This is a genomic window from Amycolatopsis palatopharyngis (assembly GCF_003385185.1).
GTDB lineage: Bacteria > Actinomycetota > Actinomycetes > Mycobacteriales > Pseudonocardiaceae > Amycolatopsis > Amycolatopsis palatopharyngis.
This window is the reverse complement of record NZ_PQHZ01000041.1, coordinates 1-54,407: the sequence shown is the minus strand read 5'-3', so window position 1 is coordinate 54,407 and position 54,407 is coordinate 1. Positions and strand designations below refer to the sequence as shown.

The 54,407-nt window shown below is 67.5% G+C and carries 61 protein-coding genes and 1 pseudogene; 21 read left to right on the top strand and 41 right to left on the bottom strand.

The window, feature by feature from the left end; genetic code table 11:
* Positions 1 to 89 precede the first annotated feature (89 nt).
* The 5 genes from qcrB to D0C15_RS25520 all read right to left on the bottom strand — a co-directional run bounded on the left by qcrB (position 90) and on the right by D0C15_RS25520 (position 4,809).
* Positions 90 to 1,649, bottom strand: coding sequence for a cytochrome bc1 complex cytochrome b subunit (gene qcrB, locus D0C15_RS25540; protein ID WP_116050333.1), 1,560 nt, complete (start codon positions 1,647 to 1,649; stop codon positions 90 to 92).
* A gap of 87 nt (positions 1,650 to 1,736) precedes the next feature.
* Positions 1,737 to 2,924: a DNA polymerase IV gene (dinB, locus tag D0C15_RS25535; protein ID WP_116050331.1), complete on the bottom strand. Its 1,188-nt coding sequence runs from the start codon at positions 2,922 to 2,924 to the stop codon at positions 1,737 to 1,739.
* Between the two features lie 143 nt (positions 2,925 to 3,067).
* Positions 3,068 to 3,421 carry an antibiotic biosynthesis monooxygenase family protein gene (locus tag D0C15_RS25530; protein ID WP_116050329.1) on the bottom strand — a complete coding sequence of 118 codons (354 nt, stop codon included), beginning with the start codon at positions 3,419 to 3,421 and terminating at the stop codon, positions 3,068 to 3,070.
* A gap of 76 nt (positions 3,422 to 3,497) precedes the next feature.
* Entirely contained in the window at positions 3,498 to 4,340 is an 843-nt protein-coding gene (locus tag D0C15_RS25525; protein WP_116050327.1) for an arylamine N-acetyltransferase family protein, read from the bottom strand.
* A gap of 76 nt (positions 4,341 to 4,416) precedes the next feature.
* On the bottom strand, positions 4,417 to 4,809 hold the full coding sequence (locus D0C15_RS25520; protein WP_116050325.1) for a DUF5313 family protein: 393 nt from the start codon (positions 4,807 to 4,809) through the stop codon (positions 4,417 to 4,419).
* Between the two features lie 46 nt (positions 4,810 to 4,855).
* On the opposite strand from D0C15_RS25520, the gene D0C15_RS25515 reads away from it, so the two are divergent.
* Positions 4,856 to 5,311 (top strand): MarR family winged helix-turn-helix transcriptional regulator, encoded by a 456-nt coding sequence (locus D0C15_RS25515; protein WP_116050323.1) that lies wholly within the window; start codon positions 4,856 to 4,858, stop codon positions 5,309 to 5,311.
* Positions 5,312 to 5,318: 7 nt separating this feature from the next.
* Here the strand turns inward: D0C15_RS25515 and D0C15_RS25510 are convergent, their stop codons facing one another.
* The 8 genes from D0C15_RS25510 to D0C15_RS25475 all read right to left on the bottom strand — a co-directional run bounded on the left by D0C15_RS25510 (position 5,319) and on the right by D0C15_RS25475 (position 12,034).
* Positions 5,319 to 6,299 carry an Rv1681 family radical SAM protein gene (locus D0C15_RS25510; protein WP_116050321.1) on the bottom strand — a complete coding sequence of 327 codons (981 nt, stop codon included), beginning with the start codon at positions 6,297 to 6,299 and terminating at the stop codon, positions 5,319 to 5,321.
* On the bottom strand, positions 6,293 to 7,105 hold the full coding sequence (locus D0C15_RS25505) for an Rv1680 family SBP-like protein (protein WP_116050319.1): 813 nt from the start codon (positions 7,103 to 7,105) through the stop codon (positions 6,293 to 6,295). The genes D0C15_RS25510 and D0C15_RS25505 overlap by 7 nt, the downstream gene beginning before the upstream one ends.
* 21 nt (positions 7,106 to 7,126) lie before the next feature.
* The gene (gene fadE16 / locus D0C15_RS25500) at positions 7,127 to 8,257 is read right to left on the bottom strand and encodes an Rv1679 family acyl-CoA dehydrogenase (protein ID WP_245976218.1); all 1,131 of its coding nucleotides are present in this window, start codon (positions 8,255 to 8,257) and stop codon (positions 7,127 to 7,129) included.
* 17 nt (positions 8,258 to 8,274) lie between these two features.
* Entirely contained in the window at positions 8,275 to 8,649 is a 375-nt protein-coding gene (locus D0C15_RS25495) for an Rv1678 family membrane protein (RefSeq protein ID WP_116050317.1), read from the bottom strand.
* Positions 8,646 to 9,173: a TQO small subunit DoxD gene (locus tag D0C15_RS25490; protein ID WP_116050315.1), complete on the bottom strand. Its 528-nt coding sequence runs from the start codon at positions 9,171 to 9,173 to the stop codon at positions 8,646 to 8,648. Before D0C15_RS25490 ends, D0C15_RS25495 begins: the two co-directional genes overlap by 4 nt.
* A 134-nt stretch (positions 9,174 to 9,307) precedes the next feature.
* Complete coding sequence (locus tag D0C15_RS25485; RefSeq protein ID WP_116050313.1) at positions 9,308 to 10,288, bottom strand: aldo/keto reductase; 981 nt, start codon at positions 10,286 to 10,288, stop codon at positions 9,308 to 9,310.
* Positions 10,289 to 10,363: 75 nt separating this feature from the next.
* Complete coding sequence (locus D0C15_RS25480; protein ID WP_116050310.1) at positions 10,364 to 11,377, bottom strand: ferritin-like domain-containing protein; 1,014 nt, start codon at positions 11,375 to 11,377, stop codon at positions 10,364 to 10,366.
* A 243-nt stretch (positions 11,378 to 11,620) separates the two neighbouring features.
* The gene (locus tag D0C15_RS25475) at positions 11,621 to 12,034 is read right to left on the bottom strand and encodes a VOC family protein (RefSeq protein ID WP_116050308.1); all 414 of its coding nucleotides are present in this window, start codon (positions 12,032 to 12,034) and stop codon (positions 11,621 to 11,623) included.
* Positions 12,035 to 12,134: 100 nt separating this feature from the next.
* On the opposite strand from D0C15_RS25475, the gene D0C15_RS25470 reads away from it, so the two are divergent.
* Entirely contained in the window at positions 12,135 to 12,785 is a 651-nt protein-coding gene (locus D0C15_RS25470; protein ID WP_116050305.1) for a maleylpyruvate isomerase N-terminal domain-containing protein, read from the top strand.
* Between the two features lie 18 nt (positions 12,786 to 12,803).
* On the opposite strand, the gene D0C15_RS25465 is transcribed toward D0C15_RS25470, so the two are convergent.
* The 4 genes from D0C15_RS25465 to D0C15_RS25450 all read right to left on the bottom strand — a co-directional run bounded on the left by D0C15_RS25465 (position 12,804) and on the right by D0C15_RS25450 (position 17,409).
* Entirely contained in the window at positions 12,804 to 14,630 is a 1,827-nt protein-coding gene (locus D0C15_RS25465; RefSeq protein WP_425455424.1) for a choline/carnitine O-acyltransferase, read from the bottom strand.
* A gap of 56 nt (positions 14,631 to 14,686) precedes the next feature.
* Positions 14,687 to 15,541, bottom strand: coding sequence for a class I SAM-dependent methyltransferase (locus D0C15_RS25460; RefSeq protein ID WP_116050300.1), 855 nt, complete (start codon positions 15,539 to 15,541; stop codon positions 14,687 to 14,689).
* Between the two features lie 57 nt (positions 15,542 to 15,598).
* Entirely contained in the window at positions 15,599 to 16,468 is an 870-nt protein-coding gene (locus tag D0C15_RS25455) for a HalD/BesD family halogenase (protein WP_116050297.1), read from the bottom strand.
* 239 nt (positions 16,469 to 16,707) lie between these two features.
* A complete protein-coding gene (locus tag D0C15_RS25450; protein ID WP_116050294.1) occupies positions 16,708 to 17,409 on the bottom strand; it encodes a TetR/AcrR family transcriptional regulator in 702 nt (233 codons plus the stop codon).
* Positions 17,410 to 17,614: 205 nt separating this feature from the next.
* On the opposite strand from D0C15_RS25450, the gene D0C15_RS25445 reads away from it, so the two are divergent.
* The gene (locus D0C15_RS25445) at positions 17,615 to 18,523 is read left to right on the top strand and encodes an AurF N-oxygenase family protein (protein ID WP_116050292.1); all 909 of its coding nucleotides are present in this window, start codon (positions 17,615 to 17,617) and stop codon (positions 18,521 to 18,523) included.
* Between the two features lie 24 nt (positions 18,524 to 18,547).
* Complete coding sequence (locus tag D0C15_RS25440; RefSeq protein ID WP_116050289.1) at positions 18,548 to 20,206, top strand: FAD-dependent oxidoreductase; 1,659 nt, start codon at positions 18,548 to 18,550, stop codon at positions 20,204 to 20,206.
* A 270-nt stretch (positions 20,207 to 20,476) separates the two neighbouring features.
* Here D0C15_RS25440 and D0C15_RS25435 read toward each other — a convergent pair whose 3' ends face one another.
* The 11 genes from D0C15_RS25435 to D0C15_RS25385 all read right to left on the bottom strand — a co-directional run bounded on the left by D0C15_RS25435 (position 20,477) and on the right by D0C15_RS25385 (position 32,878).
* Positions 20,477 to 22,795 (bottom strand): PQQ-dependent sugar dehydrogenase, encoded by a 2,319-nt coding sequence (locus tag D0C15_RS25435; RefSeq protein ID WP_116050286.1) that lies wholly within the window; start codon positions 22,793 to 22,795, stop codon positions 20,477 to 20,479.
* A 106-nt stretch (positions 22,796 to 22,901) separates the two neighbouring features.
* Positions 22,902 to 23,624 carry a hypothetical protein gene (locus D0C15_RS25430; protein WP_116050284.1) on the bottom strand — a complete coding sequence of 241 codons (723 nt, stop codon included), beginning with the start codon at positions 23,622 to 23,624 and terminating at the stop codon, positions 22,902 to 22,904.
* Between the two features lie 43 nt (positions 23,625 to 23,667).
* Complete coding sequence (locus D0C15_RS25425; RefSeq protein ID WP_116050282.1) at positions 23,668 to 24,591, bottom strand: sugar phosphate isomerase/epimerase family protein; 924 nt, start codon at positions 24,589 to 24,591, stop codon at positions 23,668 to 23,670.
* The gene (locus tag D0C15_RS25420; RefSeq protein WP_116050279.1) at positions 24,588 to 25,757 is read right to left on the bottom strand and encodes a dihydrodipicolinate synthase family protein; all 1,170 of its coding nucleotides are present in this window, start codon (positions 25,755 to 25,757) and stop codon (positions 24,588 to 24,590) included. Before D0C15_RS25420 ends, D0C15_RS25425 begins: the two co-directional genes overlap by 4 nt.
* Positions 25,754 to 26,908, bottom strand: coding sequence for a Gfo/Idh/MocA family protein (locus tag D0C15_RS25415; protein ID WP_245976216.1), 1,155 nt, complete (start codon positions 26,906 to 26,908; stop codon positions 25,754 to 25,756). The genes D0C15_RS25420 and D0C15_RS25415 overlap by 4 nt, the downstream gene beginning before the upstream one ends.
* Positions 26,909 to 26,940: 32 nt before the next feature.
* Positions 26,941 to 27,759 (bottom strand): ABC transporter ATP-binding protein, encoded by an 819-nt coding sequence (locus D0C15_RS25410; protein ID WP_245976214.1) that lies wholly within the window; start codon positions 27,757 to 27,759, stop codon positions 26,941 to 26,943.
* A complete protein-coding gene (locus D0C15_RS25405; protein WP_116050276.1) occupies positions 27,749 to 28,510 on the bottom strand; it encodes an ABC transporter ATP-binding protein in 762 nt (253 codons plus the stop codon). Before D0C15_RS25405 ends, D0C15_RS25410 begins: the two co-directional genes overlap by 11 nt.
* Positions 28,507 to 29,550: a branched-chain amino acid ABC transporter permease gene (locus tag D0C15_RS25400; protein WP_116050274.1), complete on the bottom strand. Its 1,044-nt coding sequence runs from the start codon at positions 29,548 to 29,550 to the stop codon at positions 28,507 to 28,509. Before D0C15_RS25400 ends, D0C15_RS25405 begins: the two co-directional genes overlap by 4 nt.
* A gap of 43 nt (positions 29,551 to 29,593) precedes the next feature.
* Entirely contained in the window at positions 29,594 to 30,478 is an 885-nt protein-coding gene (locus tag D0C15_RS25395) for a branched-chain amino acid ABC transporter permease (protein ID WP_116050272.1), read from the bottom strand.
* Between the two features lie 7 nt (positions 30,479 to 30,485).
* Entirely contained in the window at positions 30,486 to 31,724 is a 1,239-nt protein-coding gene (locus tag D0C15_RS25390; protein ID WP_245976212.1) for an amino acid ABC transporter substrate-binding protein, read from the bottom strand.
* A 176-nt stretch (positions 31,725 to 31,900) separates the two neighbouring features.
* Positions 31,901 to 32,878, bottom strand: a complete 978-nt coding sequence (locus tag D0C15_RS25385) for a DMT family transporter (RefSeq protein WP_425455423.1) — start codon at positions 32,876 to 32,878, stop codon at positions 31,901 to 31,903.
* An 82-nt stretch (positions 32,879 to 32,960) separates the two neighbouring features.
* Here D0C15_RS25385 and D0C15_RS25380 point away from each other — a divergent pair, with 82 nt between their 5' ends.
* Entirely contained in the window at positions 32,961 to 33,863 is a 903-nt protein-coding gene (locus D0C15_RS25380; RefSeq protein ID WP_116050266.1) for a LysR family transcriptional regulator, read from the top strand.
* Between the two features lie 13 nt (positions 33,864 to 33,876).
* On the opposite strand, the gene D0C15_RS25375 is transcribed toward D0C15_RS25380, so the two are convergent.
* Both D0C15_RS25375 and D0C15_RS25370 read right to left on the bottom strand, forming a co-directional pair.
* Entirely contained in the window at positions 33,877 to 34,554 is a 678-nt protein-coding gene (locus tag D0C15_RS25375; protein WP_116050264.1) for a phosphonatase-like hydrolase, read from the bottom strand.
* Entirely contained in the window at positions 34,551 to 35,327 is a 777-nt protein-coding gene (locus D0C15_RS25370) for a GntR family transcriptional regulator (RefSeq protein WP_116050261.1), read from the bottom strand. Before D0C15_RS25370 ends, D0C15_RS25375 begins: the two co-directional genes overlap by 4 nt.
* A gap of 152 nt (positions 35,328 to 35,479) precedes the next feature.
* On the opposite strand from D0C15_RS25370, the gene D0C15_RS25365 reads away from it, so the two are divergent.
* The 5 genes from D0C15_RS25365 (at position 35,480) to D0C15_RS25345 (ending at position 39,983) form a co-directional block, all read left to right on the top strand.
* On the top strand, positions 35,480 to 36,604 hold the full coding sequence (locus D0C15_RS25365; protein WP_116050259.1) for a TIGR03364 family FAD-dependent oxidoreductase: 1,125 nt from the start codon (positions 35,480 to 35,482) through the stop codon (positions 36,602 to 36,604).
* A 62-nt stretch (positions 36,605 to 36,666) separates the two neighbouring features.
* The gene (locus tag D0C15_RS25360) at positions 36,667 to 37,578 is read left to right on the top strand and encodes a phosphate/phosphite/phosphonate ABC transporter substrate-binding protein (RefSeq protein WP_116050257.1); all 912 of its coding nucleotides are present in this window, start codon (positions 36,667 to 36,669) and stop codon (positions 37,576 to 37,578) included.
* A 2-nt stretch (positions 37,579 to 37,580) separates the two neighbouring features.
* Complete coding sequence (locus tag D0C15_RS25355; RefSeq protein WP_116050255.1) at positions 37,581 to 38,330, top strand: phosphonate ABC transporter ATP-binding protein; 750 nt, start codon at positions 37,581 to 37,583, stop codon at positions 38,328 to 38,330.
* On the top strand, positions 38,327 to 39,160 hold the full coding sequence (gene phnE / locus D0C15_RS25350) for a phosphonate ABC transporter, permease protein PhnE (protein WP_116050253.1): 834 nt from the start codon (positions 38,327 to 38,329) through the stop codon (positions 39,158 to 39,160). The genes D0C15_RS25355 and phnE overlap by 4 nt, the downstream gene beginning before the upstream one ends.
* 100 nt (positions 39,161 to 39,260) lie before the next feature.
* On the top strand, positions 39,261 to 39,983 hold the full coding sequence (locus tag D0C15_RS25345) for a polyamine aminopropyltransferase (protein ID WP_116050250.1): 723 nt from the start codon (positions 39,261 to 39,263) through the stop codon (positions 39,981 to 39,983).
* Between the two features lie 13 nt (positions 39,984 to 39,996).
* Here D0C15_RS25345 and D0C15_RS25340 read toward each other — a convergent pair whose 3' ends face one another.
* Complete coding sequence (locus tag D0C15_RS25340) at positions 39,997 to 40,617, bottom strand: L-threonylcarbamoyladenylate synthase (protein WP_116050248.1); 621 nt, start codon at positions 40,615 to 40,617, stop codon at positions 39,997 to 39,999.
* A 155-nt stretch (positions 40,618 to 40,772) separates the two neighbouring features.
* Between D0C15_RS25340 and D0C15_RS25335 the strand changes: the two genes are divergently transcribed.
* From D0C15_RS25335 to D0C15_RS25325, 3 genes are read left to right on the top strand one after another with little or no spacing between them, the layout of a single operon-like run.
* Positions 40,773 to 41,975 carry an FAD-dependent monooxygenase gene (locus D0C15_RS25335; protein WP_116050245.1) on the top strand — a complete coding sequence of 401 codons (1,203 nt, stop codon included), beginning with the start codon at positions 40,773 to 40,775 and terminating at the stop codon, positions 41,973 to 41,975.
* Positions 41,975 to 43,558 (top strand): hypothetical protein, encoded by a 1,584-nt coding sequence (locus D0C15_RS25330; protein ID WP_116050242.1) that lies wholly within the window; start codon positions 41,975 to 41,977, stop codon positions 43,556 to 43,558. Before D0C15_RS25335 ends, D0C15_RS25330 begins: the two co-directional genes overlap by 1 nt.
* Entirely contained in the window at positions 43,551 to 44,168 is a 618-nt protein-coding gene (locus D0C15_RS25325; RefSeq protein WP_116050240.1) for a TetR/AcrR family transcriptional regulator, read from the top strand. Before D0C15_RS25330 ends, D0C15_RS25325 begins: the two co-directional genes overlap by 8 nt.
* Before the next feature lie 96 nt (positions 44,169 to 44,264).
* Here D0C15_RS25325 and D0C15_RS25320 read toward each other — a convergent pair whose 3' ends face one another.
* The 5 genes and pseudogenes from D0C15_RS25320 to D0C15_RS25305 form a co-directional block, all read right to left on the bottom strand.
* A complete protein-coding gene (locus tag D0C15_RS25320) occupies positions 44,265 to 45,215 on the bottom strand; it encodes a DNA polymerase domain-containing protein (RefSeq protein ID WP_116050238.1) in 951 nt (316 codons plus the stop codon).
* Positions 45,216 to 45,253: 38 nt separating this feature from the next.
* Entirely contained in the window at positions 45,254 to 45,307 is a 54-nt protein-coding gene (locus tag D0C15_RS35790) for a hypothetical protein (RefSeq protein WP_425455425.1), read from the bottom strand.
* A gap of 42 nt (positions 45,308 to 45,349) precedes the next feature.
* Positions 45,350 to 45,453 (bottom strand): annotated as a pseudogene (locus D0C15_RS35785) (cupin domain-containing protein); the annotation flags it as partial.
* On the bottom strand, positions 45,453 to 45,830 hold the full coding sequence (locus tag D0C15_RS25310; RefSeq protein WP_116050231.1) for a VOC family protein: 378 nt from the start codon (positions 45,828 to 45,830) through the stop codon (positions 45,453 to 45,455). The pseudogene D0C15_RS35785 and the gene D0C15_RS25310, both read right to left, overlap by 1 nt.
* A gap of 18 nt (positions 45,831 to 45,848) precedes the next feature.
* Positions 45,849 to 46,337 carry a GNAT family N-acetyltransferase gene (locus D0C15_RS25305; protein WP_211323318.1) on the bottom strand — a complete coding sequence of 163 codons (489 nt, stop codon included), beginning with the start codon at positions 46,335 to 46,337 and terminating at the stop codon, positions 45,849 to 45,851.
* Positions 46,338 to 46,472: 135 nt separating this feature from the next.
* Here D0C15_RS25305 and D0C15_RS25300 point away from each other — a divergent pair, with 135 nt between their 5' ends.
* The 5 genes from D0C15_RS25300 (at position 46,473) to D0C15_RS25280 (ending at position 49,184) form a co-directional block, all read left to right on the top strand.
* Entirely contained in the window at positions 46,473 to 46,922 is a 450-nt protein-coding gene (locus D0C15_RS25300) for a hypothetical protein (protein ID WP_162830253.1), read from the top strand.
* Positions 46,919 to 48,148, top strand: a complete 1,230-nt coding sequence (locus D0C15_RS25295; protein WP_116050223.1) for an NRAMP family divalent metal transporter — start codon at positions 46,919 to 46,921, stop codon at positions 48,146 to 48,148. Before D0C15_RS25300 ends, D0C15_RS25295 begins: the two co-directional genes overlap by 4 nt.
* Positions 48,145 to 48,537: a hypothetical protein gene (locus D0C15_RS25290; protein ID WP_116050221.1), complete on the top strand. Its 393-nt coding sequence runs from the start codon at positions 48,145 to 48,147 to the stop codon at positions 48,535 to 48,537. Before D0C15_RS25295 ends, D0C15_RS25290 begins: the two co-directional genes overlap by 4 nt.
* On the top strand, positions 48,524 to 48,859 hold the full coding sequence (locus tag D0C15_RS25285; RefSeq protein ID WP_116050218.1) for a hypothetical protein: 336 nt from the start codon (positions 48,524 to 48,526) through the stop codon (positions 48,857 to 48,859). Before D0C15_RS25290 ends, D0C15_RS25285 begins: the two co-directional genes overlap by 14 nt.
* Before the next feature lie 139 nt (positions 48,860 to 48,998).
* Entirely contained in the window at positions 48,999 to 49,184 is a 186-nt protein-coding gene (locus tag D0C15_RS25280) for a DUF2795 domain-containing protein (protein ID WP_116050215.1), read from the top strand.
* A 97-nt stretch (positions 49,185 to 49,281) separates the two neighbouring features.
* Here the strand turns inward: D0C15_RS25280 and D0C15_RS25275 are convergent, their stop codons facing one another.
* On the bottom strand, positions 49,282 to 49,845 hold the full coding sequence (locus D0C15_RS25275; protein ID WP_116050339.1) for a hemerythrin domain-containing protein: 564 nt from the start codon (positions 49,843 to 49,845) through the stop codon (positions 49,282 to 49,284).
* 114 nt (positions 49,846 to 49,959) lie between these two features.
* Positions 49,960 to 50,427, bottom strand: a complete 468-nt coding sequence (locus tag D0C15_RS25270) for a hypothetical protein (RefSeq protein ID WP_116050213.1) — start codon at positions 50,425 to 50,427, stop codon at positions 49,960 to 49,962.
* Positions 50,428 to 50,544: 117 nt separating this feature from the next.
* Here D0C15_RS25270 and D0C15_RS25265 point away from each other — a divergent pair, with 117 nt between their 5' ends.
* Together D0C15_RS25265 and D0C15_RS25260 are read left to right on the top strand one after the other, a co-directional pair.
* Positions 50,545 to 51,399, top strand: coding sequence for an SDR family oxidoreductase (locus D0C15_RS25265; protein ID WP_116050210.1), 855 nt, complete (start codon positions 50,545 to 50,547; stop codon positions 51,397 to 51,399).
* 181 nt (positions 51,400 to 51,580) lie between these two features.
* On the top strand, positions 51,581 to 51,976 hold the full coding sequence (locus tag D0C15_RS25260; RefSeq protein ID WP_116050207.1) for an STAS domain-containing protein: 396 nt from the start codon (positions 51,581 to 51,583) through the stop codon (positions 51,974 to 51,976).
* Here D0C15_RS25260 and D0C15_RS25255 read toward each other — a convergent pair.
* Genes D0C15_RS25255 through D0C15_RS25245 form a run of 3 tightly spaced genes read right to left on the bottom strand, consistent with a single transcriptional unit; the run spans position 51,973 to position 53,865 of the window.
* Positions 51,973 to 52,629 (bottom strand): UdgX family uracil-DNA binding protein, encoded by a 657-nt coding sequence (locus tag D0C15_RS25255; RefSeq protein ID WP_116050204.1) that lies wholly within the window; start codon positions 52,627 to 52,629, stop codon positions 51,973 to 51,975. The two genes, D0C15_RS25260 and D0C15_RS25255, sit on opposite strands and share 4 nt — an antisense overlap.
* A gap of 11 nt (positions 52,630 to 52,640) precedes the next feature.
* Positions 52,641 to 53,294, bottom strand: a complete 654-nt coding sequence (locus D0C15_RS25250; protein WP_116050201.1) for a superoxide dismutase family protein — start codon at positions 53,292 to 53,294, stop codon at positions 52,641 to 52,643.
* A 55-nt stretch (positions 53,295 to 53,349) separates the two neighbouring features.
* A complete protein-coding gene (locus tag D0C15_RS25245; RefSeq protein WP_116050198.1) occupies positions 53,350 to 53,865 on the bottom strand; it encodes an ATP-binding protein in 516 nt (171 codons plus the stop codon).
* A gap of 236 nt (positions 53,866 to 54,101) precedes the next feature.
* On the opposite strand from D0C15_RS25245, the gene D0C15_RS25240 reads away from it, so the two are divergent.
* On the top strand, positions 54,102 to 54,407 hold a 306-nt coding region (locus D0C15_RS25240), incomplete at its 3' end, for a sigma factor (RefSeq protein ID WP_281270731.1).

The following is a 54,407-nucleotide window of genomic DNA, read 5'->3' as shown; positions in this document are numbered from 1 at the left end:
ATCGGCGACGACCATACCGGGCTCCTCCACCGCAGCCGCAAGGGTATGGCGCCACATCGGTGCGCACGATCGCGCGGATGATCCTGTCGTCATCGGGTGCGTTCTCGCTCGAGCGCGCCCGCCTCCTCGGCCGGGTCGGGGGAGAGAAGACTGCCGGGCACCGCCCGGCCTGCGGCGCCGAGCGCGTTCGGCTTCTTCGGTACCGGTGCGCCCTGATACTTCAACGGGATCGGCTGACCGTGGTCGTCGACCGGGCCGAGCGGCTGGAGGATCTCGACGAATCCGCCGTGCGGCAGCCGCTTGACGATGCCGGTCTCCATTCCGTGTGCCAGGACCTCGTGGTCGGCACGCTGCAGGCCGAGGCAGATCCGGTAGGTGACGACATATGCCAGGGGCGGCAACACGAGAACACCGATCCGCCCGGCCCATACGGTGGCGTTCAGGGAAATGCCGAACTCGGCCGCGATGATGTCGTTGAAGCCGGAAGTCTCGATCACGGCGAAGAAGGCAAGGGCCATCATCCCGAGGCTGGTGCGCACCGGGGCGTCGCGCGGCCGTTGTACGAGGTTGTGGTGTGCCGTGTCGCCGGACAGCTTTCGCTCGAGCCACGGGTAGGTCAGTAACACCGCGAAGAGCAACGCCATGCCGCAGGCTCCCGCGAAGAACACCGCGGGGACGGTGTAGTCGCCCAGGTAGAGTTCCCAAGGCGGGAAGATCCGCAGCAATCCATCGGCCCACGCCAGGTACCAGTCCGGCTGGGAGCCCGCGGACACCTGTGCGGGGTTGTACGGCCCCAGATTCCACACCGCGTTGATCTGGAAGATCCCTGCCAGCAGGGTGATCACCCCGGTGACCAGCACGAAGAACGCTCCAGCCTTGAGCGCGAAGTAGGGCATGATCCGCACCCCGACGACATTGCTCTCCTTGCGGCGCACCCCTGGGAACTGGGTGTGCTTCTGGTACCACACCAAACCCAGGTGGACGGCGACGAGCGCGATCATGATGCCGGGTACGACGAGGATGTGCAGCGCGTAGAGCCTTGGGATGATCTCGGTGCCGGGAAACTCGGATCCGAAAATGGCCCAGTGCAGCCATGTGCCCGCGATGGGAACCGACAGCACTATGCCGGAGACGGTCGCCCGCAGCCCCGTGCCGGAGAGCAGGTCGTCCGGCAGCGAGTAGCCGAAGAAGCCCTCGAACATGCCCAGGATCAGCAGCAGGGCCCCGATGACCCAGGTGGCCTCACGCGGGCGGCGGAACGCTCCGGTGAAGAAGATCCGGAACATGTGCACCATCATCGCGGCGACGAAGACCAGCGCCCCCCAGTGGTGCAGCTGCCGGATCAGCAGCCCGCCGCGGACCTCGAAGGAGATCTCCAGCGTGCTCTCCAGCGCCCGCGACATCTCCACACCCCGCAGGTTCTGGTACGGGCCGTCGTAGATGACCTCCTCCATGGAGGGATCGAAGAACAACGTCAGGTACACCCCGGACAGGATCACGATGATGAAGCTGTAGAGCGCGATCTCACCGAGCAGGAAGGACCAGTGGTTCGGGAAGACCTTGTTCAGCTGGTGCCGCAGCCCGCGGGCCAGCGGATACCGCCGGTCCAGTCCCGCGGCCGCCGTCCGCTCGGCTCGATTCGCGCCCATCCAAGCTCACCCCTCTGCTCGAGTGCCTCACCTAGCAGACGCCGAACGGGCGCGAAATGTGACATCGTGACGGCTGCTCGGTGGCGCTCAGTCGGGCAGCATCGGCACCGAAGGGCCGTCGTCATGGCCCAGCAGGGTGGCGCGGGTGACGGCGGATGATCCGAACCGCTTGTGCACGCCGTCCAGGGCGACGTCCAGATCCCCGGCCTCCGTGCCCCCGAACGGCAGGGTGAGCTGAACAGCATCATTGTCCAGCTGGGACAGTGCCACACCGATGAGGGTGAGTCCCTTTCGTTCGATCAGCGGTGTCGCGGCGACCAGCAGGCGCCGCGCCGTGTCGAGGACGGCATCGGTGTGCGCGGTCGGCTCGCGCGACGTGTGCGACCTGGTCGCGCGTGTGAAGTCGGTGAAGCGCAACCGCAGCGTCACCGTACGGCATTCGCGACCGGCGCCACGCAACCTGCGTGTGAGCCGGTCGACGAGCGCGGTCAGGATCGCGTCGAGTTCGCCCGGCGACCGTTGTTTCCTGCCGAGCGCGCGTTGCGCGCCCATCGAGCGGCGGCGCTGTCCCACGCGCACGGGACGCGGATCACGGTTGTTGGCGAGCGCGTACAGGTGCCGCCCCGTCGCCCTGCCGAGTAACGCGACCAGTTCGCCCTCACCGAGATGGGCCACTTGTCCGACGGTCGTGATGCCCCGCGAGTGCAGTTTGCCCGCGGTGACCTCACCTACGCCCCAGAGGCGCTGTACCGGAAGCGGATGGAGGAACTCGAGTTCGCCGTCGTGGGGAACGACGAGCAGGCCGTCGGGCTTGGCGACACCGCTGGCCACCTTGGCGAGGAACTTGGTCCTGGCCACACCTACCGTGATGGGTAATCCAACTTGCTCGGCGACCTCCCGTCGAAGTCGCGCGGCGATGCGGGCCGGGGTTCCCGCCAGCCGGGCGAGACCACCGACGTCCAGGAATGCCTCGTCGATGGACAGGCCCTCCACCAGAGGTGTCGTCTGCTCGAAGACGGCGAACACCGCCCTGCTCGCCGCGGAGTAGGCCGGCATCCTGGGTGGCACCACGATCGCCTTCGGGCACAGCCGCCGCGCCAGGCCGCCGCCCATGGCCGTGCGGATGCCGTAGGCCTTGGCCTCGTAGCTCGCTGCCAGCACGACGCCACCGCCGACGATCACCGGCCTGCCCCGCAGCCCCGGGTCGTCGCGCTGCTCGACCGAAGCGTAGAACGCGTCCAGATCGGCATGCAGGATCGGTCCTTCGCTCGGCATGGCCTCACGATCGCATTCACCACCGACAGTTGTGACCTATGTCACCGATACGCCCCGCGATGCGATTCGGCGAGCGTATAACGACCTATACGGCTCGACCTTTGGTTCGCGTTCTCCGCCGATCGCTTGGGCGGCCGAACTGACTATTCACCGACTCGCGCCGAGGCGGGGGAGCGACCGCGTTCGAAGAAGTACGATCGCTCCACTTTCGCGACGTGACATTCGTACGTCTCGTACCACTCGGCGCGCCCAAGGTCCCGAATCGGCGCGTGCTCGACCTGGTTTCTCCAGGCCGCGATGGACTCCTCGTCGGCCCAGTAGGAGACGGTGATGCCGAGTTCCGGACTGCTGCGAGCCGAGTCGTGGCCGAGGTAGCCGGGTTGCTCTGCGGCGAGGTCGCCGAGTCGTGCGGCCGCGTCCGAGTAGCCGTTGTCGCCGGGCGTGCGCCGGGAGGTGAAGACCACGACGTAGTAAGGAGGGTCCGGATAGGTTCGCATACCAGTTGTATACAAGTTGCCCCGATGTCGAGCAACGAAATTCGCGGTGATCGCGCGCCCCGGGCTGGGGTCCGGTTCACGGAGTGGTTCGGTGGTACAGCTGGATGACCGCGTCGAGTTCGGTGGGCGCGAGGACGATGTCCAGATCGCGCAATGTGGCGTCCAGTCGCTCCGGGGGCACCGAGCTTTCCTCGGTCCGGCCGTCGGCGTGCTCGATCGTCAGTCGGTCGCCGACCAGTTTGCGGCTGACTCCGTACTCGAGTCGCATGACGACGAGCTGGCCGGTGAACGGCGATCGCGGGTGGGTGGCGACGTAGTGGTTGAACACCTCGTAGTCGATGTGGTGTTGTGGCGTTTCGTCGAAGGCGTGCAGCGCGCTCCAGCCCTCCGTGCCCAGCTTCTCCAGCCGCCACAGCCTGCCGTCCCGGGTGAGGCGATGTTGCCAGCCGGCCTGGTCGACCACGACACCGTCGCGCAGCGGCATCGGGCGGAGCACTCCCGCGCCGAATCCCACGTCGGCGAGGTGCTCGATGCCTTCGGCGCGGACGAGCAGGTTGAGGTGCGTCTTCGGGCCTGGCTTGTCCGGTGCGATGCGGGCCGCCAGCCGGGTCACCTGATAGCCCAACTGCTCGAGTGCGGCGGCGAACAGCAGGCCGTGCTCGTAGCAGTAGCCGCCCCGGTCGCGCTGGACGAGTTTGGCGCTGATCGCCGCCAGTTCGAGTTCAGGACTCCGGCCGAGTAGTGGATCGATGTTCTCGAACGGAATGGTGCGCACGTGAGCTTCGTGCAGAGCCGTGAGTGAGGCGACGGACGGTTCGGCACGCGACTGGCCGATCCGGTGGAGGTAGGCATCGAGGTCGAGGTCGGCGGCGCCCCACTCGTCGGTCGCGGTCTTCTGTCGCACTGTCGTCGTGTCCATGGCCCTACTTTGCTACCTCAAGCTTGGTAGAGGTCAAGAAAGTGGCCGGGACAGCGGTTCCGGCAAGATTTCGGGGTTACTGCCGGTATCTGGCGACATAGCGTTGCAGAACGTCCTTTTCGAGTTCCGCTTTCGCCTCGGCGCGTACCCGTTTGCCGGTGCCACGGGGGTATCCGTTCTTCGCGAGCCGGTGCTCGATGCTCTCCTCGATGTAGGCGAACGAGTAGAAGTAGCCCACCAGTGCGGCCAGGAGTACCAGCGGCAGCCGCAGACCGAGCGGTCCCGGTAGCAGCAACCACACCGAACACAGCGGCACGAGTAGCACCGAACTGCGAGCCGCGTGCCGCCAGATCCAGGTCCTCGTGGTGGTGTCGTGCAGCACCCAATCCCGGTACCGGCCGGGTAGCCGGCCGCCCACCGCGTACCACAACCACCGGAACGGATCGGGCCGGACCAACTCGCTTCCCATGGCAGCAGGCTAACAGTTAGTGCACTAACTAATCTAGGATGGGGGGATGCAGATCGATCTGGGCGAGGACCCGCTGGCGCTGGACCGGCAGGTCTGTTTCGCACTCTCCGTCGCCTCGCGCAGCGTCATCGGGATCTACCGCCCGCTGCTGAAGCCGTACGGACTGACCCACCCCCAGTACCTGGTACTGCTCGCGCTCTGGGACTCGTCGCCGCGCTCGGTCAAGGACCTCAGCGACGTACTGCGGGCCGAGCCGGCGACCCTGTCGCCACTGCTCAAACGGCTTGAGACGCTTGGATATGTCAGCCGTCGAAGGGACAGGGCCGACGAACGCACGCTCGTCGTGGATCTGACCGAGTCCGGGCACGCGCTGCGGGCCGAGGCGGAGAAGATCCCCTACCGCGTGGTGGAGACACTGGGAATGCGGGTCTCGGAACTGGAGGAACTGCACGCCGTACTGGGCAGGGTCATCGCCGCGACCGATGCCCGCGAGCCGTTCTGAAGCGGTGTCACGCGCAGGGGAACCACTGTGCCGCCGCGGCTGCCCTGCGCCGGTCCTCCGCGAAGCGGTGCAGCGTCTGCTCGATCGCCGCCCGCAACGGGAACAGTTCCCGCGTGACGAGTTGATCGTCGTGATCGGCGCTCACCGGGTGCCAGTACACGCCCTCAGCCGTCACGGTGACCTCCGGAATCAGTGTCTCGACGGTGAGTTCGAGCCCGGTCTCGGCCACACCCCGGCGGGCGAGCGGCCGGATCACCTGATCGCCGCGGGCGATACCCAGTTCGTCGAGGAACGTGTGGAACGGCTCCAGTGTGTGCATCTGCTCCGGTGGGAGGGTCGCCGCGACGCGCACCCGGAACCCTTCCGCCTGCGCCAGCCGGATCCCATGCACCGCCTTCTGCCATGATCCGCTGCCCCGATGCTGATCGTGCGGCCCGGGATCGGGCGAGTCGAGACTGATCTGCAGGGCCAGCCGCTCCGGATCCATCCGCCGCAGCGCGGCCAGCCGCCTGCCACGAAACAACATTCCGTTGGTGAGCAGGGTCGTGGGCAGCACCGCCGTGCAGGACGAGACCAGTTCGTCGATATCGGGCAGCAGAAACGGCTCCCCGCCGGTGAGGATCAGTTCCCGTACGCCCGCGGCCACCGCCTCATCCGCCAGCCTGCGCACTCGATCCGCGCCGAGGGCCCGGCGCCGCGACTGCGGGGAGGAACGCGCGCAGCAGTAGTCGCAGGCGAGGTTGCAGTCGAAGTTGGTGTACATCCACAGCCGGGTTCCGGGCAGCTGTCCGGGTGACAGCCCGGCGAACGGGTCCGGCCCGCGCCCGCGGCGTACGGTGGCCGTCCCGCCCGCGACCTCCACCAGTTCGTTGCCGGTCCGGGCGCACCATGCGGCCACGGCCGCCTCGTCCTGTGGTCCCGCCCTGACCGTGACGGTGGCGCCGTCAGCCACCTCGCCGATGCGCTGCACCAGGTCCAGGATCACCATCTGTCCGCGATCCCCTGTGTGCGGACGGCCTCGAAGAGGGATTCGTAGCCCGACAGCCGTGGTTCAACCCACTTTCGCAGGCCCTCCATCTCCAGGATCGGACGGTGATCCGGATTGTCCCAGTCCATCGCGAAAAGCTGTTCGAGCCAGGGCGCCGTGCGCTCCTCGCTCAACCCGTCGAGGACCGTGAAGTTGCAGTGCGAGTACGTCGGAGACTCCCAGAAGACCTCGAACGCTCCGGGCATCAGTTCCTCGCGGCCGACCGCCTCCCAGGTGTTGATCCCCAGCGCGGCCGCATCGGCCCGGTCGTCGAGTACGGCGCGCAACGCGTCGAGTTCGCTGCGACCGGTGTCCCCGTGCTTGCCCACGTCGCTGTTGATGCGCACGAGTTCGACGTCATCGGCCCCGAGTCCCGCCTCGGTGAGGTAGTGGACCGGCAGGATCGCCGCCTGGGCGGAATCCTGGGAGCCGAGCGCGAGGCGCCTGTCCTTGAGGTCGGCCAGCCCCGCGACCCCGCTGCCGGGCCGCGTCACGAATACCGACTGGAACACCGCGTCGGTATCCCGCATGGCCAGCGCCCTGCAGGTACCCTGCGTCCGGCCGACCGTGCGAACCCACGCCAGATTGGTGTTCCACGCGATGTCGATGACACCGTCGAGTAACGCGTCCACCAGGCTGCCGTAGTTGGAGAACAACACGAAGTCCATTGAGGACGGGCCATCGGCGAAGTACTCCCGCATCCCCTCCCAGATGGTGACCACGTTCGGTGTGTAGGCGACCGCGCCCACGATCAACGGCTTGCTCATTGTGCGGCTCCTTCGCGCCGGTCAGAAAAGTGGCTGTCCGGTAATGGCCTTGCCATAGAAGTCGTAGAGCACGTCCGCGGTCGGCGCCATGACATGCCCGGCGCGTGCGTCCCGGAAGTACCGGTCGATCTGCAGGTGCTCGGAGAACGCGGCCCCACCACAGACCCGCATCGCCGCGTCGGTGACGCGTAGCGCGGTGTCGTTCGCGCTGGCCTTGATGCCCAGTACGTGCAGCATCGTGTCCTCACGCGGTTCGACCAGCCGGTCAGCCGTCTGCCGGAGGTATGCCCTGAGACCGGTGAGCTCGATCGACATCTTGGCCAGTTGTGCGCGAATCGTCGGCAGCGCGGACAGGCTTTCGGCCAGGTGCTCGAGTTTCGCGGCACTGGTGTGGGCGATCGCGGCATCCACCGAGGCCTGCGACAGACCGGCTGACACCGAGGCGTTGCCCAGATTGAACCAGGGCATCACGGTCTGCATCATCAACTCGAAACCGCCACCCTCGGTGCCTAGCCGGTAGCCCGTCGGCATCTCGACATCGAACGACATCGGCGCGGAGGCGTTGCCGCGCAGACCAAGACCTCGCCAGGTCCCGGTCACCGACCAACCGGGGGTGTTGGCGGGGACCGCGAACATGTCGACCGTCTCCGAGCCCGCGGTCAGGGTGGACACGACGTAGATGTCGGCGTGTCCGGCCGAGGTCACCCAGCTCTTGTCCGCCCGCACCCGCAGTCCGTCCTCGGTGTGCTGCGCCTGGGATACCGGTGCCCAGAAGTGTGACCGTGACCCCTTCTCCGACAACGCCAGCGACGCCAGGGTCTTGCCACTGGCCACTTCGGACAACAGGTCGGCCGCGGCGGGCGGCAGTGCCGCGGCGAGCGGCATCGCCGCGCTTACGTGCATCAGGTAGATCATGGCCGTCGAACCGCAGACCGCGGCGAGTGCGCTCACCACCTCGGTGAACTCGTGCGGACCCTGCCCAAGCCCTCCGACGTCGCGGGGCAGGGTGAGGCCGAGCAGTCCGGAGTCGCGCAGCGCGGCGACCGCCTCCTCGGGAAATCTGGCGGCGGCGTCCACATCCCTTGCGTGTTCGCGGGCCACCGTCAGTACCGGTTCGAGCCGGTCGTTCAGTTCTGCGGCAATCGTGTCCACAGCGTCCACCTTCTCCCTCAGTGAGATGTGTGTTCGGCTCGCCGCCCGCGCGGAACGAGCGCCACCACGAGCAACCCGGCACCCAGCCCGAGCAGCAGCGACAGCGTGGAGCCATTGCCTTCCAGCCAATTGGTCGCCCGTCCAGCCTGGAACAACTGCACGACCGCGGCGACCAGACAGATCGCTCCTGCCGCCGCGGTCACGGCCCGAATCCCGAGCAGCCCGCCGGCCACCGCGACGACTCCGGCGACTGCGACGACCAGGAGGCCAAGGCCACGCAGCTGCACGAAGTCGTAGGGCAGGTGTCCACCGGGAGTGAGCGCGAAAACCATGCTGACCAGGGCTGCGATTCCGAGCGCCAGAGCAGCTCGATCCGTTCCCGTGCGGGTCATGTCAGCCTCGCGAGTAGTCGGGCTCCCTTGCCGTCCGCCGAAAGCAGCGCGGGGCGCAGCACCTCGTCCACGCCGAAGTGGCGGCCGGCCGCGGTGGCGAACAGCGCGAGATGCGCAAGGATCATCAGATAGAAGGACCAGTGCCATTCGTTCGGTGCGTTGAGCACCGACAACGTGATCGCCAGTGACTGGCCCACGCCGACAAGGGCCCACAACCGCGTGGCGAGGCCGACGAGGAGAAACGCTCCGAGGCTTGCCTCGACGAGCAGTGTGAGCCAGCCGAAGAGCACGAAGTTCGGCAACACCACGTGTTCGACAAGCCAGGCGTATGGCCCCCACACGGGTTTGTCGACGGCGAATCGGGTGAAGAAGTACAGCCCTCCGTTACCGGACTGGCCGAAGTCGGGTGGAACCTTCCACGCCGCGTTCTGGATCCACATCAGTGCGACGCCGATCCGCAACGCGGCCAGCAGGACCCGGGACGGCAGGGTTTCGGTCACCGGCTCGCCGGTGCGAACGCTCATTCCCACCTCCACCGAATCGTCGTCAATCCGTACGACCAGTCAAGGCAACCGAGGTGGATGACGCAAGGGCTGTGTCCCTTACGGACCGCTAACGTGGCGACGAACGGTAGCCCCGCGAGGCGGCTGCGGGAGCGTCACCAGCGATCGTGCACCAGCGGCCGGATCAGTTCGTCGTATACCTCGCGGACGCCGTCCTGGGCCTCGGCGGACAACGGCGGGATGCTCGCCGCGGCGGTGTTGGCCCTTGCCTGTTCCGGGTTCCGTGCTCCGGGGATGACGACGCTGACTCCCCGCTGGTCGAGGATCCAGCGCAGGGCGAACTGGGCGAGGGTCAGCCCGTCCGGCACCAGCGAACGAAGTCGCTCGACAGCCTGGAGGCCGACCTCGTACGGCACACCGGAGAATGTCTCGCCGACGTCGAAGGCGGCGCCGTCCCGATTGAAGTTCCGGTGGTCGTCGGCGGAGAAGGTCGTGTTCGTGGTGTAGCGGCCACTCAGCAGCCCCGATGCGAGCGGTACCCGCACGATGATTCCGGCGCCCGCGGCAATGGCCGCGGGCAGCACCCGTTCGAGGGGCTTGTGCCGAAGGCAGTTCAGGATGATCTGCACCGAGGCGACATTCGGCCGTTTCAGCGCGGTCAGTGCCTCTTCGCAGGTTTCCACGCTCACTCCGTAGGCCCGGACCCTGCCGCGCTCGACGAGCGAGTCGAGTGCGTCGTACACGGCGTCCGAGGAGTACACCTCCGCCGGAGGGCAGTGCAGCTGGACCAGGTCCAGCGTGTCCACTCCGAGATTCCTCGCGGACCGCTCGGTCCAGGCGTCGAAGTTGGCGGCCACGTAGTTCTCGGGTACCTGATCGAGGCGCCTGCCCATCTTGGTCGCCACGAACACGTCGTCGTCGCGCTGCGCGCGGAAGCGGCCGACGAGTCGCTCACTACGGCCGTCGCCGTAGACGTCCGCGGTATCGAAGAACGTGACTCCGGCATCGGCCGCGCCATGCAGCACCGCGAGCGCCTCGTTCTCGTCGACGCTGCCCCAGTCGGCGCCCAGTTGCCAGCACCCCAGCCCCACGGCGCTGACGTCCCGGTCGAGGCGGCTGATCCGGCGAGTCTCCATGATCAGCAGATCCTAGGCGACGAACTCCCGGCGGCCGGGGACGGAACTGTCACCGGCCCGGCCGCTGGGAGTCGCTCATGCGTTGTCGGCGCTCGCGTTGATGTCGCCGTTGACTCCACGGGGGAAGAAGCCACCGGAGGTGGCCTGCTTGTTGGTCAGGTAGACGATGTTGAGGACCTGTCCCGTGCTTCGGCTGAAGGCGATGCCGTTGCCGTCCGTCGGCACGATGTTGGCGTGGTGGCGCTGGTCGATGACCCCCTGGTCGAGATCGGTGGTCCCGTCGAGGCTGTCGCGTGCGTTGGACAGTTTGACCGAAGCCTGCTTGAGGTCACGTCCGCCAAGCAGCCCGGTACCGAACAGACCGTTCGGCTGCTCGTAGATGGCGCTGCGAATGTTGCCCGCGTGATAGGCCTCCACGGCGAGGATGCCCGCGGCGGCTTCGAGGTAGGTCTTGTTGTTGATCAGCGGGGCCGCGCCCTTGTATGCCGTCACGCCGACGTCTTCGAAGAGGAACGCGGCCAGCAGGAAGTTCTCCTCCGAGGCGAATGCATCGAAGGTGTGGCCAGGTCGTACCAGGCCGGCCGCCTGGGCCGCGGCGGTGAAGCTGCCCTGCAGATCGATGGCCGGCTGACTCACCGCCACCGAGCCCAGCGCACTTCGCAGGAACTCGACGTGCTGCCGTTCGTCGGAGGCGATCTCCTCCGCGTACTGCCGCACCCGCCTGGAGCGGAAGCGCACCTTCCGGCCGCCGGAGACCGAACCCCGGTTGCCGGTGCCGTCGGTCAGTGAGTCGGGGATGCCCCTTCCGCTCACCGCGTAGGCGTAGAACTGTGCCTCGAGGTACTCGAGGTTCAGCGCGAAGTTCAGCACCGCCGCGTCGCTCACCTGCTCCGCCGTGGCAGCCGCTTCCGCGGCCTCCGCCGAGCGCGAGGTGGCCGCGGCGGCGGGTGTCGCGGCGAGGGACCCGAGAGCCCCCGTGCCTACGACTCCGAGTCCTGTCAGTCCCGCCGACCGCAGGAAGCGCCTGCGGTCCGACTCGTTCTCCGCACTGCGGTTGATCATCTGCGAGACGTAGTTCTTTCCGAACACGAGTAAGCTCCCTTCCGCCCAGTCGGCGGAGGCCGCGTGGGCGAATTCGCCCCGGCGCCGGCCCGGCCTTTTCGGCCGGAGGACGACGGGCTCTGACATATCGCGTACTCGTCGCATTCGGAGTGAACTGGGTCACGGATTGGGTGGACAGGGGCAACCACCCGAATGATGAGGTCCGAACCGGGGCGGACGGACGGCGTCGGCCGCGTTCGGAGTTGCGGGTTGGAGCGTTCCGGGGGCCGGTCAGGTCTGCGGTCCGGCGATGTTGACCATCCAGGAAACTCCGAACCGGTCGGCGCACATACCGAACTCGTCGCCCCACATCTGCTTCTCCAGTGGCACGGACACGTTGCCGCCATCGGCCAGCTTCACCCAGTACCCGCGCAACGTGTCCGCGTCGTCGCCACTGAGGCTCACCGACATCGTGTTGCCGGGACTGTGGTCCATGCCGGGTGGGGTGTCGGAGCCCATGAGGGTGAATCCGTTCTCGGATTCGAGTATCGCGTGCATGACCTTGTCTGCGCCGGGGGAGTCCTGTGCGCCGAACTCACCGTACGTGCTCAACGTGAGACTGCCGCCGAAGACTTCCTTGTAGAACTGCATGGCTTCGCGCGCATTGCCCGCGAAGCTGATGTAAGGGTTGAGGACAGTGGCCACCGTATGCTCCTTCGTCGATCGGGAGGCAGATCGTCGCAGATCAGCGGGGTCGCGGCAATATGGTTACCCGGCCGAAGCGCGACCCGCTACCGTTCCAGCCATGCCCGAATCCGGCGATGATTCGCCAACTCCTGTCACCGCTGACGACGTCGCTCACGCCGTGCGGCTTGCCGTCGCGGCACTGCGGGCCGTGCCGGCCGCCGGCTGGGACAGCAAGGCAGGCTCACTGGAATGGGACCGCTGGGAGACCGTTGAACATCTCAGTGACGACCTGTTCGCCTACGCCGCGCAGCTCGGACCCAGCAAACCCGCGCTGGACGACGACCTCCCGGTCCTGGTGGAGCGCCGCAGGCCGGGAGGTCCGGCGAACACCATCCACGTGAACCGGACGGCCGGGCCCGCCGGGCTGTTACAGGTGCTGGAGGCGACAGGGGCGCTACTGGTCGCGATGGTCCGGACAACGCCGGTCGACGTGCGCGGTTACCACGGGTTCGGGGTGTCGGATCCCGAGGGCTTCGCCGCCATGGGCGTGGTGGAGACCCTCGTGCACATCCACGACATCGCCGAGGGACTCGGCCTCACCTGGGATCCACCCGCCGATCTGTGCGCCCGGGTCCTCGCGCGATTGTTCCCCGACGCGCCCACGACCACACAGCCCTGGCCGACACTGCTGTGGGCCACCGGGCGGTCGGAACTGCCCGGTTACCAGCGCCGTACGTCATGGCGCTGGTACGGCGAGCCCCGGTCGTAGCGCCCGCGCCGCGGCAGGTCAGTCCTCCACGGTGGCGGGGGCCAGCAGCTCCCGCAGTTCGTGCAGTGCCGCCCGAAGCTCGCCGGCGAACGCGTACATGCCGTCTTCCACCGGACGAGGAGTGCTCAGGTAGACGTTGAACCGCTCCGGCAGTAGTACGTAGGCGACACCGATGCACTGGCGGCTGGTCGATCCGAAGCCGAAGAACCGGATCCGGGTGGACGGTGCGGAACTCGTGCTCAGGTAGTCGTCCCGCATCGTCAGCCAGCCCGGTGATTCGTAAAGGGCAAGCGGCTCGGTCGCCGCGAGAGAGTCACCCCGGCGCTTCTGGATCAGCTGCAGTTCCCACAGGTGCTGTTCGGGTGCCTGCCCCACCTGGCACGCCTTCGCCCTGATGACATGCTTCTCCGCGGCCGCGTGGAACGCGGCCTGCCGCGCGGTGACGTCGGTGCCCGGATCGTCCATCGTGTCCACGAAGCGCAGCACTTCCGGGGTGACGACTCGCATGGCCTCGGTGCGACCTCGCCGATACTGCCGTGTGGCGATCGACTCGTACGTCGCGCCGACGAATCCCTTGGAGCGTTTGTGTGCGAGCTGGTACGCGAGTTGCACGAAGGCGTCCGGTGAAACGCCGAGGGCTTTCGCATCGTTGCCGCCGAAGTCGTCGAACGACACGGTAGTGGTCGCGGTACCGGCGGCTTGTTCCGCGAACGCGTCCGCGGCCGCACGCAGTTCGCGTCGTTGTTCGTCATCCAGCACGAACTCGACGGCGGCCCAGTCCGGCGCCCCCTGGGATCGGGCGCCGGAGCGCGATGAGTGCTCCTCGGCCGTCGAGCCCAGCAGCGTGTCGACGAAGTTGAGAATCGTGGTCCCGTCCAGGCCGCAGTGCTCGATGTTGATTCCCGCCGTGCCGTCGTCGAAGACGATCAGGGACACCGCCTTGTCGAACCACCGGTTGCCACTGTCCCCGTGGAGCAGCTGGTCGCAGGCCTGCTTGGTGTCCTCGGGCGTGAAGTCCTCCAGGCACACGCAGAACAGGGCCGTTTCGATCGTGTCGAGCGCATCGCCGTTGCCGGGGTCCGTGGCGAGCAGTACTTGCCTGCTGGCCGCCCATTCCGCCCGCGCCTTCGTGGTGAGGTGCCCGACCGCGGAGTCGGCCGAGCGGCGCTGCGAGCCCGCCTTCCTGATCTCGTGCAAACCGAACGCGAGTTCGTCCAGTGTGTACGGCACGCCGTCCGGGCCCAGCACGTCGAGGCGGAACAGGTTGCCACGGAAGAACACCACGATATGGCGGGCGGTGGAAGGGCCAGGCCACTCTTCGGAGTACGGGACGCGCACAGTGTCCTGAACGGCACCGGGGATTCGGGTCGAGGAGAACAGGTACTTGTTCTGCTCCATGGACAACGCCTGTCCACGTTGGACGTTGGGCGGGATCCGCTCTTCGTCGAGCAGCAGCTTGTAGTCGACGGCGGCCGCGATGAGTCCGGCAGCTCGTTCGACCTGTCCCAGATTCGACTCCTCGAAGAGGAAAAAGAAGTTCGCGTTCAGCGCGATGCGGTCGCGGCGGCCCAGGTAGCGTGCCGGCCAGAAGGTGTCCAGCCAGCTGTGCACGCCTTCGGTGGCGTCGTACTCCTCCAGCGCCGCATGCAGTTTCCGGGCAGGACTGTCCGGCCGCAGGAACTCGTCTACCGCTAGCCTGGTCGTGGCGAGTTCCTCCTGGGTCAGCAATGGCGCGCACCACTCGAGAAACCTCGCGCAGCTGTCCTCCAGTGTGGGCACCGGCACCCGGGGCAACCTGTCCTCGTTACCGAAGGTGCGGGTGGAGAATTCCTGCGTGCTGTTCACTGTCATCCTCGACGTCGTTGGTGGGAAATCCTGCAACCGCGTACCGCTTGGCGTGCTCACGGTGTCGGATGTGCTGATGGGGGCTGGCTTCGGGGCCGGTCGCGTGGCCTCGAGACGAACAGCTGCGCGTAGAACCACCCGTCCGCCTCAAGGCCCTGCGTGTCGATTCCCTGCTCGGTCAACGTCTCCAGCACCCGGGTCTGCTCGCCTGCGGAGGCGAACCGGCGTTGCGGAAAGACACGATCGGCGCGGACGGTGTCATACCCGAGTTCGGCGAGGTGTCCGGAGATCGTGTCGAAGGGGAACATTCGCAGCACGAAATGGGCCATCCAGGGCCTGCGTCCGTCGCATGCGGCCAGCACCCGCGTGATGGTCTTCTCGGTGACGTAGCCGAGGCAGCCGGTCGAGATGACCAGATCGGCACCGGTCAGCTGCTCGCGCTGCCTTTCGGTCGGTTCGTCGTTCTCGAAGTCGGCGTGCAGCGCATCGTCGAGGAGTCCGGCCTCGACCGCGTAGGTGAGTGCTGGGCCGGAGCTGTCGAGTCCCACGAACCGGATATCGCGCTCGTACGGCGTGCTTCGTGATTCGAGCCAGTCCCGGTCGCGAGCCAGCAGAGCGCTACGGGGATGGCCGGACAACTCCTCGGCGCCATAGCGTTCGTACAGCTCGTCCATCGTCGCGCCGTGCGCGACAAGGGCCGAGTTGATCCCGTAGGAGCAGCCGATGTCGAGCACGGTGACGTCCGTGACCCCCTGCGTGCGCCGGTACTCCTCGATGAGGTCCGTGAAGTACGGCTTGGCCAGCTGGGGAATCCGGTACTCGAAGTCGCGCAACGTACGGAAGTACGCCCGCGGATCGGGTTGCAGGTAGATGTGGTCGAGCAGGACTTTCCCGCTGGGATCGGCTTGCACGAACGGTGTTCTCCTCTGGTGGTCTGCTCCGAAGGGGACGGGCGGGCGCAGCGGGGATCAGTCGAGCAGTTCGTCCCCACGCATCGCCCTGCCCTGGGCGGCGAGGTGCTCGGGCAGTACGCGGCCGAAGAGTTGCTTCGTTCGCGACACGCTGCCGATGACTCCGGGGTGCTCGCTGTAGGCGAAGATCGCGGAGTGGCGTTCGACGTCCCCGCGCACGGGGCTGACTCGGTGCAGTGAGTAGCGGCCGGTGAACAGTTGAAGGTCGCCCGGTCGTAACGCGAGCTGCCGGATCAGGTCCGCGCGGCCACCCGCCAGGACGCCGCGGACGTCGTCGAAGTTCTCCGCGTTCGCGGACCTGATGTTCGGGCAGTACTCGAAGACCCCGCCGTGCTGTGGTTCCTGGGTCAGCATGCTGACCGTGAACTCATTGGTATCGAAATGCCACGGGTGTCCCATTCCGGGCGTCACGACATTGAGACAAAGGGCGGACAGCGGATCCGCCAATTCGTACAACCGGGGAAGTCCAAAGCATTCGGCAACGAACTGCTGGAACAGTTGGCTCGTATAAAGCTGGTGAATGATCAGTTCGCCGGGAATCTGATCCCGGGCCACGAATGCGTTACCACGTTCCATCGTGGTACGCCCCGGATGTCCATCCGGTAATCGGGAATCGGTCGAGATATTGTAGGCGTTCACCACTTCGACTTCGTAGTACGCCTGCGGCGCCACTCCGGCGCATTCCTGCCGCAGCCGGTCCCGCAGAGCCGGGCGCACGAAGTCGGGGAGCACACTGCACCCGTACTCTCGAAGGTCACCGCGAACCTGCGCCACCACCTCCCGCAAGCCGGCGCTTCCCGGGTGGGACAGTGGATAGCGAGTCGTGTCGACGACGTCTTCGGCCGACCGGATCTCCACCGCGCTCATGCGAGTCCTCTCCGCAGGTCCAGGCTCACAGGTGCCAGGGCTGTAGAGGGTTTAGCACATTCGGAGACGAGTTTTCATTATGCGTGTGCAGTTGTGACCCGTGACACCGGATGCCGACCTGGGATTGTCGCAGAGAGTTCGGTAGCCGTTGATACTTTTGGGTGAACCGGCGCTATTCTCGATCGATCGGGCCGAAGCCGGCCCGAATTTCCGAGAGTGCGTCGTTCCGGCGATTGTGACTACTCCGGCAGGCCGGGAGGCGGAGGAAGTGGCTCGTCGGGGTCGACAACGACGCCCGCGGAGCGAAATACGTGGTCGAGGGTTCCCCAGATCCAGTTGGCCAGGTAGTCGGCCAGATCCTCCTGGCTCAGTGACCCTGGCTCGCTCAGCCACCGGTCCGTTGCCGACTCCACGAATCCCACCAAGCCGAACGCGATGGGATCCGCGATTCGGGGGCTGAGGTCGAATACGGCGAGATAGCCGCCGAGTAGTGCGCTCAGCTGGGTGCCCAGTGTGGTCTTGATGTCGGCGACGACGCCGCGCTGGCCCGCCGGCCCGCCGCCGGCTCGCTGCGTGAGGTACTGGTAGAGGTTGGCGTGCTCGGCCAGCCACCGCACGAGTGTGCGAACCGCCTGGTCGATCATGTGTGCCGGTGAGCCGCCGGGGTGGGTGAGCAGTGGCGCCATTTCCGCGATGAGCAGTTCCCCGGCCCTGCGTCCGACCGCCCGGTGAAGGTCGTCCGCGTCCTGGAAGTGCCGGTAGAGCTGGGGACGCGCCACGCCGGCGTGCTGCGCCACCTGTCCGGTGGACACGGCCGGACCGTGCGCTTCGATCGCCGCGATGGCCGCCTCCACGAACTCGGCCCTTCGTTTGTCGCGCTGGCCGCTCCAGCGGGAGGCGCGCCGGTCCGGAAGTTTGGCTGTCGAGCTGCGGTCGGGCACCGCACCACCCTACGGCCGTCCGCGGCCTTCACGTCCTCGCACCGTGCGGAGCCGAGGCCGCCTCGGGGCCCGTCCGGCTTCGATGTTCGAACCCACCTGTGGCCGTGCCCACAGTTGGCGCTCTCTGTGTGATACATTCGTGTAGCTGTTACTTCGAGTAGCACGTACAACCGGCTATCCGCGCCGCACGGGAGGTTTCACCGCTATGACCAGTTCCGCAGCGCAGTACCAGCACACGAGCTCGGACGAGGACGTCTCACGGCGTCTGCTGGACTCGGCCGCGATGTTGTCCTACGACCCCGCGACCGAGGTCGACTGGGAGTCGCCACTGCCGGCGGACCTGTACGGGCTCAACCCGGAGTGGAGCACCCTCTACGGAACGCCGTTGTGGGACGAGATGACCGAGGAACAACGGGTCACCCTCACCCGGCACGAGGTGTGCTCGATCATGAGCACGGGGATCTGGTTCGAGATGATCCTGCAGCAGATGGTGCTTCGGGACCAGTACGTCAAGAATCCAGGTAACCCCGAGTTCCAGTTCGCGCTGACCGAGATCGCCGACGAGTGCAGGCACTCGATCATGTTCGCGCGGGCGTGCGAGAAAATGGGTGTTCCCGCGTACTTCCCCGGTCGCGGGACGATCGAGCTCGGCCGGATCTTCAAAACGGTCGCCTCGGCCGAGGTCGCCTACGGGGGAATCCTGGTCGCCGAAGAGGTTCTCGACGTCATGCAGCGGGACTGGATGCGCGGGGAGAACGTACTACCGGTCGTGCGGACGACCAGCAAGATCCACGTCGTCGAGGAGTCACGCCACATGAAGTTCGCGCGCCAGGAGGTTCGCGAGCGGATGGAGGGAGTCAGCGCCGCTCGCCGGTACAGCAGCAGCGTCGCGGTGGCGGCTGGTGCGTACTTCATCATCAAGAATCTGGTGAACAAAGGGGTCTACGCCGCGGCGGGGCTGGACACCGAGCGGGCGCTTGCCGAGGTGCGGCGCAACGAACACCACAAGTCGATGGTGCGTTCCAGTTGTGCGCACCTGATGGATTTCCTGGCCCAGTCCGGGCTGCTGACGAAACCGGCGATCGCCATCTACAAGAGCATCGACATGCTCTGAGCAGGACGAGGAACGACACCGAACATGGCCTTCGCGATTACCCAGACCTGTTGCAATGACGCGTCGTGCGTGTCGGTGTGCCCGGTCAACTGCATCCACCCCACGCCGGACGAGCCGGATTTCGGCACGACGGAAATGCTGTACGTCGATCCCCAGACTTGTATCGACTGCGGTGCGTGTGCCGACGCCTGCCCGGTCGACGCGATCTTCCCGGTGGACCGGCTGATGGGTCCCGACAGTGTCTACGCCGAACTCAACCGGCAGTACTACGAGACCCATGACACGGACAACACGTGGGGTGAACCGCGGTTCCCTCGTTCACTTCCGTCCCAGGTCACGGCACTGCGCATCGCGATCGTCGGTACCGGCCCGGCCGCGTCCTACGCCGCACAGTCCCTGCTGCGGACCACGGGGGCCGAGGTGACGATGATCGACCGGATGCCGGTGCCCGGCGGTCTCGTCCGCTACGGCGTGGCGCCGGACCATCCCTCGACGAAGAAGGTCGGGGACAGTTTTTCCGCCCTGTACCGCCATCCCCGGCTGACCCTGCACCTGAACGTCGACGTGGGTTCCGACATTCGGCACGAGGAGATCGCAGCACACCACCACGCCGTCATCTACGCGGTCGGTGCGGCGAACGACAGGTCGCTGGGTATCCCCGGTGAGGACATGGCAGGCAGCATTTCGGCGACGGAGTTCGTCGGCTGGTACAACTCCCATCCCGATGTTGCCGCCGATGCCATCGACCTGTCCGCCGAGCGAGTCGTGGTGGTGGGCAACGGAAACGTGGCCCTCGATGTGGCGCGCATCCTTGTCTCCGACCCGGAAGAACTCGCGGCGACCGACATCGCTGATCACGCGTTGGACGCGCTGCGCCGGAGCAGGGTGCGGGAGGTGGTGGTGCTCGGGCGCAGGGGGCCCGAGCATGCCGCGTTCACCCGGCCCGAGTTCCTCGCGCTCCGGGATCTGCGCGGCGTCGACGTGGTGGTCGATGACCACGTCGACGCCGTGCGGGACGCCCTCGCGACGGCTGCTCCTGGCTCCAAGGCGGCCCTGCTCGCCGAGCTACCCGCCGAGAAGGTGGACTGGACCCGTCCTTCGCCCGAGGGCAGGCGCATCGTGTTCCGGTTCCGCTCCTCGCCGGCCGAGTTGGACGGCACCGATCGGGTGGAGTCCCTCCTGGTCGCCGGGAACCTGGATGACGGCGAGGAACGCCAGGCCGAGGCCATTCCGGCGGGTCTCGTCATCCGGTCCGTCGGCTACCGCAGCGCCCCTGTCCCGGATCTGCCCTACGACGAGGCCACCGCGACGGTGCCGCACAAGGCGGGCCGGGTGCTGAGCGCGGCAACAGACGAGCAGCACGCGGGAACCTACGTGGTCGGCTGGGTCAAGCGCGGACCTTCCGGCGGGATCGGCGCCAACCGAACCTGCTCGGCCGAGACCGTCGACAGTGTGTTCGACGACGCTGTCGCCGGACGTCTGCGGGAACCGACCGGCTCCTCGCGGGATTTCGCCAGGCTGATCAACAGTCGCCGGCCTGACGCCATCGGGAGGCGGGAGATGCTGGCGATCGACCGCGCCGAGCGCAGGCGTGGCGAGGAATCCGGTATCGGCAGGCCAAGGGTCAAGTTCGCCACGGTCGCGGAGCTGCTGCGGGCGGGGCGGCGCTTCGGGATCCGCTAGCGCGTTCGGTTCGGGGTGCTCCGGCGCAGGACTTTCCCGTCGCGTTGCGTGGCAGTGGTTCGCGGGTGATCCGCCGATGGGCGGGCACGTCCGGCCGGCCGGATAAGCGACCGGGAACTGCCAACTCGGCCCCCGGATCTGCAAAGTCGGCCCCCGGATCTGCAAAGTCGGGCCCGGGAACTGCAAAGTCGGGCCCGGGAACTGCGAAGTCGGGTGCGGGGAGGGCCCGGCCGGGGTGGTGGCCGGGCCCTCTTGTGCCGCTCGCCGGTGTCAGCGCTGGAAGAAGCGCCGGTACTGCTGCCCGATCGTGTCGGCGTCCGCCGACGTGTCGAGGAACATCAGGGAGTCCATGCGGCAGTCGCAGGGATTCGCCTCCCTGGTGTCCTGTGGGAAACTGCCACCGATCTTGATTCCGCGCGGGTTACTCGCGGTGGTGCCCGACCCGTCCACCTGCCAGGGGTCACCGGTGTTCGTGTAGAACCCGGGAAGCGCCGCACCGTTGCGGTAGAGCGCCATTTCACCGGTGGTGTAGTCGAAGGTCGCGGCCAGGTGCACCCACTCGTTCCGCGGAAGCAGCTCGCGCCAGTCCTGTTGTGCGGCGAAAGTCTGGGAACTCCCACCGTCGATCCTGCGGCCAAGGGCCACCAGGCGCAGCTCACCATCCACATTGATCAGTTCCAGCAGCGCCCGTACCCCGTGCCCGTCGGAGTCCCCGCTGAGGACCCCGGCGAGGCCGACGGCGTTGTACCGATCGTCGGGGTTCGCCGTGTTCGAGTTGGGGCTCGGGTTCTCGCCGGTCATCTTGAACCAGCCCATCACCGTCGCGCCCTTCGCGCCGTTGAACGCCTCGAGTGACTCCACGCCGTCGGAGTCGCCGTCCCAGACACCCGCCTTCCAGTCGTCGTTGGAGTTCTGCCCCGGACTGACCTGGCGCAACTGCACGGCGTTGTTGCTACCGGGAAAGGCGCCGTCGTCGATTCGCATGTCCTCGCCGCCGTTGACGAGGTTCAGCAGCGTCCTCGACGATCCCTGGTCGAGTTCCCTTGAGTCGTTGGCCGCGAACGGGTGCTCGAAGTCGTAGTACGCGACCAGGTTCCGCTCGACCTGGTTCGTCACCTCCGACTTCGACGCCCATTTGGTGCCGGTGACCTTCCATACCTTGCCGTTCGCCTTCGCGAGCAAATACAGATCGCCCTTGGCGTCCATGCCGAACCGCAGGTCCACCCGGCCGTCACCGACGAAGTCGCTCATCCGCAACTGCTTGCCGCTGGTGTCGAACAGTTGCAGTTCGTGCAGCGGCGCGCGCTCCTTGCCCCGCTTCATCTTGTGCACGTCGGTGTAGAAGACGCTGCCATCGACCAGATCACCGAAGATGTACTTTCCCCGCAACAGCGGCAGATCCGTGCCCCGGTACACCTGGCCACCGGAGATCGCATGGCCGCTGTCGGAGTTGCACGACCAGTTCGGCGGCGGGTCGTGGTCGTAGGCCGCGACCGGGTAGGTGTAGCCGTACTTGTCGTCGTCCTCGGGTAGCGGGTACAGGTAGCACTGGTTGCGCGGGTCGAACGTGAAGCGGCCCTCCCGCTCGCTCCAGCCGAAGTTGTCACCGGCGCGGACCTCGTACACCGCCTCGATCGCGTGCTGGCCGATGTGGCCGAGATACATCGCGTTGTCTCCGCCTCGGTCCCAGCTGAACCGGTGCGGGTCGCGCATGCCGACCGCATAGATCTCGCCCAGCACGCCGTCCTGCCCGATGAACGGGTTGGATCCGGGAATGCCGTACTGACCGTTTGGCCCATCCGTACCCGCGGGGTCGATGCGCAGGATCTTGCCCGCAGGGGTGCTCATGTCCTGCGGCACATCGGTGTTGACGCCGATGCCGCCGTCCCCGACGGCGAGGTACAGCAGACCGTAGTCGGCGTCACCAGGCCGTGCGGTGGTGTTGAAGTCGATCTGCTGGATCGCGTGGATCTGTGTGGTGAAACCGAATCGGAAGAGCTCACGCCGTGAACCGGTGAACACGTCGGCGGACGGATCGTCCGCGGTCCACTCGGTGACGACACTCTGCACGAACGCGTTCGGCTGGTTCGGGTAGGTCGGTTCCTTCTCCGCGATCGCGTCACGGTTCTCGGTGTGCACCGTGTAGAGCTTGCCGTTGCTCTCGAACTCCGGGTGGAAGGTGGCGAAGCCGAAGCCACTACCGAGACCGCGCCCGGAGAAGAAATCCTCGAAGCGTTCCTTGATGTCCAGGTAGAGGTGCTGTTGCCCGTCCTCGAGCAGGTAAAGGGGACCGTTGAGATCGGGTATGTACATCCGGCCCGACTCGTCTGGAACCTCGCCGATGTAGTTGATCCGGTTGTGCCGCATCAGCCGTTGGTCTGTCGGTGGCGGTGTCGGCTCGGACTCGGGAAGCTGCGCGTACTCCTCGAGTACCAGGCCGAGCCGGGACTGGATCGGTTCTTCCGGAATCGGGTCGGTGATCTGCTGGTCGCCCGGTGCGGCGGCGACGGCCGTTACCGGTGGTGTCACCAGGGTCGCCGTGAGCACCGTTGCGGTGATCACGGGAACCCACCATCTGTGTTTGCCCATCGTTGGACTCCATCCCTCGCGGTGGGGTGTGGGATTGACACTCACTGCCGGTGCCGGCCGGCAGCCTCACCCGTCCCCGGACCGCGCGTCCGGGGCGGGCGTGGCTTCAGGGGGCGTGCGGGTTGGGGCCGGCCTTCGTCCCGGTCACGGTCACATCGCGAATCCGGCCGTAGTTGTCGAACGAGCCGAAGCCGACCCTGCCGCCGGAGAAGCTGGTGTCCGTGGCGGTCATCAGGGGTTCACTCGCGTCGTCGACGAACACAGCGATCTGTCCCGAGGGCGCGTGGTAATCCAACCGGACGTCGTGCCAGTCCGTGTCGTCGATCGCCGCGGGGGCACCGGTGGTGCCGTTCCACTGGTCGTCGATGCGCTCACGGTCCGCGTCATCGACCACGAAGATTCCGTTGTGCGGGTAGATGGTGTTGTCCTGCGAGAGGTGTGCGTAGTAGAAGCGCGTCGGTGACTGGTAGTTGAAGACCAGGATCACGTCGCGGTCGTTGCGGGTGACGGGCTCGTCGATGCGTACCTCGGCCCGATAGCTCACCGAGTGCAGTTCCGGTCCTTTTTCGACAATGGCGTACTCGAACGGGCGTCGCGGGCCCTGTGGTGCCTCGCCGCGTTGCGTCATCACGACCTGGCCATCGGCGAACGTCCATTTTTCCGGCGTCAACGGGTCCCAGTCCCGGTCCGTCGCGTGTGGCTTGACCACGGCGAACCCGGGAAACCCGGCAGAGGGCGTCTCGGCAGTGGACGGCGCGACGCCGGTCGCTGCCACTCCAACGATTGCCAGCACTCCTGCGGCCATTGCGGCCGGCAGTCTTCGATTCATCGACGTGGTCCTTCCCAACTCGGAACATCCGGGGGAGGAGTCGCTACAGATGCGGCTCCACGATCTCGACGTAGCGGCGCGCCGACGTGGCCACGACATCGGCGCCGGGGGCGGCCCAGACGTCGGCGTTGAAGATCTCGACCTCGATGTCACCGGTGTAACCGGCGGCCGCCACAGCGGAGGTGAGGGCGCGGAAGTCGATGTGGCCGTCGCCCATCATTCCGCGGCTGAGCAGGGAGTCCGCGGGCAGCGGGGTGATCCACTCGCACACCTGGTAGCTCACGATGCGCTGTCCGGCTCGCGCGATCTGGTCCAGTACGCCCGGCTCCCACCACACGTGGAACGTGTCGACAACGACACCGACCGTGTCAGCCGGGTGCTGTTCCGCGATGTCCAGTGCCTGTGCCAGCGTCGAGACCACGCCCCGGTCGGCGGCGAAGATCGGGTGCATCGGCTCGATACCCAGGCGCACACCGCGTTCCCTGGCAGGTACCACCAGCTCGGCGATGGCGTCGGCGGCGCGGCCGCGCGCACCCGCGAGGTCGCGGTCGCCCTCGGGCAGTCCGCCGGGCACCAGAACCAGTGTTTCGCAGCCCAGAGCGGCGGCCTCGTCGAGTGCGGCGATGTTGTTCTCGTGTGCCGCGGCCCGTGCCGCGGGGTCGGCCGAGGTGAAGAACCCACCCCGGCACAGCGACGACACCCGCAGGCCCGCGTCCGCGACCATCCGGACCGCCGCCGGAAGTCCCACCTCTGCCACCGGTTCGCGCCAGACTCCGATCGAACCGATCCCGGCGGCCACACACCCGTCCACCGCCTCCCGCAGCGACCAGCGAGCCGTCGTGCGCTGATTGAGCGCCAGCCGCGCCAGCCGGGGGTCGCCAGGACGCGGGGTGGCCACCCGTGCGGGCGCGCCGGTCGGGACGTCGAGCTCGCCCGCGGCCGTGGCGCTGGTACGCGTGCTGGTCATCGGGCAGCCCCCGCGGCCTCGAGCCACAACCGCATGCGGTGCGCGGCGAAGTCGGGGTCGGGTAGTAGCCGAGCCTCGTTGGCGAGCTCGAACACCCGCGCGAGATGTGCGACGCTGCGGGCCGACTGCAGTCCGCCGACCATGGTGAAACCGGGCTGATGCCCGCTCAACCACGCGATGAACGCGATTCCCGTCTTGTAGTAGAACGTCGGCGTACTGAAGATGTGCCGCGAAAGCGGAAGAGTGGGGGCCATCTCCGCCTCGTAGGTCGCGAGGTCGCCTTCGTCGAGCGCGGCCAGCGCCGCCGCCGCTGCCGGGGCGACGGCGGCGAACGCGCCGAGCAGCGCGTCCGAGTGGTGCCCGTCCTCACCCCGGATCAGCTCCGGATAGTTGAAATCGTCGCCGGTGTAGAGCCGCACTCCCGCGGGCAGCGCGGCGCGGAGTCCGCGCTCGTGCTCGGCGGACAGCAACGAGACCTTCACCCCGTCGATCTTGTCCGCGTGCTCTCGAACCAGACCGAGGAACGTTTCGGTCGCCGTGGGTATGTCGGTGGAACCCCAGTAGCCTGCCAGTTGCGGGTCGAACGCCGCGCCGAGCCAGTGCAGGATCACCGGTTCGGCCACCTGCCGCAGAATCGTGTCGTACACCCGCCGGTAGTCGTCCGCGGAGCGCGCCTCGCGGGCGAGCTGGCGCGAGGCCATCACGATCACCTGCGAGCCGGTTGATTCCACGAATGCGACCTGTTCCTCGTAGGCCGCGATGACCTCGTCGACGCCGGTGATGTCGGTGCGGTGGTCCGTGCCCGCACCGGAGGCGATCCTGGCTTCGTAGGCACGGGCCTGCTCGGCGCTGCGGCTGACGAGTTCCCGCACGGCGAGCCAGTCGAGACCCATGTTCCGCTGTGCGGTGTCCATCGCCTCGGCCACGCCGAGCCCGTACCGGAACAGCTCACGCCGGAAGGCCAGTGTGGACTCCCAGTCCACGACGGCGGGCGCGCCAGGAGTGTTGTCCCCGAACGGGTCGGCCACGACGTGCGCCGCGGCGAACGCCACCCGGGAGGAGTAGGGCCGCGGGTGATCTTTCCACCGGCGTGGTTCACGGAGTTCGACGATTTTCCAGTTGCCGTCCACAGTGGGCAGCGAAATCGCGCCGGCTCGATCGGTCATGCGGCACCTTCCTCGGACAGCGCGATCCTGCGACCCTCCGTGGAGGACGCGAGCCCGGCGTCGACCAGTCGTAGCCCGCGGACCCCTGCCGCGAGGTCATAGGGATGCGGCCTGCCGTGATGCACGTCGAGCAGGAACTGCTCCCACTGCGCGCGGAACCCGTTGCCGAATTCCTGGTTGTCCGGGACCTCGTCCCACTGGGCGCGAAAGTCCTCGGTGGTGGGCAGATCTGGGTTCCACACCGGCTTCGGTGTCCGGACGCGTGGTTGTACCCGGCAACCGAACAAGCCCGCCACCGCGGAACCGTGCGTTCCGTCGACCTGGAACTCCACGAGTTCCTTGCGCTCGACGCGCACCGCCCACGAGGAATTGACCTGGGCGATCACGTCCCCGTCCAGCTCGAAGATCGCGTACGCCGCATCGTCGGCCGTCGCGGTGTAAGGCTGCCCGTGCTCGTCCCAGCGCTCGGGGATATGCGTGACCGCCTTCGCGGTGACGGCCCTGACCTTGCCGAACAGGTTCTCCAGCACATAGTTCCAGTGACAGAACATGTCCAGGACCATGCCGCCACCGTCCTCGGCACGATAGTTCCAGCTGGGTCGTTGCGCGGGGGTCAGATCACCCTCGAAGACCCAGTAACCGAATTCGCCGCGGACGGACAGGATGCGGCCGAAGAAACCGGATTCGATCACCCGCTTGAGCTTCTGCAGGCCCGGCAGGTAGAGCTTGTCATGCACGACGCCGTTGACGATCCCGCTGGCCTCGGCTGCTCTGACCAGCTCCATTCCCTCGGCGACCGATTCCGCCACCGGCTTCTCGGTGTAGATGTGCTTGCCCGCGACCACGGCCTTGAGGATCGCCTTCTTGCGCTCACTGGTGACCTGCGCGTCGAAGTAGATCTGGGCATCGTCCTGCGCGAGCAGGGTGTCGAGGTCGGTGCTCCACTCGGCGATCGCGTGCTGTTCGGCCAGGCGGGCGAGCTTGTCGGCGTTGCGGCCGAGGAGCACCGGTTCCACCTGGATCCGGTCTCCGTCGCCGACCGCGATGCCGCCCTCGTCACGAATGGCCAGGATCGAGCGCAACAGGTGCTGGCGGTAGCCCATACGGCCCGTGACGCCGTTCATCAGGATGCGGTAGGTGTGTGTCGTCATGAGATGTCTGCTCCCGGTGTCGGAACTCGGCGTCAGGGTGTCGAGGGGGTGGCCGCGGACCCGGCCGTCGGTGTGGAGCCCGGGGCGCCGCGGCGGTTGCCCAGGTAGAGCTCGGCGAGTTGCGGATCGGCGAGCAGGTCGGGAGCGGAGCCGGCGATGTGCACCCGGCCGAGGTCGAGTACGCATCCCAGATCCGCTGTTTCCAGCGCCCGGCGCGCGTTCTGCTCGACGAGCAGGACCGCGGTGCCCGCGTCGCGCATCCGAGCCACCTGCTCGAACACGGTGCCCGTGGCCTTCGGATCGAGCCCCATCGACGGCTCGTCGAGCAGCACCACCCGCGGGCTGACCATCAGCGACCTGGCGAACTCGACCTGCTTCTGCTGGCCGCCGGAAAGAGCTCCGGCGAGCGAACCCCACCGCTGGGCCACAACGGGGAAGAGGCCTTTGACGAAGTCGACGCGGTCGGCGATCTCGGACCTGTCCTTTATCGTATACGCGCCGAGCAGCACGTTCTCCGACACCGACATCTCCTTGAAGACGCTGTGTCCTTGGAGTACATGGGAAAGCCCGGCCTCGAGCATGCGTTGTGGACCGCGGCCGGTGACGTCCTGGTCGCCGACCAGCACTCGACCGGAACGTGGCACGAGCATTCCGCTGGCCACTTTGAGCACTGTGGACTTTCCCGCTCCGTTCGGCCCGACCAGACACACCACACTGGCTGGTGGCACACGAACAGTGAGCCCGCGCAGTACCAGGGCGGCGCGGCCGTAGCCCGCCTCGATGTCTACGAGTTCGAGCAGATACTCACCAGGGGAGGAGTTCGGTTTCCGGATCGTTCGCTCAGACGCCAAGGTAGGCCTCCAGGACTCGCGGGTCGTTCTGGACCTCGGCCGGCGTGCCCTCGGCGATGGGCCTGCCCCGGTCGAAGACGACGACGTGGTCGGACAGGCTCATCACCATGTCCATGTTGTGTTCGACGATGATGAAGGTCCTGCCCTCGGCGTTGAGTGAGCGCACGAGGCTGCCGATCCGGTCGATCAGCGCCGGGTTCACCCCGCCCGCCGGCTCGTCGAGCATGATCGTTTCGGGGTCCACCATCAGCACGCCTGCCAGTTCGAGCAGTTTTTGCTGGCCGTAGGACAGGTCGCGGGCCTCTGTGGTCTCCAGGTGGTCGATGCCGACGCGGGTTAGCAGCTCGCGCGCTCGCTCCATGTCGCCGTGATGGCGAGCGGAGGCCAGCCGGGCGAACAACGTGGAGGAGCGGACCGAGACCAGCATGTTCTCCATGACCGTCAGCCGAGGGAAGACCCGGCAGAGCTGGAAGCTGCGACCGATTCCCGCTCGCGCGATTCGGTGCGCCGGTTTCCCGGTGATGTCCCTGCCCCGGTAACTCGCCGTGCCGGAATCGGGTTTGATCATTCCGGTGACGCAGTTGAAGAAGGTGGTCTTGCCGGAGCCGTTGGGGCCGATCAGTGCGTTGACCTTGCCGTGCTGGAAGGCGACGCTCGCCCCGTCGACCGCGTGGACGCCACCGAAGGACTTGGTCAGCCCGACGGTCGAGAGTCCCACGGTCTCCTTGGTGCCGGTGGCGGCCGCGTTCATCGGTGTACCTCTTCCTTGGCTTCGGCCGCGGGCTGTTCGGCCTCGCGGCGCCGCTCGGCGAGCTCGGCGGCGCTGACCTCCCGAATGGATGCCGCCTGCGGGCGGAACCGGTTCACCAGGTTGGTCAGGGCCGGGATGATTCCGTCCGGCATGAACAGCACCACCGCCGCGAGCAGTACGCCCATCGCGATCAGGTGTATCTGGGTGTCGCCGTACTGGGCCTTGAAGAACTCCATGGCGTAGCCGACGAGTACCGCGCCGAGCAGCGGTCCGAACAGGCTCCGGATACCGCCGAGCAGACTCATCAGCACCATGTAGGAGCCGACCAGAATGGAGAACTGGAAGATCGGGTCGAGGAAACCGAACCACAGCGCGTACAGGCCGCCGCCCAGCGCGGTGAAGAACGCGGATACGACGAACGCCACCAGTTTGTAGGTGAACGTCGGCACGCCGAGTGACTGCGCCTTGTCCTCGTCCTCCCGGATCGCCTTGAGCCCCATCCCGAACCGGGACCGGTTGATGGCCCACCAGCACAACAGCGCCACCGCGAGCAGTGCGGCGTGCAGGTAGAAAAATCGTTCGTGCTGTTCGGGGCGCAGCACGTCGTCGCCGAACGGCCGGGGTACCCGCAGGCCGTTGGAACCTCCGGTGAACGAACCCCAGCTCTGGAAGACCAGCAGCAGGATCAGCACGAGAGCGATCGAGACGATGACGAACGACGCACCGCGCACCCGGAGGCTGGCGATACCGATGGGCACCGCGATCGCGGCGACGATCAGCGCTCCGAGAATCAGCGCGAGCCAGGGGTTCATGTCGGTTCGCAGGATCAGCAGTGCCGTGGCGTAGCCGCCGAGGCCGGAGTAGGACGCGTGCCCCAATGAGATGTAACCGGTGAATCCGCCGACGAAGTTCCACGAGGTCGCCAGCACGGCGTAACTCATGATCACCACGCCGACCGAGAGGATGAACGAGTCGGGCGCGAGGCCGGGGAAGGCGATCACCAGCGCTGCCAAGGCCAGTAGCGCGAACAGCTTCGCCACGCGGGCAATGCGCCCGTTGCCGGTTTCGTGGACCCGTACGAGGTCAGAATCGCTGGGCAAGGCGGCCTCCGAAGAATCCCTGTGGACGCAGCATCAAGGTGGCGAACAGGGCGATGTAGAAGAACGTCTGCGCCCAGGTGGTCCCGAGCGGGATCTGCAGCAGGCTCTGGCCGAGCCCGAGCGCCATCGCGGCTATCGCGGCACCCGGAATACTGCCGAGACCGCCCACGACGATGATCGCCATCAGCGGACCGATCCAGTGCCAGTGCAGGGACGGATAGATCGTGGAGTCCAGCGAGAGCGCCGTTCCGCCGATCGCCGCCGTGGCGAGCCCGAGTCCGAAGCCGTAGCCCGCGACCCTGTCGGTGTTGATGCCCACGAGCTGTGCCGCGTCCCTGTGCTGGATCGTGGCTCGCAGCGCCTGCCCGAAGCGGGTCATCTTCAGCAGTACGAACAGTCCGGCGAGCGACACCGCGGCCAACCCGAACGCGATCAGTTTGACCACCGCGATACTGGCGCCGAAGAGCTCGAAATGGGCACCGGAGTACGGGAGCCGGATGCGCCGGTGCGTTCCGGTGAAGGCGAAGCCGAGGGTTCCCTCGATCAGCAGCGCGATCGAGAACGTCAGCAGCACCGACATCATCGTGAGCGTCGCGGGCCGCAGCCGGGAGATCAGCAACCGTTGCATCACCACTCCGGTGCCGAAGAACAACGGCACGGTGATCACCAGTGACAGCAACGGGTCGAACCCCGTTCGCGTGGTGAAGAACCAGGCGAGGTACGCCGCCAGGATGAGGAACGCCGAGTGGGCGATCATCACCACGCGCATCACGCCGAAGTACAGCGTCAGGCCTGCCGCCAGCAGGGCGTAGAGCCCGCCGAGCAGCACGCCGAGCACGAGGCTCTGCAGGAGTAGTGCGCCACTCACGTCGGCCTCACCACGCCGGCTTCGGGTAGATCAGTTCGGCTTCCCTCGTGTCCTCCGGAAGGACGATCTGGATCTTGCCGTCGACGTACTGCTGGATGAGGTGCGCGCCCTTCGGGCGGCCTGCCTCGTCCCAGCTGAGCGGTCCGACCACGGTGTCCACCTCGTTGCCGTGCAACCAGTCGATGAGCTGCTGCTGGCACTCGGGTGTGGGATCCGCGCAGCCGACGGCCTCGACGGCAGCCGCGACCACCTCGCCGGTGGTCCAGGCATTCGCCTCGTCCTCGGTTGGCCCGGAGCCGTGCGACTGCGTGTAGAAGTCGACGAACTCCTTGTTGGCCGGATACGCCGCCTCTGGCGTGTATCCGGTGGGGGAGAGGATTCCCTCGGTCTGCTGGCCGATCGCCTTCGGGAACTCCGGGTTGGTCGGTGCGGTCGAGAAGGCCGCGAGTTTGGGCTGGTACCCCAGCTGGCGCAGCGCCACGATGAGGTTCACCGCGTCCTGGTACTGCGAACCGCCGACGACGATGTCCGCCTTCGAGTCGGCGATCTTGGCGGCGATGGAGCCGAAGTCCGTGGTGTTGGGCGGGTACACCTCGTCGGCCACCGTCCGGATCCCGCCTGCCTCGAGTTTGTCCTTGAGGCCATAGGCGGTGCCCTGCGCGAACGGATCGTCCATGGCCGCGTAGGCGGCGGTCTTGGGCCGCTGGTCCTCGGGCATCGCCAGGATGGCCTCGGCGAGGTGGTTGTAGTGGTCGTCGGCGATCGCGGGAGCCGCGTAGAAGAGGTTGTCGAAGCCCTGGGTGAAGACCTCCTCGGCCGCACCGGCGGGCTCGACGAAGAGAAAACCGTAGTCCTTGGCGACCTGCGCCGCCGGGACCACCAGCCGGGTGGAGAACGGCCCGAAGACAAGGTCGACCCCGTCCTGGTTGATCAGCTTCTCGTAGTCCGCCGCCACGCGGTCGGCGTTCGACTGGTCGTCCAGGATGGTCAGTTCGACCTGCCGCCCGAGCAGTCCGCCGTTCTCGTTGACGTGCTTCGCCCAGGCCTCGTACCCGCGCTGGACACCCTTGCCCGGTTCGGAGAAGTCGCCGGTCAGCGGCAGCGAGATGCCGATGTTGATCGGGTCACCGCCCTCGGCGCCGGCCGCGCCGGCACCCTGGCCGGAGTTGTCACTGAGACAACCACTGAGCACGAGTGCCGCGGTGGCCACGAGCGCACCGAGTCGGAGATGGTTCGGAATGTGCATGATTCACCCGCCGTTGGGTCACGTTGTAAGCGCTTTCGTAAGCGCTTTCAGGCAGCAGCATAGAGACCCGGGCCGGTAGAGGCAAGCATCGTCCGCGAGATCAGGTTCAGTACCTCAGCCAGACCGCACCAGGGACCTCGCGCTGTCCCTGGTGCGGCGCGCCGTCGTACTAGCGCTTACTCCGCAGCGGGTTTCCTCGCCGGAACGGAGGTGGTCCCTTCGGGCGCGCGACGCGGCCGGTACCGGGAGATCGCGACCCCGAGCAGGCAGATCGCGCCGCCGATCAGCCCGTAGGCCGTGGGCATCTCACTGAGCAGTAGCCAGGACAGCAGCACGGCCACCGCGGGCACGGCATAGGTGGTCGCGCTGAGTCGTCCCGCGTCCATCCTGTGCAGCGCATAGGCCCAGGTGCTGAATCCGATCGCGGTCGGAACGAGTCCGAGGTAGACGGCGCCCAGTATCGCGCCCTGCGACGCGGAGGCCAGCTCGTCCACCAGTTGTGGCACCCACGGCAGCAGGACCGCGGTGCCGATCACGCAGCCGAGCCAGGTGACCGTGGCGCCGTCGACGCTGCGCAACGTCACCTTCTGGATGAGTACCCCTGCCGCGTACAGGATCGCGGCGAGTATGCACAGCAAGACTCCGATCAGGTCGCTGTCCCCGCTCGATCCCAGTCCGATGACGACGATCCCGGCGAGTGCGACGAAGGAACCGGCGATGAGTGTTCGCGGGAAACCCTCGCCGAGGAGCAGGCCCGCCCCGAACGCGACCAGTAGCGGGGCGCTGTTGACCAACATCGCCGCCGTGCCGGCGTCGACATGACGTTCGGCGGCGTTGAGAACCACGGTGTATCCGGCAAGCCACAACACGCCGTACGCGACGATGAGCCGCAGCGACTTCGGCGAGGTCGGGATTCGCGGCACGCGCCGGTGGCGCAGCACCATCAGTACGGTCAGCGCGACACCCGCGACCGCGAGCCGGAGTAGCGCCAGCGGCGCTGGGGACAGCGCGTGCCCGACTCCCCGGATCGCCACGAACGACGAGGCCCACAGCACCACCGTCAGGACGACGGCAGCTGTTGCCTTGTTCCGCTCGGACAGAATCGACGAACGGCCTTCCTGGCCCTGTCCTGTGGTCGGGAGTAGTTCAGTCACATGAGCTATCGTCGCGATCCTCATTCGACAGCACAAGCGATTATTACTTCACTACCGTTAAGTAGCACTGTACTATCCGAAGATGCTCGACCTGCCTCGTCTTCGTCTCCTGCGCGCCGTGGTCGCGACCGGCTCCATCCGTGCGGCGGCCGCTGCCCTCGACTACACCCCGTCCGCGGTGAGTCAGCAGCTCGCCCTGCTGCAGCGGGAGACGGGGTTGCGGCTCTTCGACCGTGTCGGCAGGGGAATCGAACCGACGGTGGCGGGACGCACGCTCGCCGCAGAGGCGGAGCCGCTGTTCGAGGCGCTCACCAAAGTCGAAGGAGTCGTGGGTGACCTACGGCAGGGCAGGGTGGGCAGCCTGTCGATCGGCTACTTCTCCTCGGTCGGCGCGACCTGGCTGCCACCGGTCGTCGCCGCCCTGCTGGCGGAGTTCCCGGAGCTCCGGCTGGATCTGCGGATGACCGAACTCCAGGGGACAGCCGATGCTGACGTCGACACCGACATCAGCATCTTCGTCGAGCGGCCGGGGATCGAACACTCGCCGCTGCTGCGGGTGCGCAGGCTCGTGGACGACCCATACCTCGTGGTGGTCCGCGACTGCGATCCGCTCGCGGGACTGACCGAGGTCCCGCTCGCGGCACTGGCGGAGCAGCGATGGGTCGACAACGACCTCGACCACGGTGCCTGTCGCCAGGTGCTGCTCGCGGCCTGCGCGGAGGTCGGCTTCTCCCCGCAGTTCTCGGTCGAGACCCACGACTACCGCACCGCGATCCCGTTCGTCGCGACCGGAATCGGGATCACCGTGATCCCCGAGATCGGGATCGGTGAACTGCCCGCGAACCTGACCGCCATTCCGGTGGTCGCGCCGACCCCGGTGCGGCACATCAGCGTCGCCGTCAAGAAGTCGATCATCGAACACCCGGCCGTGCTCCGCGTCCTCGAACTGCTGGAGGCACAGGTTATGGTGCACGCAGGGCGGTAGCTCGCGCGAGGGCTCAGCGTTCGTACCGCAGCAGCACCGGCAGGTCGGCGACACTCGGCACGAGGTGGGTGTGCGGCGTCGCTCCGAGGTCGGTCGCGGAGTGTCCACCACTGAGTACGCCGACCACCATCGCCGCCCCCGCGTTCGTTCCCGCCTCCATGTCCCGCACGGTGTCACCCGCCGCGAGTACCGCGCCGACGTCGCGTACGCCCGCTTGTTCCATCGCCCTGAAGATCATGTAGGGCGCGGGCCTGCCGGCCGTGACGTCGTCCACGCACACGACCGCGTCCAGTACTCGCTCATCCCAGTCCAGATTGGACAGCACGGCTTCGGCGACAACGCGGTCGAAACCGGTCGTGAGCGCGACCTTGACGCCCTGGCGCCGCAGCGTCGCCAGTGCTTCCGGCACCCCGGGCAGCGGCTCGGGAGGCCGCGCCGCGTAGGCCGATGCCAGCCGCGCGCGAAAATCCGCGAATGCCTGCTCCACAGTGTCCTCGCCGGGCGGCTCGCTGCCGGTCTCGCTGAGCAGTCCCGCGATCGCTTCGCGCTTTCCCGCGCCCTTCCACCGCTGAACGTCCTCGGCTTCCGGCGCTCCGCCCGCAGCGGCCACCGCGGCTTCCAACGCGACGTAGACGTCACCGTGCTCGTCCACTGTCGTGCCCCCGATGTCGAGGACCACGAGTTCGATCATGATGCTGATTCCTTTCGTGAGTTCAACAGGCGCGGAGTCCAGTGGCGCGCGAACGATGGTTGGGACCGCTGGGAGTTCTCGATCGTGAAGCTGACGAGATCGGGGCGGTACCGGTCGTCGGAGTACTCGACCGGAGTGCCGTCGACGCTGCTCGCCCGCCTGCGTTCACGTAGCAGAGGTGCCCCGGCGGCGATCCCCAGCAGGTCTCCATCGGTCTCGTTCGCCGCGACCGCGTCGACGAGATGGTGCGCGAGGCTCATGTCCACGCCCCGGCTGCCGAGATACGCGTAGATCGACCCGGAGTCGCAGTCGTGGTCGAACAGCAGCCGCCCGACCGGTTCGACGAAGGTGCTGCGCTCGATCATGGTGGGCCGATCGTCGAGCAACCTGAGCCGCAGAACCTGCACGACCGGGTCGCCTTCCTCGATCCCGAGTTCATCGGCGACCGTGGAAGGCGCGGGTCTGCGAGCGACCTCGATCGTGCGCTGTCCCGGCGTATGGCCCAGTTCTCGCGCCCAGCGGGTGAAGGACAGGAACGTCTCGAACGGCTGACTCAAGGCCTGCCTGCGCACCACGGGTGGCTTCCCCTGCCCGCCACCGATCATCCCTTCCGACCGCAGAGTGGCCAGCGCCTGTCGCACCGGGCCCCTGGATGCGTGCCATTGCTCGCGGAGCTGGGATTCGGAAGGTACAGCGGCACCGGTCGGGAGTTCGCCGTCCGAGATCCGCCGGCGCAGATCTGCGGCGATACGCTCGTGCAGAGGTGACTCCATGCACCTGACTATACATGTGTCTCGTCGGCGGGGGTCGCGCTGACGGCAGATGTTTTTCCAGTTCAACGCAAAATCAAGCTCAAGTGAACAGAGCTTGTCATTCCGGCGACTCATCTTGACGCTGACTCAGCGCTCGTCGGAGGGTTCTTGTCATGACAAGTGATCCCTTGCTCGACTCGGTCGACCTCGTAGTGGTCGGCGCCGGGATCGTCGGTCTCGCCCACGCCTACCACGCGATGCGAAGAGGCCTTTCGGTCGCCGTGGTGGAGCGCGACCGCCATGCGGTCGGTGCTTCCGTGCGCAACTTCGGCCACGGCTGCATCACCGCACAGACCGGAAGTTCCCTCGAGTACGGCCTTGCCGCGCGGGAGCACTGGCTCGCACTCGCCGGGGAGGCCGGGTTCCGGGTGTGGGACAAGGGCACACTCGTGGCCGCCCGCGCGGAGGACGAGTACGCGGTGCTGGCCGAACTGGCGCAGCAGCGCGGCCCTGGCCACGTGCGGCTGCTCGGCCGCGAGGACGTCGGCCGCTTGGCTTCCCTTGGTTCGGATGTGCTCGGTGGTGCCCTGTTTCCCTTGGACATCCGGTTGGACCAGCGCGAGGCGGTCGCCGCGATCGCCCGCCTTCTCGCCGCGCGAGGGGTGCGATTCCACTGGTCGACCTCGGCTCACTCGGCGGAGTCCGGTGAAGTGGCGACCAGCAGGGGACGCATCCGGGCGGACGGTGTCGTCCTGGCGGTCGGGCACGACATCGACCGGCACTTCCCGGACGTGGCCGGTTCCCGTGACGTCCGTCGCTGCTCGCTGCGCATGTTGCGGGTCCGCGATCCGCACCGCCGGGCGATCGGCCCCGCGGTGCTGACCGGACTTTCGATGCTGCGCTACGGAGCCTTCGCCGCATGCCCGAGCCTGCCGCGGGTCCGGGACCGGCTCGAGCGGGAGCGAGCGGACCTCGTGGAGGTCGGTCTGAACCTGATGTTCACCCAGCTTCCGGACGGCGACCTGACGATCGGGGACACCCACAGCTACGGCCACACCGTCGAGCCGTTCGGCGACGAACTGCCCGACTCTCTGGTCCTCGAGGAGGCCGCCCACCTGCTCGGTGTGCCGGAACTGGTGGTCCGGCAACGGTGGACCGGCGTCTACGCCTCGGCGCCGGATCCATTTCTCGTCGAGGCTCCCCATCCCGGCGTGCGGGTCGTCTCGGTGACCTCGGGAATCGGGATGACGACCGCGCTCGGCCTCGCCCCCGAGGTGCTCGACGACCTGCTCACCTGACCGGAACTCGATTCGCTGTCTCTTTTCCGTCCACTGTGTCCCCACTGTCAAGGAGCGAAGTAATGTCGATCCGTATCCGGTTGATCGCGCTCGCGACGGCCGCTGTGTGTGCCCTTTCCCTGTCCGCCTGTGGTTCCGGTGAAGACGCGAGCGGCGCGTCACCGACCTGTCCGGGAGGCAAGGTGCGGTTCGGGGTGGAACCCTACGAGGACCCTGCCCGGCTCAAACCCGCTTACCAGGTCCTCGCCGGTGCACTGCAGGAGAAACTCGGATGTCCCGTCGAACTCAGCGTGGTCGGTGACTACTCCGCCGAGGTGCTGGCGATGCGCAACGGCCGGCTCGATCTGGCCCAGTTCGGCCCGCTCGGCTACGTATTCGCCAGTACCAAGGCGAACGCGGAGCCACTGGTGTCCTTCGCGACCGCCTCCGGTGAGCTGACCACCTACACGGCCGGGATCTGGGTGCCGAAGGATTCGCCCGTCCGATCTCTGGACGGGCTGCGCGGCAGGTCGCTCGCGTTGAGCAGTGTGGGTTCGACGTCGGGTGACGCGTTGCCCCGATACGCGCTGAAGACCGCCGGGATCGCCGAGGGCGACGTCCGCATCGACTATGCGGGTGGTCATCCCGAGGCGCTGCTCGCCCTGACCAACGGCAAGGTGGACGCGGCCGAGATCAACAGCCAGCAGCTGGCCACCGCACGGGCGGAGGGCAGTTTCGACGAGTCGAAGTTCCGGCAGGTCTGGAAGTCGGAGGAGATCCCGAACGACCCCATCACCGTGCGCGGCGATCTCGATCCCGCGTTCAAGGACGCGGTACGCGGGGCGCTGCTCGAACTCGGACCGCGCGACGTCGCCAAGGTCGGGGCCTTTCTCGACGTGGATCCGCCCGGTCCGCTGGTGGCGGTCACCAAGGAGACCTACCGGCCCCTGTTCGATCTCGCGGCCGCACTCGGCCTGACAGAAGGCGACATCTGACCATGACGCTACGAATACGCGGGCTGCGAAAGTCCTTCGATGGTCGCGCCGTGCTGCATGACGTCGATCTCGACGTTCACCCGGGGGAGTTCGTCGCCGTGCTCGGTGCGAACGGTTCGGGCAAGTCCACCATGTTGCGCTGCGTGGTGGGGCTGGAACGTCCGGACGCGGGCCGCATCCGGATCTCGGGAACCGAGCTGCCCGAGGGCGTAAGGGCGGGCCGGCCACTCACCGGACACCGGGCCGCGATGGTGTTTCAGAAGATCCACCTGGTCGCACGGCGCAGCGCACTGGACAACGTCTGTGCCGGAGCACTGGGCAGGTTGCCGTTGCACCGCTCCTTCAGTCCGGTCGTGTTCCCGGCGGCCGTTCGCGCGGAGGCGATGTCCTGTCTCGACCGGGTGGGGCTGGCGGACCGAGCGGGCGAGCGGGCGGGCCGGCTGTCCGGCGGACAGCAGCAGCGTGTCGCCATCGCCAGGGCCCTGTGTCAGCGGGCCGCTGTGCTGTTGGCCGACGAGCCCGTTTCGGCACTCGACCCGAACGCGGCCGATCAGGTGCTCACGCTGCTCGGCGCGCTCGCGCGGGAGGGGTTCGCCGTGGCCGCGGTGCTGCACCAGCCGGAGCTGGCGAGAAAGTACGCCGACCGGGTCGTCGGTCTGCTTCACGGCAGGGTGGCCGTCGACGCCCAGGCGACCGAGGTGACCGAGACCGAGATCGCGACGCTGTACCGGCAGGAGGTGCTCGCGCGATGACCGTCGTCTCCGATCGGACCGATACCGCCCGCGAGGAACTCCCCAGGGCTCCCCGGCGCGGACGTCCCTCACCCGTCGCCGTGGTCGTCACCGTGCTCCTGGTGGTCGTGCACGTCCTGGCTTGGCAGGCCACCGAGTTCTCACCCGCCGCGCTCATCGACGGCTGGCGTGGAATGACCGATTTCGCCGGGCAGGCGCTGCCGCCGGACTTCGACTGGGTCACCGTGCTCGGGCCCAGTGTCGAGGCTGCGGCCGTCACTCTCTACATCGGACTGCTCGGGACCACGTTCTCCATTCCGTCCGCGTTGGTTCTCGCTGTGCTGGCTTCCAGGGCGACCACCCGCAGTGCGGCGCTGTACCAGGCGTCGCGCTCGGTGCTGTCGTTCCTGCGGGCCGTACCGGACGTGGTCTTCGCCTTGATCTTCGTGACCGCGGTCGGCCTCGGTCCTTTCGCCGGAGTGCTCGCGCTCGTCCTGCACAACACCGGCGTGATGGGCAAGCTGTGGGCCGAGGCCATGGAGGAGACCGATTCAGGACCACGGGACGCACTGCGCATCAACGGTGCCTCAGGTGTCCAGGTCGCCACGCACGCCGTCCTGCCCTCGGTACTTCCGCAGCTGGTCGGACTGCTGCTGTACCGCTTCGATGTGAACGTACGGTCGTCCCTCGTGCTCGGACTCGTCGGCGCGGGAGGGATCGGTTTCCTGATCAACCAGTCGATCAAACTGTTCCGATTCGACGAGATGGTCACGCACATCGTGGTGGTGCTGGTGCTGGTCGTGCTGGTGGACCAGCTGTCCGCGTTCGTCCGGCGGCGGATCGGTTCCTGAGGGCCGGCTTCGCAGGCCGGCCAGGGCGGTCGGCCCCCGGCCGGCGGGCCGGTCCGCGCGAATACCCTGCGGGGATGAGTGAACAGGCGAGGGTGTCGGGGTGAGCGCGCGCTTCCAGGAACTCGACTGGCGGGCGACGCCGATGGGTGAGCTCAGCCTGCGACGGCGGCAGGATCCGACGGTCGGCAAGGAAGTCTACGAGATCAAACTCGACGACGACTTCCTGATGTCGAGCCTGTTCACGGTCGCGGAGGTGGAGGTCGGGCGACGGGCACTCGCCGAGTTGCCGGGATCGGGCCTCGACGTCGTGGTCGGCGGGCTCGGTCTCGGTTACACGGCGCTGACGGTGCTGGAGAGTGCGAACGTGGGTTCGCTCGCGGTGATCGACGCTCTCGGCGAGGTGATCGAGTGGCATGAGCAGGGGCTGATACCGGCCGGGGCGACACTGGCCTCGGACCCAAGGTGCACGCTGGTCCACGGTGATTTCTTCGCCATGGTGCGGTCACCGTCCGGACTGGACCCCGCGGCGCCGGGCCGCCGGTACCACGCTGTCGTCGTCGACATCGATCACTCGCCACAGCACCTGCTGCACCCCAGCCATGCCGGCTTCTACGAACCCGAGGGACTGCGGGTGCTCGCCGACCGGCTGCATCCCGGCGGGGTGTTCGCGCTCTGGTCGAACGATCCGCCCGACGAGTCGTTCGTGGCGGCGTTGTCGGCGGCCTTCACCGAGGTCAAGGCCGAAGTGATCACCTTCCACAACCCCTTGCAGAATCGCGAAGCCGCCAACACCGTCTACCTGGCCAAGACCGCACCTGAGTAGCCGCCGGGCCCGCCTACTCGAATCGATCCGGGTCGCCCGCTCCTCGCCGGATGATCTCCGGTTCGTCCTTGGAGAAGTCGACGACAGTGGTCGGGCTGGTGCCACAACTGCCGGAGTCGACCACCGCGTCCAGCACGTGGTCGAGCCGTTCCTTGATCTCCCAGCCCTGCGTCATCGGCTCGTCCTCCTCGGGTAGCAGCAGCGTGCTCGACAGCAGCGGCTCACCCAGCTCGGCCAGTAGCGCCTGCGCGACGACGTGGTCGGGGATTCGGACTCCCACGGTCTTCTTCTTCGGGTGCATCAGCCTGCGCGGCACCTCCTTGGTGGCTGGCAGGATGAAGGTGTAGCTGCCGGGGGTGGACGCCTTGATCGCGCGGAACACCGTGTTGTCGATGTGCACGAACTGCCCGAGTTGGGCGAAGTCCTGGCACACCAGGGTGAAGTGGTGGCGGTCGTCGAGATTGCGGATCGAGCGGATCCTGTCGATTCCGGCCTTGTTGCCCAGCTGGCAGCCCAGTGCGAAGCACGAGTCCGTCGGGTAGGCGATCAGACCATCACCGCGGAGGATCTGGACCACCTGGCCGATCGAGCGTCGCTGGGGATTGTCCGGGTGCACATCGAAGTACTTCGCCATATCCAGAGCCTAGAGCCCGTGGCGCACAGTCGCGCGCAGGCGCGGAAGGCAAGCAGGTGACGGAGGTGAGTACGCACCTCCGAACGTCTTGAGCGACCGCTCAAATTCGGCTACGCTGCGGCTTGAGCGGTCGCTCAAAACTGTAGGGGGATGCCATGACCGGACGGAAAGTCGTGGTGGTGGGCGGCGGTATCGGCGGCCTGGCCTCGGCGGTGGCGTTGCACCGTCGCGGCTGGGACGTCGAGGTGTTCGAACGGGCACCGGCGTTCACCGAGGTCGGTGCGGGCCTTTCGCTGTGGCCGAACGCGTTGCGCGCACTGGTCGCGCTCGGTCTGGCCGACCGGGTCCGCGCCCTCGGCGAAACCGACACCGCCAACGGTGTTCGCGATCGCGCGGGCAGGTGGCTCACCAGGGCGGACAACGACGAGTTGCGGCGGCGGTACGGCTGGCCCCTCGTGGTGGTGCACCGTGCTGACCTCGTGCGCGTGCTGGTCGAAGCGCTGCCCTCCGGGTCTCTTCGTCCCGCGAGCCCCGTGCTCGCCGTCCGGCAGGACAGCGGTCAGGCAGTGGTGGTGCACGGGGCCGGGCAGTCACCCGCCGATCTGGTCGTCGGGGCGGACGGTATCCACAGCGGTGTCCGGCTGGGGTCGTGGCCCGGCGCCGCACCACCCCGGTACGCGGGATACACCGCATGGCGCATGGTCACCGATCCGCTTCCGGAAGCGCGCTCCGGTGGCGCGGTGACCTGGGGCCGTGGTGAGCGGTTCGGGTACACCTCTCTCCCTGCAGGACGGGCCTACTGCTTCGCGACGGCGACAACCCAGGCAGGCGGAGCCGGCAAGGGGGACGCGGCCAGCACGCACGCCGACGTACTGGACAGGTTCGGGAACTGGCCGGATCCGATCCCGGCACTGCTGGCCGCGGTACCGGCTTCCGCCGTGCTCCGGCACGACATGTACGACCTTCCGCCGCTGTCCACCTACGTCAACGGCCGCGTCGCGCTGGTAGGTGACGCGGCGCATGCGATGACCCCCAATCTCGGCCAGGGTGCGTGTCAGGCACTCGAGGACGCCGTCACGCTCGCCGGCTGTACGGCCGCGACAGCGGATGTGCGAGCCGGTCTCTCGGCCTACGACCGACTCCGCAGACCGCGTACCCAGACGCTTGCCCGCCGATCCGCGCGCCTCGGCGCCGCGGGCCAGTGGTCGTGGCCGCCCGCGGTGCTGCTTCGCGACCTCGCGATCCGGCTGATTCCCGACGCCGCACCGCTACACGCCAGGGCAGGCGGCGTTTCGGTACTCGGCTGGACCCCACCCGATGCCGTGGACATCACGGCTGCACTTGAGCCGGGTCGCTGATGCCGGACTGGACCTACCACCCACTGCGCGGTGTCGCGGCGGCGGTGCTCGGCGCGCGGCGATCGCGCCGGGTCGCCCTGCGGGTGCTGGCTCTGGTCGGGTCCTTGCCGCTGGGTGGATGGCTGATCGCGCGCGCGTTCGGCCACCGGCATCCGCCGGAGTGGCTTGCCGGAACGGTCTCGGGTGTCGCCGTCAGCACGCGACTCGGCGCCGTGCTGCCCCCAGAGGTGGCCAAGGACGGCGTGCGCGCCCTGCCGCTTCTCGGAGCGGGCCTGATCATGGTGTCCCCGGTCCGGGCGGCGGACATTCCCGCGGTGCGCGTCGCGGCGGCCTCCTGTCGCGTCCCGATGCTGGTGCACGCCGAAGGACCGGATGCCGGAGTCGTGGCCGCCGCACTGGCGCCGTGTGTCGATGTGGTGAGCAGGACCATCCGCCCGGACGTGCTCCGGCTGAGCACGCCTTCGGTCGCCTGCGCCGTGCGCGCGCTGGACGATCGCGCCGCCGTCGTACTGGCCACGCCGGGAGTGCTGGTACAGGCCGGGCCCGGCTGGTTCGCGCGGGTCGCCGAGGCCGCGACGCCGACGAGTGCGCCATCCACTGTCCGCGATGTCGGCCGCGATCCACGGCGGTGGCCTGCCTGGTGGTGGGGGGTGTTGGTGGGCATCGGCATGGTTCTCGCCGGACTGGGAGCTGCCGCGATCACCCTCGGCCCGGTGCTGTTGTGGTACGACCACGAGTGGCTCGGCATGGGGACCAACGAGTTGCACGAGGTCAACCCCCGGCTGGTGCACTTTCTGCAGCACGACCGGATCACCATGGCGGGGACGATGGTGTCGATCGGTGTGCTCTACTTCGGACTGGCGGCGAACGGAATCCGCCGTGGGTGGCCGTGGGCCAGGGAGGCCTATCTCGTCTCCGGCTGGGTGGGCTTCCCGACGCTGCTCTACTTCCTCGGGTTCGGCTTCGTGGAACCGCTGCACACCGCGGTCACCGTGATCCTCTTCCCGATGTTCCTGCTCGCTACCCGAAGGCAGTCGCATGAGCCACAATGGACAGTGATGCCGGAGGGGCCGGAACGGCTCCGGCGCAGGGCGCTGGCCGGACAGCTCCTGCTGGTGCTGACCGGGATCGGGTTGTTCGCCGGTGGGGCCGTTGTGTCGGTGGTCGGGTTGACCAGCATCTTCGTGCCGAGCGATCTGGATTTCCTGCGGACAGGTGCGGCCGGCCTCCGGGCCGCGAACCCCGAGCTGCTGTCGTTCATCGCGCACGACCGCGCGGGGTTCGGTGGCGCGCTGATGGCCGCCGCCATCGCGATCACCCTGCTCGCGCTGTGGGGATGGCGCAGGGGCGAGTCCTGGGTTTGGTGGTCACTCGCGCTGGCCGCGATAGCCGGGTTCGGTCCCGCGATCGTGGTGCACGGATCGATTCGGTACACCGACCTCGGTCACCTCGCGCCGGTTTACGCCGGCGTCGGGCTCACTGTGGCCGCGCTTGTGCTGGCTCGTCCATACCTGTGTGCGCGCCCAGTGATCGGCCCACCGCCGCGCCGGCGGGCAGACCTCTACTGTGACGGGCATGGCTGACACCCGGCAGCGGCTGATCGACGGCGCGATCGAGGCCATCCGCGGACACGGCATCGCAGGCACGTCGGCGCGGACGATCGCCGCGGCGGCCGAGGTCAACCAGGCGCTGGTCTTCTACCACTTCGGCACCGTGCACGATCTGCTCACTGCCGCGTGTCTGAGCGCGACCGAGGCCAGGGTCGCGCCGTTTCGCGCCCGGTTGGGCGAGGTCACCAGCCTCCGGGAACTGCTCGCACTGGGACGTACGTTGCACGCCGAGGAACACGCGCTCGGCAATGTCACGGTGCTGGCGCAGATGCTGGCGGGCGCGCAGGGGGACCAGCAGCTCGCCGAGGCCGCCTCGGCCGCGCTACACCTCTGGATCGCACCCGTCGAGGACACCCTGCGGTCACTGCTGGCGGGCTCACCACTGGCGGACCTCACCGACACCCCGGGATTGGCCCGCGCCGTCTGCGCGGGCTTCATCGGCCTGGAACTGTTCGAGGGCGTCGATCCGGAAGGCGCACGAGCGGCGCTGGACGCCCTGGACCGGCTGGCGGTGCTCGCCGAGGTGGTGGACGACCTCGGCCCCGTCGCCCGAAGAGCACTACGCGCCAAACTCCGTCGCTGAACCCGACTTTGCAGATTCGGGGCCCGAGTTCGCAGATTCGGTGCGGTGTGTTTGCAGTTTCCGTGGAGTCGGTACGCCCTGGCGGCCCGCTGCGTGTCAGGCCCGCCGGGCTCGAGCCCTTCGCTTGCCCTCGTGCATCGCCTGCACCCTGGCGACGGGGATGGTTCGGCCCTCCTCGATGAGGCCGGAGTCCAGACGCTGAGGCTGCGGCATCGCGGCCGCCCACGGGTCACCGTCGCCGATGAGCCGCGTTGCGGTGTGGATGGTGAAGTCGGCGGGTTTGACGTGATCGAGGTCGTCCCAGCCGACCGGGAACGACACCGGAGTGCCAGGGCGCAGCCTTGGGCTGTACGTGGCGACAACGGTGGCCCCACCGGCCCTGGTCGAGTCGAGGAAGACCTTGTCGCCGCGGTCCTCGCGGATATAGGCGGTGGTGGCGAGCACGGGATCGAGGCGTTCGGCTCGTGCGGCGATCGCGCGGGTGGCAGCGGCTGCCTCCTCGGCCGTCACGTCCGTCGTGAGTGGAACGAACACGTGCACGCCCTTCGCGCCGCTGGTCTTGACCGCGCCGGTGAGTCCGGAGTCCGCGAGGGCCTGGCGGACGAGCCGTGCGGCGCGGACGGCGAGGGTGAAGGCATCGGTCACCGGTGGGTCGAGGTCGAGCACGAGATGTGTGGGCCGCTCCGGGTGCTCGGCGCGAACCAGGGTCGGGTGGTACTCCACCGCGCGTTGGTTGGCGAACCACAGCAGGGTGCGCCGGTCGTCGCACAGCGCGTAGGACACCTCCCGTTTCGACGACTCGGCCCAGAGCGGGACCCGGCGCACCCAGTGCGGGGTGTACTTGGGAAGGTTCTTCTGCATGAACGGCGCCTGGCCGCGCAGTGTGCGCAGCACCGAGAGCGGGCGATCGCGCAGCTGCGGGATGATCCGGTCGCGAACCGCGTCCAGGTAGTCCACCAGATCCCGTTTGGTCGCCTCCGCCCCCTCGAACAACGGCTGGTCGAGGTTGGTCAATGGCACCCCGTCGCGTTCATCCCCACCGCTCATCCGATCACCTTCCTCGCAGGGCAAGGCGTGGTCAACACTCACTCCTGCTCGAGCATCCGGAAGTCCGCGAAATCGAAGCCGGGGGACACCACGCAGGACACCAGGACCGCGCCGGTGCGTTCTCCGGCTCGAAGCCGACGGTGGTCTCCCAGGTCCGCCGGTACCAGCCTCCCTCGGGGTGCGGCAGCAGGTCGAGAGCCTCCGCCAGGCGCGGCCTGGTTCGCGGCCGGTCGCTCATCAGCGCTTCCGGGCGATCTTCTGCGCGAACTCCACGACGTTACCGTCAGGATCGGCGAAGTGCAGTGTGCGCTCTCCCCAGGGACGATCCACCGGACCGGTCAGGATGTCCACACCTGCCCGCCTCAGCCGTGCGGCCTCCGCGTCCACGTCATCCACCACGAAGGCGATCTCACCAGTCGGTGCCCTGCCCGCGGTCCCGCCGATGAGTGCGGGCAGTTTCGCTCGTTCGAAGAGTGAGAACTTCGTGTTCTCCACGGCGAACTCGACATAGCCGTCTCCTTCGACCCGGACGTCGAGACCGATGACATCACGGTAGAACTCGACGGAACCGCTGAGGGACTCGACGTAGGTGATCACATAGTCGATACGGCGCATACCCGAACGGTAACCGGCTCAGAGGTGCCGATGCATGATGTGCAGCCCGACGTAGCCGTGGGTCGGGTGCAGGAAGCCTTCCGGCACGGTGCCGAGCACCTCGAAACCCAGTGAGCGCCACAGCGCGACCGCACGCGTGTTGGTCTCCACGACGGCGTTGAACTGCATGGCTCGGTACCCTTCTGACCGAGCCCAGTCCAGGACGTGCTCGCCGAGTGCCCTGCCGATCCCATATCCGGAATGTGCCGGATCGACGATGAAGCTCGCAGTGGCGAGATGAGCGGCCGGGCCTTGATGGTTGGGATTCATCTTCGCCGTCCCGGCGATCGTTCCGTCCGGCTTCGCGGCGACGACCGTGCGGCCAGGAGGTTCCAGCAGCCACAGCTCACGGGCTTGCTTCTCGCCGATGTCGCGGGGCAGCGTGTAGGTCTCGCCCGCGGCGACGACCTTCCGCAGAAAGGGCCAGATCGCGGGCCAGTCTTTGTCGTTCGCCTTTCGGATCAACACGAGTACATTATGCGGATTTCGCACGAAAGCCGCTGACGGGGTGGCGAAGGCGGCCGTGGAGCCACCGCTCATCTCGGCTGCTGTTTAGTTCCTCCGTCGCCGGGTACCTGACAGAAGCTCTTGATCGGGACCGTCGTGCCGGGAGGTGCCCGCATGCCGTGCTGCCGCAGACGCCGGGCGTTCGCCGCGCTGCTGGTGCTGCTACTGGCCCTCGTGAACGGTGGCTGTGCCAGCTGGGCGTTGTCCTCAGGGTCCACACTGGAGCGAGCGGGCGAGAAGGTGCATTCGCAGGTGCAGGTGATGTCGCTGGTGGCGAAGGCCGCTCAGCGGGATCATCCGCCCACCGTGTCCCTGCAGGTGATGCTGGACGACGCCGAGACGGTTCTGTCCGAAAAGGAAGAAACCGTCGCGGGTCTGCCGGAACGACAACACCCCGATCAGCTACTCGGCATCATTCACCGGTCGCAGGACATTCTGCGAGGTCTGCGGTCTGCTGTGGACCTACGGGAACTCCAGAGACTGCGGAGCGCGCGACAGGAGTTGAGTTCGATAGCGGGCCGTATCGAGGCGCTGGGGATGGCATGAAAAAGCTGCTGACCCTGACGCTGGGCGTGCTCACCGCCATCGGCGGCTTCGTCGACATCGGGGACATCGTCGCGAACGGGCTCGTCGGCGCCAGGTACGGACTCGGCCTGGTCTGGGTGCTGGTGATCGGCGTGATCGGGATCTGCGCGTTCGCGGAGATGTCCGGTCGTGTCGTCGCGGTGTCCGGGCGTCCGGTCTACGACGTGATCCGTGAGAAGCTCGGACCGAGGGCCGCGATGGCCAACCTGGTCGCGTCCTTCCTGGTGACGTTTCTGACGATGATCGCGCAGATCGGCGGCATCGCGCTGGTGATCGAACTCGCGAGCGGAATCCCGCACGTGGCGTGGATCGTGCCGATCGTGGTGGGACTGTGGCTGGTCCTGTGGCGCGTGAAGTTCGAGAAGATGGAGCAGGCGTTCGGGCTCTCCGGGCTGGTGATTCTCGTCTTCGGCCTCTCGGTGTGGTGGCTGAGCCCGGACTGGGGCGCGCTGGCGGATCAGGCCGTGCGGTTCGCCGCGCCCCAGGGGGAGCCACTGCCCACGTACTTCTACTACGGGATCACGCTGTTCGCCGCGGCGATGACGCCGTATGAGGTGTTCTTCTTCTCCTCGGGAGGAGTGGAGGAGAAATGGACGTCGAAGGATCTACGGACCCAGCGGATCAACGTACTGATCGGATTCCCGCTCGGCGGGCTGCTCTCGATCGGAATCGCGGCGGCCGCCGCGGCCGCACTGCTGCCCACAGGGATGAGCGTGGAGTCACTGGGGCAGGTCGTGCTGCCGGTGGCACTCGCGTTCGGTGTCGCCGGAGCCGCTGCGGCACTGTTCGGCCTGTTCGCCGCCACAGTCGGCGCCGCACTGGAAACCGGGCTGTCCTGTGGGTACATGCTGGCGCAGTACTTCGGCTGGACGTGGGGCAAGCGGCTGCCGCCAGCGAAGGCCGCGCGGTTCCACTCGGCACTGGGTTTGTCCCTGCTGGCGGGACTGTTGGTGATGCAGACAGGAATCGATCCCATCAAGGTCACCGAGTACGCGTTGATCTTCTCCGCGATCGCCCTCCCGCTGACCTACCTGCCGGTGCTCATCGTGGCCAACGATCGTGAGTACCTCGGCGACGCGGTGAACGGGAAGCTCAGCAACGGCATCGGCCTGGTGATTCTGGTGGTGATCGTGGTCGTGGCGGTCGCCGCGATCCCGCTGATGGTGATGACGGGGATGGGAGCATGAGCGGTTGGCACGGACGTGAATGGGTGGACCTGGGTACCGAGCTGATCGACCACCAGATCGTGGACCCGGAGGGCGTTTCGGCAGGCAAGGTCGACGACGTGGAGTTCGGCATCCGGCGGGACGGCAATCTGGAGGTCACCGCCCTGCTGGTGGGGACAGCCGCGCTACTCCCCAGGATCGGCTGGGCCCGGGCGCCCCTGCGATGGTTGCTGGCCCGGTTCGGCGGGCCGGACGAACCCAGAAGGATCCCGATCGGGCAGGTGAGCCAGGTGGACTCCGCGCTGCACGTCACGGCGGAAGCGGCGCGGTCCGCGCAGAGTCCGGCGGAGCAACGGTTGCGGCAGAACGTGATCCGGCGCATTCCGGGAGGTCGCGATGCGAGCGGGTGAACTGCTGGGCATTACTGTTCTCGACCAGGATGGCCGGAGGCGGGGGGTCGTCATCGAGATCAGGACCCGCGCCGAGGGCGACGCTGGTGAGGTTCCGGCGCTCAAGGTGGATGGCTTCGTGATCGGCACCCGCCGCTGGCGGCTGTTCGGGTACGAACGCCGGGATGAACGGGGGCCTTCGGTCCTGCGCTGGCTGCTTCGCCTGGCACACCGAAACACTCGGTACGCGGGATTCGACGAGGTGGAGATCGAGGCCGGCAGGGCGATGCGTGTGCGCCGGCCGTGGCGGGAACTGCGTTCGGTCCGCGACATTCCCCATTGAGCGATAGGTCCGATGTGGACCTGGATTCGCGCTACCACGCCGGGAGTGGAGCGAGGCTGTCACTCGATCCGGGCCGCGGGTTTCCGTATCCGATCCGCGGGTATGCGTTCTCGGTACGAGTGACGAGAGGAGCGTGACGATGTCGCAGCCGAACCCGGTTCAGATGCAGAAATTCCTCGGTGGCGTCGACTATCCGTGCAGCAGGGACGACCTGGTGGAGCAAGCACGCAGCAAGGGTGCGCCGGACGACGTTCTCCAGGGTCTGCAGGAACTGCCGGACCAGACCTACAACGGCCCCGACGACGTGAGTGGCGCCTACTCGTAGGCCTTTCCTGTCGTCACTGTGGCATTCGGGACTGTGGCATTCGGGCGCTAGACAGCCCGAATGCCACAGTGACGACTTCTGCCGCTCGGAAATCTGATCAGTTGCTCCGGCCGCCGAGGCCGTCCCTGATCTTGTCGATCAGGCCCGCGCCCGGGCCGAGTATGAGGTTCGCGGGCGGCTTGTCGGGCGCGCCGGGGTGCGGCCTTGTCGGCGCCATCTTCTTGGCCCGCAGCACCTTCTCGCCCAGATCCCGCAGTTCCTGGTCCGAGCATGCCGACTGCAGCTTGGGCAGCAGGTCGTTCTCCTCGTCCTGGACGTGGTGCCGCACGTCCTCGATCAGTTGACGCAGAAGCTGGTCGAACTGGGGATCGGTGGGCTCCAGGTCCTCCAGCTGCTTCATCACCTGCTCGGCCTCGGCGTGCTCCTCGATCTCGTGATCGGCGAGCTTGTCGCCGCCGGACAGATGCTTGCGCGCTGCGGGGTACATGAACTGTTCCTCGGCGACCGAGTGACGAACCAGTTCGGCGATCACGTGGTCGGTCAGCTCACGGCGGTGCTGGGGAGTGCCGGACCCGCTCTCCAGCTCGGTGAACACCCGCTCGACCTCGCGATGGTCATTGGTGATGACGGTGATCAGGTCAGTGCGTTCCTGCGTGGTCATTGTGCCTCCGGTGGCGACGTCGGTCAGTCGGAAACCGCCGGGTACCCCGAACACCCGCGGGATGAACATGCCGGCCGGTGTCCCGGGTCACCGCTGCTTTCGCGGCCGCTGCGCTCAGGACACAGGGGGAGTCGCGTTACCGCGCAGCCAGCGCGCGAGCAGTTGCGGTTCGGCGACGGTCACGGTCAGAGCCGGGTGGCGCAGCAGACCCACTGGCTCGACCCCGCGGACCGGCCGGTGAAAGTGGATGCAGACGCCGATCAGCGTATTGGTGCCGAAGGTCAGTCCACGGTCCACAAGGGATACTCGAGTGCCGATCGCCCGCAGGGCCGAGAACGGTCCGGCTACCGAGGCGCCCGCGATGTTCGACAACGGCGTGTGCACGTGCCACGGGCCGAACCGGGCGGAGATCCCATGAGGCCCGACCCTGACTCCGCTGCTCTTGCTCCCCAGGCGCAGCGGACTGAGCAGCCTGGCGAAACGAGGGTCGACCACGAAGGGGAAGTGGTGCTCCTGGTCGAGAACGTCCTCCTGGTCACGGTCGGAGTCCGGAGTGTCTTCATGCCGTGTACTGGACCACATGTCCGCCGGGTACCCATGCGGTCGCGCTGCACACCATCGGCCCCGGCAGGTGATTGGCCGTGCCGCACCGCGGGTAGCCCGTGCGGCGGAAGCAGGAGCTCGCGACGAGGAGGCATGATGGCCGAGAGGAAGCAGCCGCCACAGCAACAGGAGCCGCCGGGTAGTACGGAGCAGATGCGGCCCGAGCCCCGCGACTCGATGGAGGACTACGAGGGACGCGGGCTGCTGACCGGCTGCCGCGCCCTCATCACCGGTGGCGACTCCGGTATCGGCAGGGCGGTCGCCGTGGCGTTCGCCAAGGAGGGCGCCGACGTCTCCATCGCCTACCTCGAGGAGCACGAGGACGCCAAACACACCGCCGAACTCGTGCGCGCACAGGGCAGGCGCTGTGAGCTGATCGCGGGGGACCTGGGCAAGGCCGAACAGTGCCGTGCCGCTGTCGAGGAAACGGTGCGGGCGTTGGGCGGATTGGACATCCTGGTGAACAATGTGGCCACCCAGTGGCCCGTGGAGTCGCCGGAGGAGTTGACCGAGGAACAGTGGATGCGCACGTTCGACGTAAACATCCACAGCTATTTCCGGGTCACCGCGGCCGCACTGGCCCATCTCGGCGAGGGCGACGTGATCATCAACACGGGTTCGGTCAACGGACTGCGCGGAAACAAGTCGCTGATCGACTACTCCGCGACGAAGGGCGCCGTCAACGCGTGGACGTACTCGATGGCACAGGCACTGGCCCCGAAGGGAATTCGGATCAACTGTGTCGCGCCGGGACCGGTGTGGACCCCGCTCATCCCGTCGACCTTCCCCGAGGGCAAGGTCGAGAGCTTCGGGCAGCAGGTGCCCATGAAGCGCCCGGCCGAGCCGGACGAACTCGCCCCGTCGTACGTGTTCCTCGCTTCGAACCGGCTCTCCTCCTACTACACCGGCGAGGTGCTCGCCGCTCTTGGCGGGGAGACGATGCCGGGCTGAGCACGGCGGCCGACCACCCGGTCCGGTGACAATTCGTGATGAAGTTGTATCTGTACCGTGACAGCGCATAAACTGGCTCAGTTCGGTTGAGACTGCAGCCATGGGGAGTCCGTCCCCCTTCTGAGCTCGGCGAACGGGTGACGGTCGCTCCCGCACAACTCGCGTGTGAGGGAGAGCCGACATGACCCAGGTGCCGATACAGCGTGGCGCGCGGCCGCTGCCGCAGGACTACCTGAAGGTCCGTTCGGAGTATGTCGGCGGGGTCGCGGTCGTCCGCTTCGAAGGCGACGTCGATGCGCTGACCGGAACCACGATGGCCGCGGCGCTGGCCGCCGAACTCGACGGCGCCCCTGCCGCACTCGTGATCGACCTGTCCGCCGTCGGCTTCCTCGGTTGTGCGGGTCTGTCCGTACTCGTCGAGACGGACGCTCGTTCCCGCGGGGCCGGGATTCCCATGTGCTTGGTGAGCACGGGACGCGCGGTGTTGCGACCGCTGTTCGTCAGCGGCCTGCGGGACCGTCTCCGTGTGCGTCCCTCGCTGTCCAGGGCCCTGCTCGACCTCGGTTGCGCCGTCTAGCCCGTGGCGTTCGGCCGCGCACCAGCCGAGACGAGGTCCCCGACGACCCGTAGGTCGGCCGTGAACGCGGAGTAGGCCGTGTCCCGGTCAGCCGCCCTGAGTACCGAGGAGGGATGCACGGTAGCGACGGCGTGCATCGGCCGGTGGATCAGTTCCTCGGGCAGATCCACCACCTGTCCCCGGCGTTCGGTGACCTTGAACCCGGTCCCCAGCACCGATTGGGCGGCGGTGGCACCGAGAAAGACGACCACGTCCGGGTCCGTGCCGCCGAGTTCCGCCAGCAGCCATGGCCGGCAGGCGACGATCTGCCCCCTGGACGGCTTCTTGTGTAGCCGCTGCTTACCGCGTTCTGGCCTGCTGAACCGGAAGTGCTTGACGGCGTTGGTGACGTATACCTGTTCGCGGTCGATGCCACAGTCCCGCAGCGCCCGGTCGAGCAGTCTGCCCGCGGGCCCGACGAAGGGTTCGCCCTCCCGGTCTTCGGCGTCACCGGGCTGCTCGCCGACGAAAAGGATCTTCGCGTCCTGCGGTCCCGCGCCGAAGACCGCCTGCGTGGCGTCCTGGTAGAGCTCGCAGCCCCGGCAGTCCTGCACCGCGGTCCGCAGGTCCGGCAGCTTTCTGCTGTCGGGAAGGAAGTCCGAAGCGTCGGTCATGTCCCGCCTCCTCAGCCGTCGAACGGAACGGTCAGGCAGGCGATACGCCCACCGGCCTTCCCGGCCTCGCCTGGGCCGGTCCTGGTGGTCTCCGCTTCGTGGACGACGACCGAGTTCGGCGCGTGATCGGTGAAGACGAAGGGCACCTGTGCGCTGGTCTCACCGGATCCCTCGTCATTGGTCACGACGTCCAGCCAGATCTCGTTCCGCGGATTCGCGTATCTGGGGTCGTGTGACGGGTTGTCGGGTGTGGCCTGTGGGTCCACCTCGTGCTGGTAGTGCGGTCCTGCCTTGTCGCCTGTGGGGCCACAGTGATCGGTGTGCGCGTGCACCGCGTATCCCCGATCGGGCAGGAGTCCCTCGACCTCGAGTGTGACCGTGGTGCTGTCGTTCTCGCTCTCGGACTTGACGCGCAGCACCGCGCCGACGGGGGCCAGTTCGGGGTCGTAGGTGATGGAGTCGCCGGTGTTGTCCGAGACCTCCCTGAGCGTGCCGTTGATGCTCACCTCGCTGGTGCTCGACGAGCTCCGCGCGCCGGGGACCTCCTCGTTCTCGTTCATGCTCGGAGCCGACTCGTCGGTACACGACACGGCTGCGAGCCCGACGGCGGCGAGCGCGAGGGCGAACCGGTAGCCCGAACTGGTGCTCTGGTCACGTCGTCTCATGACTGCTGTGTTCCCCGCGATGACCAGGTTCAATCGGCGGTAGCGCGCGCGTGGATCAGCTGCCGTCGTGTGAGAAGCGGTTGAGGCCGGTCAGGACACGCTGGGCGAGATCGGGATCCACCACCGGACCGTCGCCCGGGATCTGCTCCTGTACGAGCGACCGTCGACCGTCCCGCCTCGGCAGCGCCACCCTCGACGCCGACACTCCGTTCGGCAGGGGGATCTCGCACCAGGCGACCTTGCCGCGTCCGCCGCGGGCAACGACGCCGGTCCGCAGGTCGGCGAGGCGAGGGGAGGCGGCAGGAGGCTGCGTCGACTGGTCGTCCTCGACCTCGACCAGCAGGTGGTCGGCCCGGACCTGAAGCCGGACCGTGATGAATCCGGGTTCACGCGGGTTCGCGCGGTGGACCACGTCGGCGACGAAGTGAGCGGCAGCGTGCGTGGCCTCGTCCTGTAACGGCCGCAGGGCCCACTCGGTGAGTGTGAACCGGATGAAGAAGTCCGTGCAGTTCACGGCACTGGGGTAGGTCACGAGCTGAAGGTCTTCGACCTGCGCGGTCTGGGAGTTCACTGGGATCCTTTCGTCGTCCGCGTCCGGCCCCGGCTGTTCGCCGCCGAAGGTGGCATCTTGCCAAGCCGTATCGCTCCCGTCACTCAGGGGTGCCGATCGCACACCGGCTGGTCTGATCGGGCGAACACCACAGGGATCGGTCCGGCAAAGAACCGCAAGGAGCCCTTGCACACGACGCGACACCAGGCCTACTTACTCGGTAGGCACGGATCGCAGGGAGGGAGCCGTGGTGTCGGGTGGGCAGCCCTGGTGATTTCGAGGATTTCTTCCGGGAGGACTACGCACGGCTGATCGCGTACCTGCGCAAGGGCGGGTTCAGCGTGGTTCTGGCGGAGGACGCGGCGGCCGAGGCCATGGCGAAGGTGATGGAAGCATGGGACGACGTCGAGCACGCCGGAGCGTGGGTGCGGACGACCGCGCGCGGATACGCGTACCAGCAGTTGCGGCGACTGGAGGCCGGACTGGGGCGGGCGCGGTCCTGGGGGTGGGCGGGCAACGGCGGCCACGATCAGCACGACGGCCCGGAGGCGAACGGGCTTCGT

Bases quoted from the DNA above. Each gene is read 5' to 3' on its own strand.
- qcrB (WP_116050333.1), bottom strand. From the start codon at position 1,649: ATGGGCGCGAATCGAGCCGAGCGGACGGCGGCCGCGGGACTGGACCGG.
- dinB (WP_116050331.1), bottom strand. From the start codon at position 2,924: ATGCCGAGCGAAGGACCGATCCTGCATGCCGATCTGGACGCGTTCTAC.
- D0C15_RS25530 (WP_116050329.1), bottom strand. From the start codon at position 3,421: ATGCGAACCTATCCGGACCCTCCTTACTACGTCGTGGTCTTCACCTCC.
- D0C15_RS25525 (WP_116050327.1), bottom strand. From the start codon at position 4,340: ATGGACACGACGACAGTGCGACAGAAGACCGCGACCGACGAGTGGGGC.
- D0C15_RS25520 (WP_116050325.1), bottom strand. From the start codon at position 4,809: ATGGGAAGCGAGTTGGTCCGGCCCGATCCGTTCCGGTGGTTGTGGTAC.
- D0C15_RS25515 (WP_116050323.1), top strand. From the start codon at position 4,856: ATGCAGATCGATCTGGGCGAGGACCCGCTGGCGCTGGACCGGCAGGTC.
- D0C15_RS25510 (WP_116050321.1), bottom strand. From the start codon at position 6,299: ATGGTGATCCTGGACCTGGTGCAGCGCATCGGCGAGGTGGCTGACGGC.
- D0C15_RS25505 (WP_116050319.1), bottom strand. From the start codon at position 7,105: ATGAGCAAGCCGTTGATCGTGGGCGCGGTCGCCTACACACCGAACGTG.
- D0C15_RS25495 (WP_116050317.1), bottom strand. From the start codon at position 8,649: ATGACCCGCACGGGAACGGATCGAGCTGCTCTGGCGCTCGGAATCGCA.
- D0C15_RS25490 (WP_116050315.1), bottom strand. From the start codon at position 9,173: ATGAGCGTTCGCACCGGCGAGCCGGTGACCGAAACCCTGCCGTCCCGG.
- D0C15_RS25485 (WP_116050313.1), bottom strand. From the start codon at position 10,288: ATGGAGACTCGCCGGATCAGCCGCCTCGACCGGGACGTCAGCGCCGTG.
- D0C15_RS25470 (WP_116050305.1), top strand. From the start codon at position 12,135: ATGCCCGAATCCGGCGATGATTCGCCAACTCCTGTCACCGCTGACGAC.
- D0C15_RS25455 (WP_116050297.1), bottom strand. From the start codon at position 16,468: ATGAGCGCGGTGGAGATCCGGTCGGCCGAAGACGTCGTCGACACGACT.
- D0C15_RS25445 (WP_116050292.1), top strand. From the start codon at position 17,615: ATGACCAGTTCCGCAGCGCAGTACCAGCACACGAGCTCGGACGAGGAC.
- D0C15_RS25440 (WP_116050289.1), top strand. From the start codon at position 18,548: ATGGCCTTCGCGATTACCCAGACCTGTTGCAATGACGCGTCGTGCGTG.
- D0C15_RS25435 (WP_116050286.1), bottom strand. From the start codon at position 22,795: ATGGGCAAACACAGATGGTGGGTTCCCGTGATCACCGCAACGGTGCTC.
- D0C15_RS25430 (WP_116050284.1), bottom strand. From the start codon at position 23,624: ATGAATCGAAGACTGCCGGCCGCAATGGCCGCAGGAGTGCTGGCAATC.
- D0C15_RS25425 (WP_116050282.1), bottom strand. From the start codon at position 24,591: ATGACCAGCACGCGTACCAGCGCCACGGCCGCGGGCGAGCTCGACGTC.
- D0C15_RS25420 (WP_116050279.1), bottom strand. From the start codon at position 25,757: ATGACCGATCGAGCCGGCGCGATTTCGCTGCCCACTGTGGACGGCAAC.
- D0C15_RS25415 (WP_245976216.1), bottom strand. From the start codon at position 26,908: ATGACGACACACACCTACCGCATCCTGATGAACGGCGTCACGGGCCGT.
- D0C15_RS25405 (WP_116050276.1), bottom strand. From the start codon at position 28,510: ATGAACGCGGCCGCCACCGGCACCAAGGAGACCGTGGGACTCTCGACC.
- D0C15_RS25390 (WP_245976212.1), bottom strand. From the start codon at position 31,724: ATGCACATTCCGAACCATCTCCGACTCGGTGCGCTCGTGGCCACCGCG.
- D0C15_RS25380 (WP_116050266.1), top strand. From the start codon at position 32,961: ATGCTCGACCTGCCTCGTCTTCGTCTCCTGCGCGCCGTGGTCGCGACC.
- D0C15_RS25375 (WP_116050264.1), bottom strand. From the start codon at position 34,554: ATGATCGAACTCGTGGTCCTCGACATCGGGGGCACGACAGTGGACGAG.
- D0C15_RS25370 (WP_116050261.1), bottom strand. From the start codon at position 35,327: ATGGAGTCACCTCTGCACGAGCGTATCGCCGCAGATCTGCGCCGGCGG.
- D0C15_RS25365 (WP_116050259.1), top strand. From the start codon at position 35,480: ATGACAAGTGATCCCTTGCTCGACTCGGTCGACCTCGTAGTGGTCGGC.
- D0C15_RS25360 (WP_116050257.1), top strand. From the start codon at position 36,667: ATGTCGATCCGTATCCGGTTGATCGCGCTCGCGACGGCCGCTGTGTGT.
- D0C15_RS25355 (WP_116050255.1), top strand. From the start codon at position 37,581: ATGACGCTACGAATACGCGGGCTGCGAAAGTCCTTCGATGGTCGCGCC.
- phnE (WP_116050253.1), top strand. From the start codon at position 38,327: ATGACCGTCGTCTCCGATCGGACCGATACCGCCCGCGAGGAACTCCCC.
- D0C15_RS25340 (WP_116050248.1), bottom strand. From the start codon at position 40,617: ATGGCGAAGTACTTCGATGTGCACCCGGACAATCCCCAGCGACGCTCG.
- D0C15_RS25335 (WP_116050245.1), top strand. From the start codon at position 40,773: ATGACCGGACGGAAAGTCGTGGTGGTGGGCGGCGGTATCGGCGGCCTG.
- D0C15_RS25330 (WP_116050242.1), top strand. From the start codon at position 41,975: ATGCCGGACTGGACCTACCACCCACTGCGCGGTGTCGCGGCGGCGGTG.
- D0C15_RS25325 (WP_116050240.1), top strand. From the start codon at position 43,551: ATGGCTGACACCCGGCAGCGGCTGATCGACGGCGCGATCGAGGCCATC.
- D0C15_RS25320 (WP_116050238.1), bottom strand. From the start codon at position 45,215: ATGAGCGGTGGGGATGAACGCGACGGGGTGCCATTGACCAACCTCGAC.
- D0C15_RS25310 (WP_116050231.1), bottom strand. From the start codon at position 45,830: ATGCGCCGTATCGACTATGTGATCACCTACGTCGAGTCCCTCAGCGGT.
- D0C15_RS25295 (WP_116050223.1), top strand. From the start codon at position 46,919: ATGAAAAAGCTGCTGACCCTGACGCTGGGCGTGCTCACCGCCATCGGC.
- D0C15_RS25290 (WP_116050221.1), top strand. From the start codon at position 48,145: ATGAGCGGTTGGCACGGACGTGAATGGGTGGACCTGGGTACCGAGCTG.
- D0C15_RS25285 (WP_116050218.1), top strand. From the start codon at position 48,524: ATGCGAGCGGGTGAACTGCTGGGCATTACTGTTCTCGACCAGGATGGC.
- D0C15_RS25280 (WP_116050215.1), top strand. From the start codon at position 48,999: ATGTCGCAGCCGAACCCGGTTCAGATGCAGAAATTCCTCGGTGGCGTC.
- D0C15_RS25275 (WP_116050339.1), bottom strand. From the start codon at position 49,845: ATGACCACGCAGGAACGCACTGACCTGATCACCGTCATCACCAATGAC.
- D0C15_RS25270 (WP_116050213.1), bottom strand. From the start codon at position 50,427: ATGTGGTCCAGTACACGGCATGAAGACACTCCGGACTCCGACCGTGAC.
- D0C15_RS25265 (WP_116050210.1), top strand. From the start codon at position 50,545: ATGGCCGAGAGGAAGCAGCCGCCACAGCAACAGGAGCCGCCGGGTAGT.
- D0C15_RS25260 (WP_116050207.1), top strand. From the start codon at position 51,581: ATGACCCAGGTGCCGATACAGCGTGGCGCGCGGCCGCTGCCGCAGGAC.
- D0C15_RS25255 (WP_116050204.1), bottom strand. From the start codon at position 52,629: ATGACCGACGCTTCGGACTTCCTTCCCGACAGCAGAAAGCTGCCGGAC.
- D0C15_RS25250 (WP_116050201.1), bottom strand. From the start codon at position 53,294: ATGAGACGACGTGACCAGAGCACCAGTTCGGGCTACCGGTTCGCCCTC.